Genomic DNA, 56,617 nt, shown 5'->3' on the forward strand with positions numbered 1-56,617 from the left:
GGCGGGAAAGGACAAATTGTAGCGCAATCAAGAAAAACCACCGGCGTGGAGCCGGGGTCAGACCCGCCGGGTCTGACCCCGGTTCTCTGCCTCTGGGTGGTTTGGCTAGCCGCCGGCGCCTTAACTGAACGGCATTGGGCCTTCAGCGGCGCCTCTTGCGTTTATTTCAACTATGTAGCAGTATCATCGGGTCTTTCGCCCGCCCCACCGCTCAGCCCTACCCTTTTCGAGGTAATACGTGGCAACTCCAGACATCTCCAAGCTCAAAATCGAACGGGCGCCGACGGCGCAGATTCCCGGCCAACGCTCGCAGCGGCGGCGCTGGCTCAAGCTGGCGCTCGGCGTGGCGCTGCTGGCGGCGCTGGCCGTGGCGGCGGGACGCCTGTTGAACGGCAAGCCCAGCGTGGAGACGGTGACGGTGGCGCAAGCCTATCCGGCGCAGAACTACACGCTGCTCAACGCCACCGGCTATGTGGTGGCGCAGCGCAAGGCGGCGCTGTCATCGAAGGCCACCGGGCGGCTCGAATGGCTCGGCGTGCTCGAAGGCAGCCGGGTCAAGAAGGACGAGGTCGTCGCCCGCCTGGAAAACCGCGACGTCAGCGCCAGCCTGGGCCAGGCGCAGGCCAACATCAAGGTGGCCCAGGCCAACCTGGAACAGGGACTGGCCGAGCTGGCCGACGCCCAGGCCGCCTTTCAGCGCGCGGCCGACCTGCTCAAGCAAAACTTCATCGCCGCCGCCAGCTTCGACACGGCGCGGGCGCGCCTGAACAAGGCCAAGGCCAACATCAGCGGCTACCGCGCCGGCATCGCGGCGGCCCAGGCCAACGCCCAGGTGGCGCAGGTGGCGCTGGACCAGACGGTGATCCGCGCGCCGTTCGACGGCGTGATCCTGACCAAGAGCGCCAACGTCGGCGACAACATCACACCGTTCTCCTCGGCCGCCGACAGCAAGGGCGCGGTGGTCACCATCGCCGACATGGACACGCTGGAGGTCGAGGCCGACGTGTCGGAGTCGAACCTGAGCAAGATCGGCGCCGCGCAGCCGGCCGAGATCCAGCTCGACGCCTTCCCCGAGCTGCGCCTGGCCGGCGTGGTCTCGCGCATGGTGCCGACCGTGGACCGCAGCAAGGCCACCTTGCTGGTCAAGGTGCGCTTCGCCGAGCGCGACGCCCGCGTGCTGCCGGACATGAGCGCCAAGGTGGCCTTCCTGTCCAAGCCGGTGCCGGCCGCCGACAAGCAGGCCGTCACCGCCCTGCAGCCGGCCGCCATCGTCACGCGCGACGGCAAGCCGGTGGCCTTCGTGGTCGACGGCGACAAGCTCAGACAGGTGGCGGTGAGCAGCGGGCGCAAAATCGGCGAGCTGGTCGAAGTCCGCGGCCTGAAGGCCGGCGACAAGGTGGTGCTGGCGCCCGACGCCAAACTGCACGACGGCCAGCTGGTCGCCGTGGTGAAGAAGTAAGCCTTACCACACAAGGAAAACAAGGCATGCAGCCACTGGTCCAGATCGAACACCTGGTGAAATCCTATCGGCGCGGCGGGCAGGTCGTGCCGGTGCTGACCGACATCAGCCTGACCATCCAGTCGGGCGACTTCACCGCGCTGATGGGTCCCTCCGGCTCGGGCAAGAGCACCCTGCTCAACCTGATCGCCGGCATCGACAAACCGGACAGCGGCGTGCTGCGCGTCGCCGGCCTCGACATCGCCAGCATGGGCGAGAGCGAGCTGGCGCGCTGGCGCGCCGCCAACATCGGCTTCATCTTCCAGTTCTACAACCTGATGCCGGTGCTGACGGCCTACGAGAACGTCGAGCTGCCGCTGTTGCTGACCAGGCTGTCGCGGCGCGAACGGCGCGAGCGCGTCGAGCTGACGCTGGCGATGGTCAAGCTGTCCGACCGCATGGACCACACGCCCAACGAGCTGTCCGGCGGCCAGCAGCAACGCGTGGCGATCGCCCGCGCCATCGTCACCGACCCGACCCTGATCGTCGCCGACGAACCGACCGGCGACTTGGACCGCCAGTCCGCCGGCGAGGTGCTGGCCCTGCTGAACCAGCTCAACCGCGAGTTGGGCAAGACCATCATCATGGTCACCCACGACGCCAACGCGGCGGCGCAGGCGCGCAGCATGGTGCACCTGGAAAAAGGCGAGCTGCTGGCCGAACCGGCCGTGGCCGGCTAGCCCATGTACGCGCTGCGCATGATCGTCAAAAACGCCCTGCGCCACAGGCTGCGCACCACGCTGACGGTGCTCGGCCTGGTGGTGGCGACGCTCTCCTTCGGCCTGCTGCAAACGGTGGTCAACGCCTGGTACGCCGGCGCCGAGGGCGCCTCCAACACCACCCTCGTCACGCGCAACAAGACCTCGCTGGTGTTCCCGCTGCCGCTGTCCTACCAGGCCAAGCTGCGCGCCGTCGACGGCGTGAGCGGGGTCGGCTACGCCAACTGGTTCGGCGGCGTCTACCAGGACCCGAAGAACTTCTTCGCCCAGTTCGCCATCTCCGGCCAGAGCTACCTCGACATCTATCCCGACTACCTGCTGCCCGAGGCCGAGCGCGGCGCCTTCCTGCGCGACCGCAAGGGCGCCATCGTCGGCCGCAAACTGGCGCAGCAGTACGGCTTCAAGGTCGGCGACGTGATTCCGATCAAGGGCACCATCTACCCCGGCCAGTGGGAGTTCGTGGTGCGCGGCATCTACGACGGACGCCAGAGCGGCACCAACACGGCGACCATGTTCTTCCACTGGGATTACATCAACGAGAGCATCCTGAAGACGGCGCCACGGCGCGGCAACCAGATCGGCGTGTATGTGCTGCAGATCGCCCACGCCGAGGACGCCGCCGCCATCTCGGCCACAGTCGACGCGCAGTTCGGCAACTCGCTGGCCGAGACGCTGACCGAGACCGAGAAGGCCTTCCAGCTCGGCTTCGTCTCGATGTCGGAGGCGATCGTGGTGGCGATCCGGGTGGTCTCCTTCGTGGTCATCCTGATCATCATGGCGGTGATGGCCAACACCATGGCGATGAGCGCGCGCGAGCGGCTCGGCGAGTACGCCACGCTGAAGGCGCTCGGCTTCGGCCCGGGCTTTTTGGCGTCGCTGATCTTCGGCGAGTCGATGCTGCTGGCCCTGGCCGGCGCCGGCCTGGGCATCGCCCTGCTCTACCCGGTGGCGGCCGGCTTCGCCGCCCAGCTGGGCACCATGTTCCCGGTGTTCGAGGTGGCGCCGCTGACGGTGCTGCAGCAGGTGCTGGCGGCGCTGGGCATCGGCGTGGTGGCGGCCATCGCGCCGACGCTGCGGGCGATCCACGTCAACATCGTCGACGGCCTGCGCAGCATAGGATGACACCACCATGAACCGGCACCGATGAACATTCCCTTTTCCTACATCGCGCGCAACCTGTGGGCGCGCCGCCTGACCACGGCGCTGACGGCCGGCGGCCTGGCGCTGGTGGTGTTCGTCTTCGCCGCCGTGCTGATGCTCGACGAGGGCTTGCGCAACACCCTGGTCACCACCGGCGAGTACGACAACGTGGTGCTGATCCGCCGCTCCGCCGAGACCGAGGTGCAGAGCGGCGTCGAGCGCGGCCAGGCCAACATCGTCGCCAGCCATCCGGCCATCGGCCTGGGCAGCGACGGCCAGCCCATGCTGTCGAAGGAAACGCTGGTGCTCATCTCGCTCAACAAGCGCGGCTCGGACAAGCCGTCCAACATCATCATTCGCGGCGTCGGCGAACGGGCGCTGGCGCTGCGGCCGCAGGTCAAGCTGACGGCCGGCCGCATGTTCCGCCCGGGCGCCTCGGAGATCATCGCCGGCGCCAGCATCGCGCGGCGCTTCTCCGGCGCCGGCATCGGCGAGACGCTGCGCTTCGGCCAGCGCGAGTGGACCGTGGTCGGCCTGTTCGACGCCGGCAACAGCGGCTTCGACTCGGAGATCTGGGGCGACGCCGACCAGCTGATGCAAGCCTTCCGCCGCACCGCCTACTCGTCCATCGTGCTGCGCCTGGGCGACCGCGGCCGCTTCGACGGTTTCAAGAGGGACGTCGAGGGCGACCAGCGGCTGACGCTGGACGCCAAGCGCGAGCAAACCTTCTACTCGGACCAGTCGCGCGCGCTGTCGACCTTCATCAGCATCCTCGGCCTGACCTTGTCGGTGATTTTTTCCATCGGCGCGATGATAGGCGCCACCATCACCATGTACGCCTCGGTGGCCAACCGGGTCGGCGAGATCGGCACCTTGCGCGCGTTGGGTTTCCAGCGCAGGAACATCCTCGCCGCGTTTCTGACCGAGTCCATGCTGCTGGCGGTGGCGGGCGGCGTGGTCGGGCTGGCCTTCGCCTCGCTGATGCAGTTCCTGTCGTTCTCGACGACCAACTTCCAGTCCTTCTCCGAGCTGGCCTTCGGCTTCAAGCTGAACGCGGCGATCGTGTTCAAGACGCTGCTGTTCTCGTTGGGGATGGGGATGGTGGGCGGCTTCCTGCCGGCCCTGCGGGCGGCGCGCATGAAGATCGTCGATGCGCTGCGCGCCGCCTGAGGTGATGTAAAACTGCGGCGCCTATTCGGCGTCGGGCTGTTGCGCCGGGTGCGCCTGGATGAAGGCCGGCAGCGCGGCGCAGTTGGCGTGGATGCGCATGACGGTCGGATACGCCGTCATGTCGACCCCGAAGCGCTGCGCGTTGAACACCTGCGGCACCAGGCAGCAGTCGGCCACGGTCGGCGTGTCGCCGTGGCAGAAGCGGCCGGTCTGCGCATCGCGCGCCAGGTGCGCCTCCAGCATCGCCATGCCCTCGCTGATCCAGTGGCTGATCCACTGCTGCTTGAGCTCCTCCGACAAACCGAGCGGCCCGCGCAAATACTTGAGCACGCGCAGATTCGACAGCGGATGGGTGTCGCAGGCCACCGTCTGCGCCAGCGCGCGCACGCGGGCGCGGCCGAGCGGATCGGCCGGCAGCAAGGGCTGCGACGGCCGCGTCTCGTCGAGATACTCGATGATCGCCAGCGACTGGCTGAGCACCACGCCGTCCTCCTCCAGCGCCGGCAACAGCGCGCTGGGATTGACGGCGCGGTAGGCGTCGGTCAGCTGCTCGCCGCCGTTGCGCAGCAAATGCACCGGCACCGCTTCGTAGTCCAGCCCCTTCAGGTTCAGCGCGATGCGCACCCGATACGAGGCCGAGCTACGGAAGTAGGTGTAGAACTTCATCTCAGCGGCGCTCCTGGTAGTGGGCGACGGTCTGCTCGATGCTGCCGAAGATGCTGGCGCCCTGCGCGTCGCGCATCTCGATGCGCACGCTGTCACCGAACTTGAGGAAGCCGGTCTTCGGCTTGCCCTCTTCGATGGTTTCGTACATGCGCACCTCGGCCAGGCAGCAGTAACCGACGCCGCCGTTCTCGATGCTCGAACCGTGCAGATTGCCCTGCTTGTTCGACACCGTGCCGGAGCCGATGATGGTGCCGGCCGCCAGCTCGCGCGTGCGCGCCGCGTGCGCCACCAGTTGGGCGAAGTTGAAGGTCATGTCCTCGCCGGCGTTCGGTTTGCCGAAGGGTTTGCCGCTCAACTCCACCAACAGCGGCAGGTGCAGCTTGGTGTCGGCCCAGTGGCCGCCCAATTCGTCCGGCGTGACCGCCACCGGCGAAAAGGCGCTGGCCGCCTTCGACTGGAAGAAGCCGAAGCCCTTGGCCAGCTCGTTGGGGATCAGGTTGCGCAGCGAGACGTCGTTCACCAGCATCACCAGGCGGATCGCCTTGGCGGCGTCGGCGTCGGTGGCGCCCATGGCGACGTCGCCGGTGATGACCGCCACTTCCGCCTCCAGGTCGATGCCCCAGTCTTCCGACAGCACGAAGATGGGATCACGCGGACCGATGAAGCTGTCCGAGCCGCCCTGGTACATCAGCGGGTCGGTGTAGAACGAGGCCGGCACCTCGGCGTTGCGGGCGCGGCGCACCAGCTCGACGTGGTTGATGTAGGCCGAGCCGTCGGCCCACTGGTAGGCGCGCGGCAGCGGCGAGTGGCACAAGGCCTGCTCGAAGGGCTGGGCCAGCGAGGCGGCGCCGGCGTTGAGCGCGGTGTAGACCTGCTCCAGCTGCGGCGCGATGGCGTCCCAGTTGTCCAGCGCCTGCTGCAGCGTGGCGGCGATCTGCGGCACGGCCAGGTAGTGGCCCAGGTCGCGGCTGACGACCACCAGGGCGCCGTCGCGGCCGCCGTTTTTCAGGGTGGCGAGCTTCATGCCTTCACCTCCGCTTGCGGCGCGTGCATCCAGGCGGCGTGCTTGGGCGCCTTGCGCGTGCGCGACCACTCCTCCAGCATGTCCCATTTGACCGCGTCGAGCTGCTGCATCATCTCCGGCGTGCCGGTGTTGGCGGCCAGCTCCAGACGGTGGCCGCTCGGGTCGAAGAAGTAGATCGATTTGAAGATGGTGTGGTTGACCGGGCCGAGCACCTCGACGCCGCCGGCGACCAGGCGTTCCTTGGCGGCCAGCAGTTCTTCCATGCTGTCGACTTCCAGCGCCAGATGCTGCACCCAGGCCGGCGTGTTGTGGTCGCGGTCCATCGGCGCCTGGGTCGGCAGCTCGAAGAAGGCCAGCACGTTGCCGTGGCCGGCGTCGAGGAAGACATGCATATACGGGTCCGGCGCCTTGGTCGACGGCACCTCGTCCTCGGCGATGGCCAGCACGAAGTTCATGTTCAGGTGTTTCACATACCAGTCGACGGTCTGCTTGGCGTCGATGCAGCGGTAGGCCACATGGTGGATTTGTTTGATTTTCATCGTTGTCTCCGGGGGTCAATTCGTTCGCTGCGGGTCGATTGCGACGGGCGCGGCATCTATGCTTAGCATTAGAATCCAGTTTCAGATATCATACAAACAGTATTTTTACCTCCACTTATCAGAATTTCTTATGAATCCTAGCCTGCGCCAAATGCGCGCCCTGGTCGCCCTCGCCAAGACCGGCAGCTTCACGCTGGCGGCCGAATATCTGCACGTGACGCAGTCGGCCCTGAGCGGGCAGATCAAGGAGCTGGAGCAACTGCTCGGCGTGAAAGTGGTCGAACGCACCACCCGCAAGGCGCAGCTGTCCGAGCTGGGCCGCGAGCTATATCCGCTGTTCGACAAGATGCTGCAGGACTTGGACGGCGCCATGGCCGACATCGCCAACCGCAAGGCGTTGAAGAAGGGCATGGTGCGGGTGGCGGCGCCGCAGATGATGTCCTGCACCTTGCTGCCGGAGGTGATCGCCGCCTACCGGCTGGCCTACCCGGACGTGCAGGTCAAGCTGGTCGACTGTCCGGTGGAGAACGTGTCGGCCCGCGTGTTCAGCGGCGAGGTCGACTTCGGCATCGGGCCGGAGCGCGAGCCGACCGCCGAGATCGACGCCCAGGTGCTGTTCGAGATGCCCTTCGTGCTGGTGTTCCCGCCCGGCCACGCGCTGGAGCAGCGCGAGCGCGTCAGTTGGGCCGACGTCAACGACTTCCCCTTCATCGCCCTGCAAGGCCAGTTCACCGAACGGCTGCTGCACGATATGCACGTGTCCTTCCGCGAGCTGTCGCTCAGCCCGTACAACGAGGTGACCTTCATGACCACCGCGCTGGCCATGGTCAGCGCCAAGCTGGGGATCACCGTCTGCCTGCCCTACGCCGAACCGATGGTCAAGCTGTACGGCCTGCAGATGCGGTTGCTGCAAGACCCCGAGCTGACGCGCCGCTTCTTCGTCTACACCAAGAACGCCCGCGCGCTGTCGCCGGCGGCGGAGAGCTTCGTCACCTTCCTGCACGAGTTCGTCGGCGCCCACGAGTGGAACGTGACGCTGGCCTGAACGCCTGCCCAGCCATCCGCCCCGTCCACGCCATCCACGCTATCCACACCTGCGGAACCTGCGAACCATCTGTACAATTCGACCACCATGAGTGCCAACACCATCGCCGCCAACCGGCAAACCGACCACCTCACCGGCAAGGACAGCGTTTGGCTGTTCGGCTACGGCTCGCTGATCTACAAGGCCGACTTCCCCTACATCGAGCGGCGTCCGGCCAGCATCGCCGGCTGGACGCGCCGCTTTTGGCAAGGCTCGCACGACCATCGCGGCACGCCCGAGGCGCCGGGCCGCGTCGTCACCATCATCGCCGAGGCCGGCGCCATCTGCCACGGCATGGCCTACCTGGTCACGCCGCAGGTGTTCGAGCACCTCGACCACCGCGAGAAGAACGGCTACCTGCGCCTGAGCAGCGACATCCTGTTCGACGACGGCCGCAGCGTGCCGGGCCTGGTCTACATCGCCAGCGAGGACAACACGGCCTTCCTCGGCGCCGCCTCCGAGCTGGACATCGCGCGCCAGATCGCCCAGTCCAGCGGCCCGAGCGGCCCCAACAGCGACTACCTGAACCATCTTGCCGCCGCCCTGCGCGAGCTGGGCAAGAGCGACCCGCACGTGTTCGCCATCGAACAACATCTGGCCGAACTGGGCAAGCCCGGCGCTCAGGACGCCGAAGGGAAACGCTAAACACCCGCCGATGCGGAATGACAAAGTCGGGCTATTCGAAGTGCCCCTAAACGAAGTGCCCCTAAACCGTCGCCCTCAAAACAAATCCAGTTGTCCGGCCGAGCCCTCCTTTGCCTTTGAGCCCAGCGGCGGGATCACCAGCGGGCGCCGGAACAGCGAGGTGTCGAGCCCCTTGAAGCGGTCGCCGCGCCCCGTCAAGCCGAGCCTGGCGACGGCGATCTGGAAACGCTGGCGTATCAACTCCGCCCACACGCCCTCGCCTTTCATGCGACTGGCAAAATCGCTGTCGTAGTCCTTGCCGCCGCGCATTTCGCGGACGCGGTTCATGACCCGTTGCGCCCGGTCGGGAAAATGCGCCTGCAACCATTGCTGGAACAGGGGGTTGACCTCCCACGGCAAGCGCAGCACCACGTAATGGGCGTGGACGGCGCCGGCGTCGCGCGCCGCCTCCAGCAGGTGTTCGATTTCCGGCTCGGTGACGAAGGGAATGATGGGCGAAATGCTGACGCTGACCGGAATGCCGGCGTCCGTCAGCGTGCGGATGGCGCGCAGGCGCCGCGCAGGCGCCGCCGCGCGCGGCTCCAGCGTGCGCGCGATGGTCGGATCGAGCGTGGTCAAGGTGATGGCGGCGGTGGCCAGGCGCTTGGCGGCCATCGGCGCGAGGATGTCGATGTCGCGCTCGATCAGCGCCGACTTGGTGATCAGGCCGACCGGATGCTCGCATTCTTGCAGCACCTCAAGGATGCGGCGGGTCAGCCGCAGTTCGCGCTCGCAGGGTTGGTAGGCGTCCGTGATGACGCCCAGCGCGATCGACTCCGGCACATACGCGGCCTTGCCCAGCTCGCGGCGCAGCAATTCCGGCGCGTTGACCTTGGCGAAAATCTTGCTCTCGAAATCCAAACCCGGCGACAGTCCCAGATAGCTGTGGGTCGGCCGCGCGTAGCAGTAAATGCATCCGTGCTCGCAACCGCGATAGGGGTTGAGCGACACGCCGAACGGCAGATCCGGCGAGCTATTGCGGCTGAGGATGGTCTTGGCCTGCTCCTCGGTGACCTGGGTCTTCCAGCCGCGCGGCTCCTCCTCCTCGCGCGGCCAGCCGTCGTCGTATTCCTCGCGGGCCTGCTTGTCGAAGCGGCCCTGCAGATTGGACACGGCGCCGCGCCCCTTGCTCGCCTTGAGCGGCCGTGGCGGCAACATCGCCTGCCCTTCCAGTTGTTCATCATCCGGCATAGCTCACTCACCAATACTGTATATATGAACAGTATTCTATGCCGCGCAAATCAGCTTATCAAGCTCAACCATGAAAAAATATCATCGCCCCGGCGCACATGCGGCCCCGCGCCTTGCGCCTAGACCCTGTGGCGGCCGCCCGCTTGCTGGTATCATGCCAACAAATCCGGGGATCGACGATCCCCGCGCCTCGCCCAGTGCATTTCTGCGGCATGGCGGGCCCAACGCCCCTGACCCACCCACACATTTTCAGGATGCCGCCCAAGAGCGTGGCGGCGCCCCGATATTGACTATTCGCGAGCACATTATGAACAATTCGAGCACACCGGCTCTGCCCTCGTTCTGGCGCAGAATCCCCCTGGCCTTCGGCGCCTTCTTCAGCACCCTGTCCGACGCCGAATACGCCGCGCGCATCGTGCGCCTGGCCGACGCGCCGCTGACGCCCACGCCGGCCGCCGCGCCGGTCGCCGCAGCAACGGCGCCAACGCCCGCACCGGCGCCGGCGCCGGCCCCGGCTCCTGCGCCGGCGCCTCTGCGCGACACCGCGCCCGACGCCGCCCTGCAGTTGCTGACCCTGTTCCAGCGCGAAGCGCGCCTGATCGACTTCACCCAGGAGAACCTGAGCGCCTACTCGGACGCCGACATCGGCGCCGCCGCGCGCGTGGTCCACGAGGGCTGCGGCAAGGTGCTGCGCGAGCACTTCACCATCGAGGCGGTGCGCAGCGAGGCCGAAGGCAGCCGCATCGTGCTGGAAGAAGGCTTCGACGCCAGCGCCGTGCGCCTGACCGGCAACGTGGTCGGCAAGGCGCCGTTCCGTGGCGCCTTGAGCCATCGCGGCTGGCGCGCCTCCAGCGTGCGCCTGCCCAAGCTGGCCGACGCGCACGACGCCTCCGTGCTGGCCCCGGCGGAGGTGGAATTATGAGCCAGCCACGCTACGCCATCGGCATCGACCTTGGCACCACCCACAGCGCCCTGTCCTACGTTGACCTGGCCGCCAGCGACGGCGAGAAAACCGCGCACGGCGTGCTGGCGATTCCCCAACTGACCGCGCCCGGCACCGTCGAGGAACTGGCGCTGCTGCCGTCCTTCCTTTATCTGCCGCACGCGGACGAACTGGCGCCCGGTGAACTGACCCTGCCATGGCAACAAAGCCAGGCGGAACAAGGCGCCGTGGCCGGCGAGATGGCGCGCAGCCGCGGCGCCACCACGCCGATCCGCCTGGTCTCCAGCGCCAAGAGCTGGCTGTGCCACGCCGGCGTCGACCGCCGCGCCGCCATCCTGCCGAACGATGCGCCGGAGGAGGTCAGCCGCGTCTCGCCGCTGGCCGCCTCGACCCGCTACCTGGCGCACCTGCGCCAGGCCTGGGACGCCGCCCACCCCGAGGCGCCGTTCGCCGAACAAGCCGTCACCGTCACCATCCCGGCGTCCTTCGATCCGGGCGCGCGCGAGCTGACCGCCGAGGCGGCCCGCGCCGCCGGCTACGAGTCGCTGACCTTGCTGGAGGAGCCGCAGGCGGCGCTGTACAGCTGGATACAGGGCAGCGATGGCCGCTGGCGCAAGGAAGTCAAGCCGGGCGACATCATCCTGGTGGTCGACGTCGGCGGCGGCACCAGCGACTTCTCGCTGATCGCCGTGCTGGAACGCGACGGCGTGCTGGAACCGCACCGCATCGCCGTGGGCGACCACATCCTGCTGGGCGGCGACAATATGGACCTGGCCTTGGCCCACCTGGTGGCGCGCAAGGTCGCCGCCGCCGGCAACCAGCTCGACGCCTGGCAAATGCGCGCGCTGACCTACGGCTGCCGCTCGGCCAAGGAGGCCCTGCTGGCCGACGCCGACGTCGACACTTGGCCCATCGTGGTGCCTAGCCGTGGCTCGAAACTGATCGGCGGTTCGATCCGCACCGAGCTGACCCGCGACGAGGTGAAGAGCTTCATCCTCGACGGCTTCTTCCCCGCCGTCGACGCGTCGGCGCGGCCGGCCGTGCGCAGCCGCGCCGGCCTGACCCAGCTCGGCCTGCCGTACGCGCAGGACGCCGGCATCACGCGCCACCTGGCCGCCTTCCTGGCGCGCCAACTGGGCGCCACGGCTGAACTGGAAGGCTTTGCCGGCCGCGTCGCGCCGGACGCCAGCTTCCTGCATCCGACCGCCGTGCTGTTCAACGGCGGCGTGTTCAAGTCGGCACTGCTGGCCGAGCGCGTGATGGGCACCATCAACGACTGGCTGTATCTGGAAGGCGCCGAGCCGGCGCGCATGCTCGGCGGCGCCGACCTCGATCTGGCGGTGGCGCGCGGCGCGGCCTACTACAGCTACGTGCGGCGCGGCAGCGGCGTGCGCATTCGCGGCGGCACGGCGCGCTCCTACTACGTGGCGGTGGAGTCGGCCATGCCGGCCATCCCCGGCATGGAGCCGCCGATCCAGGCGCTGTGCGTGGCGCCGTTCGGCATGGAGGAAGGCGGCGAGATGGAATTGCCGGCGCAGGAGTTCGGCCTGGTGGTCGGCGAGCCGGTGCACTTCCGCTTCTTCGGTTCCTCGGTGCGCCGGCAGGACCAGATCGGCGATATGCTCGACTTCTGGGGCGCCGACGAGCTGATCGAACTCAATGAGATCCAGGCCACGCTGTCGCCGGAAGGCCGCCAGTCGGGCGACGTGGTGCAGGTCAAGCTACACGCGCTGGCCACCGACTCCGGCACGCTGGAACTACTGGCGGTGGCCAAGGACGGCCAGCGCTGGAAGGTGGAGTTCGACGTGCGCGGCAGCGCCGCGGCATAACGATGGCGCACTACCTCGTCAGCATCGACCTGGGCACCACCAACACGGTGCTGGCCTACTCTGCGCCGGGCGCCAAGCCCGGCGCGGAGCAGATCAAGCTGTTCGAGATCGAGCAACTGGTGGCACCCGGCGAGGTTGCTGCCGGGTCCTTGCTGCCGTCGCTGCGCTACCACCCGGCCGCCGGCGAGCTGGCGCCGGGCGAGCTGCAACTGCCGTGGCGACAGGACGATGCCGGCGGCGTGGAGCAGGTCGTCATCGGCCGCGCCGCGCGCAAGCTTGGCGGCCAGGTGCCGGGCCGGCTGGTGGCCAGCGCCAAGAGCTGGCTGTCGCATCCCAATGTCGACCGCATGGCGCCGATTTTGCCGTGGGGCGCCGAACCCGAGGTGGCGCGGGTCTCGCCGGTGGCGGCCTGCGCCAGTTATCTGGCGCACCTGCGCGCGGCGTGGAACACGCGCTTCCCGCGGCAGCCGCTGGAACAACAGCAAATCGTTTTAACCATTCCCGCTTCGTTCGATGAAGGCGCCCGCGCGCTGACGCTGGAGGCGGCACGGCTGGCCGGCCTGCCGACGCTGCGCCTGCTGGAGGAGCCGCAGGCGGCCTTCTACGATTGGCTGTTCCGCCACCGCGCGACGCTCGCCGCCGAGCTGGCGCAGACCCGCCTGGTGCTGGTCTGCGACGTCGGCGGCGGCACCACCGACTTCAGCCTGATCAAGGTCGAGCTGGTCGACGGCGCACCGCGCATCAGCCGCATCGGCGTCGGCAACCACCTGATCCTGGGTGGCGACAATATGGATCTGGCCCTGGCCCATCTGGTCGAGGCGCGTTTGGCGGATGGCGATGCGGGCGGCGCGCGGCTGTCGGCCAGCCGCCTATCGCAGTTGACGGAACGCTGCCGCGCCGCCAAGGAACAACTGCTGGCGGCCGACGCGCCGGAGCAGGTCAACGTCACCCTGCTGGGTGCCGGCGCCCGCCTGATCGGCGCCAGCCGCTCGGCGGAACTGCGCCGCGACGAAGTCGAACACTTGGTGGTGGACGGCTTCTTCCCGCAGGTGGACGTGCTGGAACAGCCCAAACGGGGCCGTGGCGGCATCGTCGAATTCGGCCTGCCCTACGCCGCCGACGCCGCCATCACGCGTCACCTGGCGGCCTTCCTGCAGCAGCACGCCGCTGCCGCGCGCGAGGCGCTGGGTTTGCCGCCCGGCGCCGCGCCGGTGATTCCGGACACGCTGCTGCTCAACGGCGGCGTGTTCCGCGCCGACGCGCTGGCCAAGCGCCTGGAAGCCGTGCTGGCGGTCTGGCGCGGCCAGCCGCTGCGCGTGCTCCACAACGACAACCCGGACGTCGCCGTGGCGCGTGGCGGCGTCGCCTACGCGCTGGGCCAGCTGGGACGGGCGCCGACCATCGGCGGCGGCTCGGCACGCAGTTACTATCTGGTGCTGGACGAGGAGGCGCGCGGCGACCAACCGCGCCGCGCCATCTGCATCCTGCCACGCGGCAGCGCCGAGGGCCGCGAAATCCTGCTGGCCGAGCGCAGCTTTGCGCTGCGCCTGGGCCGGCCGGTGCGCTTCTATCTGGTGTCGTCGACCACCCAGGCCGGCGCCGCGCCGCAGCTGGGCGAGTTGGTCGACCTGAACCAGGGCGACTACCAGCGCCTGCCGACCATCGCCACCGTGCTGCGCGCCGATGGCGACAACAGCCGCAAGGAAGTGCCGGTGCAACTGGCCACCGCGCTGACCGAGGTCGGCACCTTGGAGGTGCATTGCGTCTCCAGCGCAGAGGGTGGCGACAAGGCGCAGCGCTGGCTGCTGCAGTTCCAGCTGCGCGAGCATGGCGGCGACGCCAAGGCGGCGCGTGGCGGGAGCGGCGCCGGCCAGTCCGACGACGACAGCGACGGCGACAGCAACAGCGACGGCGACAGCGAGCAAGCCAAGCTGCCGCCGCGCTTCAACGAGGCGCTGGAGCGGATCGAGCGCATTTTCGGCGGCCGCGCCCAGCAGGTCGAGAGCAAGGACGTGCGCCAGTTGCGTAGCCAGCTTGAGGGACTGCTCGGCAGCCGCGAACGCTGGGAAACGCCGATGCTGCGCCAGCTATTCGACGCCCTGCTGCAGCGCGCCAAGGGCCGGCGCCGCTCGGCCGAGCACGAGCGCGTCTGGCTCAACCTGACCGGCTACTGTCTGCGGCCCGGCTTCGGTTACGCGCTCGACGAGTGGCGCATCGAGCAGTTGTGGGCCTTGTTCGAAGCCGGCGCCCAGCATCCCAAGGACAGCCAGGTCTGCGCCGAATGGTGGACCCTGTGGCGCCGCGTCTGCGGCGGCCTGGACGCGACGGCGCAACTGCGCCTGCTCGACGACTTCGCCTTCAACGTGCAGGCCGACCTGGCGGAGCGGGCGCGCCGCCCCGTCACGCTGGTCGGCGGCAGCGAGGACGACATGCTGCGTCTGGGCGCCTCGCTCGAACGCATCCCCGGTAACTACAAGGCCGAGATCGGCGCGTGGATGCTGGGCCAGCTGGAGCAGGCCGCCGGCCCCAAGGCCGATGCCGCGCAGGCCAAGTATCTATGGGGTTTGGGCCGGGTCGGCGCGCGCCAACCCTTCCACGGCAGCGCCCACGACGTGGCGCCGGTGGAGACGGTCGAGCAGTGGCTGAGCGCCATCCTGGCGCTGGACTGGAAGAAGGTCGAGCCGGCCGGCTTCGCGGCGGCCCATCTGGCGCGCATGACCGGCGACCGTTCGCGCGACATCAACTTGCGGCTACGCGCCGAGATTGTGCGGCGTTTGGGCGCGACCGGCGCGCCGGCCAGTTGGTCGGCGATGGTCCGCGAAGTGGTGCAGCTCGACCAGTTGAGTGAGAAGCGCCTGCTGGGCGAGGCGCTGCCCCCCGGCCTCAAGCTGATTTCGTAATCCCCCTGTCGTTCCCGCGCAGGCGGGAACCCATGCTGCGCCAGACAACATGCGGCGTATGGCGGGTGCATGGCTTCGCGCCTGCGGCCGGGCGCTAGGGCGCCGTCGCAGTCACCACGCGAGGCGGCACATAGCCCTGCTGCTGCGCCACAAATCCATCGAAGGCAGCGATCAGCGGATCGTAGCGGTGCGGCGCGCCCTCCAACTGGGCCAGCGCGTAGCAGCTCGCCTCCAAGGTCGACAACTGGTCCGGCAGATGCGCCTTGCGGATCAGGTAGTGCGACGGCGGCGTGTCGCGCAGCTGCAGGCGTGGCAACTGCTGCAACAGCGGATTCAGATACAACATCTTGCGGCTCTTGCGCCAGGTGCCATCCAACACCACGAGGCGCAAACGCTGCGGCTCACCCATCCACTCGGGGTCGAAGGGCGGCGGCGGCGGGATGCCGAGCGAGCGCTCGTCCGCCGTGTCCGGGTACAGCAACACGGCGCGGCGGCGGTCGCTTTGCAGCAGCGCCAGCAAAGCCTCTGGCGCGAAGGTCTCGCCCACCACCATCGCACTGCGCTGCAGGCAAAGATCCAGCAACCGCGCGCTGCCCTTGGCGTTGGCCACCTCCAGCGGATGCTGCAACAGCAGCACGTCGACCAGGTTCGGCAGCGCCGTCACCCAATGGCAGATGCAGGTTTGCTGCGGCCGCTGGCAGCGGTCGCAGAGAACGCGGCGGGCGCGTGGAAGAGGGTGGGATTCGGCGGCATGGGACATAGGCCGCCATTGTACCGCCGCCACAAGCGCAATGGCGTCACTCCGCCGCCGCGCCGGCGCCGAGCAGCTCCGCCAATCCGGCCATCGCGGCGGGGTCCTTGATCACCTCGCGCAACCACAAATGCAGTGGCAGCTCCCCCCAATGCGCCGCCTTGTCGGCCAGGTACGCGACGGGACTATGCGGCTCGGTGCGACGGAAGAAGTCGGCCACTTGGCGCAGCTGCGCCAGCGCCTGCGCGCGGTTCTGTAACGCGCCATCGACACGGTTGGCGGAGAACGCCCTACCCTCGCCGGCTGCGGCTGCGGGCGTGGCGCTGTCGCCCGCGTCGGCCCTGGCGACCAGCGGCGCAATCGCGTGCAGGGCGCCGCGTAGTGCTTCGCGCGCCATGCTGAAGCCGGGACCGTCGGCGCCCAAACGCTGGTCCAGCACGCGCTCCAGCTGCTCCAGCATGGCCAGACAATACTCGGCGTCGGCCAGCAGCTGGTCATTGAAAGCGGACGAATTACGCCGGCGCTCCGCCTCCATCTCGGCCAGTGTCGGGTCGATGACGGCGGCCACGCTCCACGGCTGGCCGGCGTCGACCGGGACGCCGGCCGAGCGCTGCCGCGCCAGCTCGAAATCGGCCAAGCTGAAGGGCTGGCCCTCGGTCAGCGGCATTTCGCGCACCAGCGGCGGCGTGCGCGACAACAGCCAGCACAGGTTGCCGATGCGCTGCTCGTAATCGCCATCGTCGGCGGCCGGATGCAAACCGTCCCAGTACTGTTCGCACAGACCCGCCAGCAGCGCGTAGCCCTCGCCAAGGCCACGGAAGTGGTGGCTCTTGGCGCGCGCCTCGGCCAACCACACCGCCAGGCGCAGGTCCTTGCTCTTGGCCGCGATCAGCTTGGCGCAGCGGCTGGCCACCAACGGCCAATCGGCCTCCTTCAACGCCACCACCCACTCGCCCTGATCCAGGCTGGGGTCGTCGTGCTGGCGCGCCTTGGCGATGTCGTCCACTTCGCTGCTGAAGGAAATGTCGTCGCCGCAGGGGCTGGCCACGCTGATGGGAACGAGCAGTTGCGCGATATTGAACATGGTGGTCCTCCGCGATGGTGCTTACTGGCGCTTACTGGTGCGCTACTCGATGGTGTACTTGAACTGGTCCTTGCCGTCGACGCCGGCGCGGATCTTGTTGGTCGCCGCGCCGTCGACCATGCGCGCCAGCAGCGCCTCGGCCAGTTGCGGCAGCAGGCTGCCGTTAAGGATATGGTCGACGTTGCGTGCGCCGGAGTCGACTTCGGTGCAGCGCGCCAACACCGCCTCCACCAGCGCCTCGTCGTAGCTGAACTCCGCTTGGTGGTTGGCTTGGATGCGCTGGCCGATGCGGTCCAGCTTGAGGGCGATGATCTGCGCCAGCACCGTGTCGCCGATCGGATAGTAGGGCACCACCTTCAAGCGGCCGAGGAAGGCCGGCTTGAAGTGCTTCATCAACTGCGGCCGCAGCAGCTGTTCGAGCTCCTCGGCCGAGGGCAGTTCCGCCGCCGGCTTGTTCAGGCAGGCCTGCATCAGCGCCGCCGAGCCGGCGTTCGAGGTGGCGATGATGATGGTGTTGCGGAAGTCCACCTCGCGGCCCTCGGCGTCCTCCAGCACGCCCTTGTCGAACACCTGGAAGAACAGTTCGGTCACGTCCGGGTGGGCTTTCTCGATCTCGTCGAGCAGCACCACGCTGTAAGGGTTGCGCCGCACCGCCTCGGTCAGCACGCCGCCCTCGCCGTAGCCGACGTAGCCGGGCGGCGAACCCTTCAGGCCGGACACGCTGTGCGCCTCCTGGTACTCGCTCATATTGATGGTGACCATTTTGCGCTCGCCGCCGTACAGCAGGTCGGCCAGCGCCAGCGCCGTCTCGGTCTTGCCGACGCCGGACGGGCCGACGAACAGGAACACGCCCTTCGGCTTGTCCGGGTCGTCCAGGTTGGCGCGCGAGGTGCGCACGCGCTGCGCCACCGCCTCGATCGCGTGCGGCTGGCCCAGCACGCGCTGGCGCAGCGCGTCCTGCAGCCGGAGCACGCCGCGTATCTCGTCGCGCACCATTTTGCCGAGCGGGATGCCGGTCCAGCCGGAGACGATGGCGGCGACGACATGGCCGTCCACCTCCAGCGGCAGCATCGGCGCGTCGCCCTGCAGCTGGACCAGCTCCTCCCTGAGCGCCCGCGCCGCCTGCGCCTCGCCGCACGCCTGCAGCTGGGCTATCTCGGCGGCGATGGCCTTCTCCTGCTCCCAGCGCTCGGCATGCAAACCATGCTGGCATTGGTATTCCTCACGCGCCTGGCGCAGCTGCCGCAGGCGCGCGCGGTGTGCGGCCCCGTCGGCGCCAATGTCGGCGTCTTCGCGCTCCAGCGCGGCGATTTCGGCGCCCAAGCGCGCCATGCCGGCGGCGGCCAGCTCCAGCTGGGCCGGTGCCGCGCTCTGCCCCAGCGCCACCTTGGCGCAGGCCGTATCGAGCACGCTGACCGCCTTGTCCGGCAACTGGCGCCCGCTGATGTAGCGCTGCGACAGACGCACCGCCTCGGTCACCGCCTCGTCGCGCACGCGGATCTTGAAGTGGCGCTCCATCAGCGGCACCATCGCGCGCAGCATGGCGCAGGCCACCTCCGCCGACGGCTCTTCCACCTTGACCACCTGGAAGCGTCGCGCCAAGGCCGCGTCCTTCTCGAAGTACTTCTTGTACTCGCTCCAGGTGGTGGCGGCGATGGTGCGCAATTCGCCGCGCGCCAACGCCGGCTTGAGCAGGTTGGCGGCGTCGTTCTGACCGGCCTGGCCGCCGGCGCCTATCATCGTGTGCGCCTCGTCGATGAACAGGACGATGGCGTGCGGGCTTCTCTTCACCTCCTCGATGACCTGCTTGAGGCGGTTCTCGAATTCGCCCTTGACGCTGGCGCCGGCCTGCAACAGGCCCATGTCCAGCGTGTGGATCTGCACGCCCTGCAGCACCGGCGGCACGGCGCCGGCGGCGATGCGCAGCGCCAACCCCTCGACCACGGCGGTCTTGCCGACGCCGGCCTCGCCGGTCAGGATCGGGTTGTTCTGCCGCCGCCGCATGAGGATGTCGATGGTCTGGCGGATCTCCGCCTCGCGGCCAATGACCGGATCGAGCTTGCCCTCCCGCGCCAGCCGACTCAGGTTGCTGGTGAACTGGTCCAGCGCCGGCGTGCGGCTGGCGCTCGGATCGACCATCTCGCCGACGGCGTCGGCATCCGCCGCCGCGGCCAACTGTTCTTCCTGCGAGCCGTGGGCGAATTTGTCCAGATGGTGCTTGAGCTGGTCGAGCGGGAATTTGCCGAACAGGCGCGAGCCGCGCTGCGCCAGTTGGGCCAGGTCCGGCTCGGTCAGCAGCGCCAGCAGCAGATGGCCGCTGCGGATATTGTCCGGCTGCGGCGTGGCCAGCGAGGCGATCAACCAGGCGTGCTCGAACAAGGTCGGCAGATGCCGGGAGAACACCGGCGTGCGGCTGCTGCCGCTCTTGAAGCCGGCCACCTCGCGGCGCAGGTCGGCCTCCAGCGCGCCCGGGCTGATGTCGCACTTGCGGGCGATCTGCACGAAGTCGCAGCGCTCCTGCTCGAGCAGGGCCAGGAACAGGTGTTCGATGTCGACCTCGTACTGCCCCAGGCCGACGCAGATGCTGGCGGCGCGCGTGGCGGCCAGACGGGTGGTGTCGTTCAGCTTGCCGATCAGGGTTTTCAGATTGATGCTCATGCTGGTGCTCCGCCTGCGCTACGATTGATCGGATGCGCGGCCGCTTGCGGCCCGCGCGACGGCAGCGCGGCGGCAATGGCGCCGGCTTGCACAAAGGGGATGTGGCGGGGACAGCGTGGCGAAATAGGCACAAGCGGCGCGGCGGGACTGGCCGCGCCGCGCCGCCGCCCTCAAACCGCTCAGACGATGCGGTTGCTGGACAGGTCCCAGCCGCCGGAGGTGTTGCCGCCGGCGCCGCCGGTGATCTTTTGCTGGGTGTACTTCCAGCGCACCTTGGAGAATTTGAAGCCGACCTGTTCGGTCAGAATGTCGCCTTCATCGACGCTGGGCGAGACCGCACCGATCAACACGTTCTCGATCTCGATCTCGTAATATTTGACCCGCTCGCCCTGGGCGTCGGCGCGCATGAACTCGAACCTGGCCTTGGGGATGGTGCGGCCGGCCGCGCAGGTTTGCAGCAGGATCGGCGAGGACAGGTCGGCCAGCTTGGAGATGACGATGTCGCGATGCTCGCAGCGTTCGGCGGTGTGGCCGCCGCCCGTCGAGGCGGTGGCCGACTTCGGCTGCTCCACGCCCCAGCTGACCGATTTGCATTCGATCCAGTCCTTGTGGCGGTCGTCGGCCGACTCGCCCTTGATGCCGTCGATGTACAGGTAAACGTCGATTGCCATTGCATGCTCCTCATGTGGGTGTGGTGGGAATGTCAGCGGTTGGTCGTCTGCGGCAGCTCCGCGACCAGTCGGAGGGAAACGGACAGCTCGTCAAGCTGGAAGTGCGGCCGCAAGAAGGACACGGCGCGGTACACGCCGGGCCGGCCGGCCACCTCGTGCACCTGCACCGACGCTTCGCGCAGCGGAAACTGGGCCTTCTGTTCCTGGCTGGCGTTATCGTCGAGCAGCACGTACTTCATCAGCCAGCGGTTGAGGAAGTCCTCCACATTGCTGGCGGCGGTGAAGCTGCCGACCTTATCGCGCATCATCGCCTTCATGTAGTGGGCGATGCGCGAGACGGCGAAAATGTACTGCAGCTGCGACGACAACACGGCGTTGGCGTTGGCCGCGTCGCTGTTGTACTTCTTGGCCTTCTGCGCCGACTGCGCGCCGAAGAAGGCGGCGTAGGAAGTGTTCTTGCAGTGGACCAGGGAGATGAAACCAAGGTCGCTCAGCTCCTTCTCGCGCCGGTCGGTGATGGCCACCTCGGTCGGACACTTCAGCGCCACCTCGCCCTCGTCCGTCTTGAAGGTGTGGGTGGGCAGATCGTCGACCAGGCCGCCGCCCTCGACGCCGCGGATCGCCGCGCACCAGCCGTAATCGTCGAAGGCCTTGGTCAGCTTGGCGCCGAAGGCGTAGGCGGCGTTACACCACAGGTATTTGTGATGGTCGCTGCCGTCGACCTCCTCGACGAAGTTGAAGCCCTCGACGGTGGTGCCGTCGACCGGGTTGAACGGTAGGCGGCCGAGGAAACGCGGCAGCGTCAGGCCGACGTAGCGCGCGTCCTCCGACTCGCGGAAGGCCTTCCACTTGGTGTATTCGACGGTGTCGAACACCTTCGACAGGTCGCGCGGCTTGCCCAGGTCGCCGTAGCCCTCCAGGCCGAACAGCTCGGGCGCGGCGGCGGTGATGAAGGGCGCGTGCGCGGCCGCCGCCACGTGCGACATCTGCTCGACGAAGTAGATGTCCTCCGGCTGGCGCGAGATCTCGAAGTCGCCCAGCAGCGCCGCGTAGGGCGCGCCGCCGAAGGTGCCGAACTCCTCCTCGTAGACCTTCTTGAACACGGCGCTCTGGTCGAACTCCAGCGCGCTCTGGAAGTCCTTCACCAGCTCGCGCTTGGTGGCGTTGAGCATGCGGATCTTCAGCCCCTGGCCGGTGGCCGAGTTGCGCACCAGGTAGTGCAGGCCGGTCCAGCTCTGCTCCAGCTTCTGGAAGGCCGGCGCGTGCATGATGGCGCTCAGCTGGCTGGAGATCAGGCCATCCAGTTCGGCCACGCGCGCGTCCAAGGTCGCCGACAGATTCTGCGACATCACCACCGTCCCCTCCAGCACCTGGCTGACCAGCTCGGAGATGATGTCCTTGGCGCGCGCGTGCTCGACGCTGGACTTGGCGATCTTGCTCTGTTCGACGATCTGGTCGAGCAGGTTGACCTGCTGCGCCGTGGCGGCAGGCGATGCGGCATTCAATTGAGCGGACATGTCATTCCTCCTGCGCCGGTTGTTTGGCCTTCAGCTGCGACAGCTGGTCGGTGTTGTTGAGCACATCGGTGAGGATGTCTTCCAGCTTGTCGTTGCCGGCCAGTTTGTTGCGCAGGTCGGCCAGCTTGCCGCGCGCCTCGAGCAGCTTGCGCAGCGGCGCCACCTGGCGCACCACCGACTCGGGTCGGAAATCGTCCATCGTGCGGAAGCGCAGCTCGACGGCGAACTCGCCCTCCCCGCTCAGTTGGTTGGACACCAGGAAGCGCGCCACCGGGGCCACGCCGCCCAGCACCTCGTCGAAATTGCCGCTGTCGATGTTGACGAACTTGCGGTCCTTCAGGCGCTTCTGTTCGAGCGCCGAATTGCCGCCGAAGTCGCCCACCACGCCGACCACGAAGGGCAGCTCCTTGTTCTCCATCGCGTCGCCGATTTCCACGTCGTAGGTCATCTGCACCCGTGGCGGACGCACCTTGCTCAGGCGCTTTTGCACACTGTCTCCGTTTGCCATAACTACTCCATCAATAAAGGACGGGGAAGGCGCTCACTTGAGGGCGCCGAAAGGATCGCTGCTGTTCGACTGGTTGGCCGACTTGGCCGGCGCCACGGCCGGGCCGGCCGACTTCTTCGCCGGCGCGGCGGCGCGGCGCTGGCTGGCGGCCGACGGCACCAGCACGTCCTCGCCCAAGCTGGAGCGCAGCAGCTTGGCCAGGTCCTGCGCCTCCGAGCGCAGCGGACCGTTCAGATTGTTTTGCTGGCTCAGATCGGCCAGCGCCTTGGTCGACAGGCGCAAGCCGCTGACGGCGACGATGCTGTTACCCAGCTTGTCGCTCGGATCGCGCTGCAAGGCTTCCAGCGCGTGCATGATGGCCTCGCCGTAGCTGGCGCGGTCGAACTTGAGCTGGGCCAGGTGCAGCCACGGCGTCTTGTCGGCCGGGTAGCTGGTGGCGGCGGTTTTCAGGATGCTCTGCGCCCTGTCGCTGTGGCCGGCGGCGATGGCGCTGTCGGCATCGACCAAGGCGCGCTCCAAGGTCGGGACGACCGATTTGTCGCTGCGGACGTTGTCGCCGTCCGTGGCGCAGGCCGACAGCAGCAGGGCACAGGCCAGGCTGGATAAAACGTGTTTGGGATTCATCAACGAATCTCCTTTGTCAAAAAGAAAGGAAAGCTGCTTTGGGGGTGGAGGCCATTATTAATCAACGGTTGGGTGCGCAATTGCGGTGGCGCAAGACAAGGGGTTTTGCCGACCGCCGACGACATGGCAAAGCGCCGACGCTTGCGCTGAGGCAAGCATCGACGCCGCGCCGCCGATGAAAAATTCAAGCTGAACAACTTTTGCTTCCCATCAAACAAAGTCCCCCGCTTCGGTGCCAGCATGGTTCGCCATGGCAACCGGAGCGCGACGATGAAACCACTGCTGCCCTACTACGAGCGCGAACTGGCCCTGATGCGGCGCGACTTCCACGGCTTCGCCGAACGCTACCCCGCCGTCGCCGCCGCCCTGCTGATCGCCGACGAGAGCAGCAAGGATCCCCAGGTCGAGCGCCTGATCCAGTCCTTCGCCCTGCTGGCGGCGCGCATCGCCAAGCGCCTCGACGACGACTATCCGCAACTCAGCGATGCGCTGCTGGAAAGCCTGCACCCGGACTACCTGCGCAGTTGTCCGTCGAGTTCCATCCTCCAGGTGGACCTTGCCGCCGCCCGCAAGTTGCCCGAGCTGCCCTGCCGCATTCCGCGCGGCACACTGCTCACGTCCGCCGCCGTGCAAGGCGTGCGCTGCCAGTTCAGCACCCGCGCCGACATCGTCCTAACCGCGCTCAGCGTGCGCCGCGTCGATTTTCATCCGGTCCTCGACGCGCCGGCCAAGCTGCGCCTCGCCGCCGACGTGGGCGCCGGCATCAGCATCCGCATCGACTGCGACGGCGCGGGCGACCTGGCGGCGCAGTCGATGGAACCGCTGCGCCTGTTCATCGATGGCGATCCCTCCTTCTGCGGCGCGCTGCGCGACACCCTGTTCAGCCGGGTCAGCGCCGCCTTTGTCGCCTTCGGCGAACACGGCCCCTGGCTGGCGCTCGACAGCCCGCCGCTGGCCGCCAGCGGCTTCGCCGAGGAGGACGCCTTGCTGCCGCCGTCGCCCCGTTCGCACCCGGCCTATCGCTTGTTGACGGAGTACTTTGTCTTTCCTGAAAAGTTCAATTTCATCGAGTTGGCCTGGCCCGACATGTGCGCGCGCATGCCGGCCGGCTGCCGCAGCCTGACCCTGCACCTGGCGCTGCGCGAGCTGCGCGCCGACTCGCATCTGGCCCAAACCCTGGGCAAACTGAACGCCAGGAATTTGCGCCTGCATTGCGCGCCCGTGGTCAACCTGTTTCCCCGTCCGGCGGTGCCCATCGCGCTCGGCCACACCGAGCCCGACTACGCGCTGCTGGCCGACGCCGCGCTGCCCCAGGGCTACGAAATCCACGGCGTCGAAGCGGCCTGCCTGCTGTCCGAAAGCGCGCTGGGCCAGCAGACCGAGAACGTTCTGCCGTTCAACAGTCCGCATCACGGCCAGAACCTGCATCAGGCGGGCCGCTACTGGCTGACCCGCCGCGACGAGCCGACCGCCGAGCTCAGCCCCGGCCACGAGATCCGCATCGCCCTGGTCGACACCGAACGCGCCCCGCTGGCCTTCGCGGCGCAAACCCTGTCGCTGGAACTGCTCTGCAGCAACCGCAATCTGCCCGCCGCGCTGGCCATCGGCGCGCCCCAAGGCGACCTCGGCGGCGACGGCACGCTCGACGGCCTGCCCCTGCGCCTGCTGCGCAAGCCCAGCGCCGCGCGCCGCTTCGCCTCGGGCAAGGGCGCGCACTGGCGCCTGGTCGCCCAACTGTCGCTGAACCACCGCTCCCTGAGCGGCCTGGGTCTGGACCAGTTCCGCCAGATGCTGTCGCTGTACGACCTGCCGCGCTCGGCCGTCACGCAACGCCAGATCCAAGGCGTGGTCGACCTGCGCTACCAAAGCGTGATGGCGTGGATCGCCGGCCAGCCCCGCGCCGCCCTGATGCCCGGCATACAAATCCGCCTGACCGTCGACGAGGACGCCTTCGTCGGCGGCGGCATCCACCTGTTCGCCCAGGTGCTCGACCGCTTCTTCGGCCTCTACAGCCAGCTCAACGTGTTCAGCCAACTACTCGTCTTATCCCACCAAAGCGGAGAGGAGCTCATGCGATGCCAGCCACGCAGCGGAAAGCACGCCTTGGCGTGATCGAGCAACTGCTCAAGGAACCCCACCGCTTCAACTTTTTCCACGCGGTACGCCTGCTTGAACGCTTGCTCATCGAACAGGGCGTGCCGGCGGACGCGGCCTTGACGGAGTACCTGCAATTCCAGAACAGCACCTCGCTGAGCTTTCCCGCCAGCCAGATCGAATCGCTCTGCGCCGACGCCGACGGCGGCGAGCACCCCGCCACCGAGGCCGCGCTGCTGGCCGCGCTGGCCACCGGCCAACTCGCCCGCATCCGCATCACGCCCAGCTTCATCGGCCTGCTGGGCCACAGCGGCCTGTTGCCGGCGCACTACACCGACCGCATCGCCGCCGCCCAGCAGACGAGGCCGGGGGCGTCCGCCTTCCTCGACCTGTTTTCCAACCGCATGGTGGCGCTGTTCTATCAGGCGTGGCGGAAACACCGGCCCGAGTTGCCGCAACCGGCCGGCGGCCAGCATCCCCTGCTGCCGCTGCTGCTGTCGCTCTCGGGCGCGCCGCCCGGCCGCGACGCCCAGCCCGTGTCCGACCGGACGGCCGCCTATTACACCGCCGCCTTCCGGCAACGCCCGGTCGCCGCCGCCGTGATGGAAAAAGTGCTGGCCGACTACCTCCGCGTGCCGGTGCAAGTCGAACCGAACCTCGGCCTCTGGTACACCTTGACGCCAGGCCAGCGCTGCCGGCTCGGCGGCACGAACGCCCGCCTCGGCGTGCGCGCGAAGATCGGTTCGCGCTGCTGGCGCCGCGACCTGCAGGCGGGCATCCGGCTGGGGCCGCTGAGCAAAGCCCGGTTCGACCATTTCCTGCCCGGCGGCGAAGGCGCGGCCGCGCTGCGCAAGATGCTGTCCATGTTCGAACTGCCCACCATGCAGTTCGAGGTGCGCCTGGTGCTGCGGGCCGCCGATGTGCGCCGCGCCGGCCTGGGCCGGCAAGGCGCCGGCCGCGTCCGGCTGGGACGGGACGCCTTTCTACTGACCGGGCCGGCCGACGGCGACCGCGACGACACCCACTACTTGATCCGTCCCCTGTAGCCAAACGCAAGCCACGCGGACACTGCGCCGGCGCAAAGCGACGCCGGACGCGCCCGTTAGAGTTCCCTTCTACGCGCGCAGCAACAGACAAGGGCCGACATGAACCTGCTTCCGGGCGTCACCGCCCTCCTCTCCGCATTCGACAACGATCCCCAGGGCACGCGCCTGCTGCGCCTGGACTACCCCCGCGGCGACGGCCCGGCCAGCCTGATGCTGGTCAACACCCTGCGCGCCGACGAAGCCGTCTCGCGCGACTTCCACTACGACGTCGAAATCCTGTCCGACGACGCCCTGATCCCGCTCAAGGCCGTCATGGGCAAGATGGTCACCATCTCGCTGGTGCGCGACGACGGCAGCCTGCGCCATTTCAACGGCTACGTGTTCGCCTTCCGCTTCGTCAAGACCGACGGCGGCTTCGCCTTTTATCAAATGACGCTCAAGCCCTGGCTGGCCTTTCTGCGCCTGCGCCACGACAACCGCTGCTTCCACAGCCTGACCTTGACGGAGTTGTGCGAAAAAATCTTCTTCAACTACCTGCAACGCGACCACGCCTACCGCTTCGTCGACGCCGTCCCCATGGTGACGCTGGCCAACCAGTACGACGAAAGCGACCACAACCATTTGCACCGCCGGCTCGAAGCGGCCGGCATGCACTACTGGTACGAGCACCGCGCCGACGGCCACACCCTGTGCCTTGGCGACAACAGCACGCTGGCCCGCCCCATCGACGGCGGCGGCGACATGCGCTACCAGGGCGCGGCCGGCGCGAGGGAAGAAGACGGCATCTCGCAATGGAGTCCGGCGCGCCGGCTCGCCCCCGGCAAGATCACGCTGGGCAGCCACAATTTCAAAAACGCCACCGTCAGGCGCAGCGAGCGGCCCAGCCTGAACCGGCAGGGCGCCGTGCCGCGCCACGACGTCTACCTGTTCACCGGCGCCTACGGCTTCCGCAACGCCGACGGCGAGGCGCTGGCGATACGCCGCATGGAAGAGATCGACGCCGGCGGCCAGGACTTCAGTGTCAGCGGCAACCACCGCGCCGCCGAACCCCGGCGCACCTTCCGCATGAGCGAACACTTCAGCGGCGGGCGCAAGGCCGACGCCTACGGCCCGCCCGGCGAGGACAAGGCCGAACGGGAATACCTGATCTTGTCGGTGTGCCACCACGCCAGCAACAATTACCAAAACGGGCGCGGCGCCCAATCGCACTACAGCAACCAGTTCACCTGTCTGCGCAAGAGCATCCGCTGGCGCCCGCCGCTCGGCTTCCACAGCCGGGACACGCGCATTTACGGCGTGCAAACGGCCACGGTGGTCGGCCCCGAGGGCCAGGAGATCCACACCGACCAATACGGCCGGGTGCGCATCCAGTGGCACTGGGACCGCGAAGGCAAGTTCGACGCCCACAGTTCGCCGTATGTGCGCGTGATGACGGCGTCGGCCGGCGCCCGCTTCGGCCAGATCAGCGTGCCGCGCGTCGGCCAGGAGGTCGTCGTGCAATTTCTCGACGGCAATCCGGACCGCCCCCTGATCATCGGCAGCGTGTACAACGCCGTCAACATGCCGCCGTGGGAACTGCCGGCCAACCAGACCCAGAGCGGCATCCTGACCCGCTCCAGCCGGGGCGGCGACGCCCGCCACGCCAACGCGCTGCGCTTCGAGGACCGCAAGGGGCAGGAGGAAGTCTGGTTGCACGCGGAAAAGGACCAGCGCATCGAGGTCGAGCACGACGAATCGCACAGCGTCGGCAACGACCGCCGCAAGCAGGTCGGCCGCGATGAAACGGTCGACGTGGGGCACGACCGGACCGAGACGGTGGGCAACGACGAGAAGGTCACCGTGCACGGCGGGCGCACGGTGCGGGTCGATCATGACGAGCGGATCGATATCGGCGACAACCGGATGAAGAACGTCGGCCACAACGAGATCGTCAAGATCGGCGGCAGCAGAATCGAGACCGTCATGTTGGCGGCCGTGCAGAACGTCCTCGTGGATAAGGCGACCAACGTCGGTGGCGCCTGCGAAATTTCCGTGGGCATGGCAATGACCGTTCTGGTTGGCTTGTCGAAAACGATCAAGGTGTGCGTAAATTTCCTGATCGACGTCGGAGAAAAGATCAGCATCCTGGCTGGCGAAGAGTTCAGGGTAAAGGTGGGTTCGGCCTCGCTGAGCATGAAGAGCAATGGCGAAGTCCATATCAGCGGCACCAAGGTCACCATCGACAGCAGCGGACCCGTGCAGATTAACGGTAAAAACGTGGACCTCAATTGACGCGGGGAAGCAATGGACTTCGTCAATCACACGCCGTTTCCCGCCCAAGCGTTTGAAGGCATCGACCAGTACCGGCGGCCCTTCCACGTCGTGGTGCTGCGCCAGACCCTGAGCTTCGCTGCCGGCATGCTGGAGTATGCGGACGTGCAGGCGCCGCTATGCGAAGGCGATGTCTGCTTTGGCGAACTGAGTGGAGCTAGCGTGCGCCAGGAATCCGACCTGTGCCACTACAAGCCCAAGTGCGACGTTATCGTCAACGCGACCGCCTATGCGCCACCTGGCAAGCCACGGACATGCTTCCCGGTGCGCCTGCGGGTCGCCAAACCGGACACACCGGCGCCGTTACCGCAGCGCCCCCAGGGCTTGAACCAATTTGAGAATGCCGCGCCCGAGATCATGGCACGCTGGCGAAAAGCGGTTCAGCACGCCGAGCAACATCCCGTTCCGGGTGCGCTACTGATCAACAAAACACTGATCGTCAATGGCCCGCGCCAGTTCAAAAAAAAGGCGGGCATCACGCTGGGCTTGCACGGCATGCTTCGTCTCTCCACGCTGGGAATGCTGCGGTTCAACCCGTGGAAACTGACCGACGCCAAACAGGTCCTAACGCTGCCGCTGCGCTACGAGCATGCCTACGGCGGCGAGTGCCGGATCGGGGCCGGCGATCCGGCCGCGCACCATTTGCCGCATAAACAACGCATCGCTCTCGCCGCACGGACCGCACAGCCTGCGCACGACAATGCACCAGTGCGACCGGCGGCCCTGCATTCGGTTTTCGAACCCAATCCACGCGGGACCGGATACGTCGAACCGCTCTACCTGCGGGCAACGCGCACCAGAACCATCGCCGCACCGCAGATAGAACAATTTGGCACACCGCTCTGTGCCCGCCAGTTCTGGCAAGCGCTGCGCGGACGACTGAAAGATGCGGCACAGGGCAAGCCGAGCGCATTCCAACCCGCCGGCTTCGGCATACGCGCCGGCTCGCACCCTATCCGGCGCGCGCTCGCCGGCACGGTCGATCAAACCTTCATCAACGGCGACGACGCCCTGCCCACGGATTTCGATTTCGCCTTCTGGAACGCCGCCCCACCCGATCAACAAACCGATTTCCTGCACGGGAACGAGACGCTTGAGCTCATCAACTTGTGCGCGGCCGACACGCCGGGGGCGACGCCCGACCGCGACGGCAATACCACGCTGCGGCTAAAGCTGCCGGGCCACGAATGCTTTGTGCTGGGCAGACAAAAGAGCGGCACGCTGTTCCGACAGGCGCTGGCTCTCGATACGGTATTGCTCGAACCGGAAGAGCGGACTCTGACCCTGGTGTGGCGCGGCATACTGCCAAAGGACGCAGACGCGCCATTGCGCTGCTGCGAAGCTCGCATGCATGGCCATGAAGAGCGCGACCTGGCGCAGCGCGAAGTCGATTTTCTGGACCGCAGCACCGGCGCAGCCGAATCGACACAGTCGCGTACGGCCGAGGCGCCGCCATGAGCGACCATCTGAAGTTATCCGACCCAAACGGCGATGTCGAGGTGAGCAAGATCGCCAGCGCATTGGAAGCGGCCGAAGACCAGAAGCGTTTCGAAGAACTGAAGAAAAATATCCACCGGCTCGAACACCTGGTCGCCGAAAAAGAGCGGCAAGCATGGCGTGCCCACCCATCAAAACAAGCCAACAATAAGATCGGCGCGCGCAAGGATTGCGTGTTCAAGGCAAGCTCTTCCGCGCCGTCGTTCAACCTGACACCGGTCGGCCCCAGCATGGTGCCCCGCCCGTATCCGACGACCGTTGATCTGTCCAGCAGTGTCAACGTCGCCTCCAACGTCCGCTTCAACGGCAAGCAGGTCTACACGCTGGGCAGTTCGCAGCCAAGCTGCAAAGGCGACGAGCAAGGCAGCGGCGGTGGCGTCAAATCGGGCACGGTCAACGGGGAAGTCAAACCGGTAGCGGCCAGCAAGTCCGTGCGCGTGGAAGGCGAGCGCGTGGTCAGGGATGGCGACGCCTGCACCATGAACGGAGGAAACAATCCCGGCATCTACGTCACGGTGCCGCCCACCAGCGGCGCGTCCCCCAAAGACGCGCTGGCGACCTCGAACCCGCCAGTCAAACTTGAAACGGTGCAAGAGGAATCCGCGTTCAGGCAATGGCTGCATCGGACGGAAGAGCAATTGCGTCAGGCCGCCCATCATCCGGTGGAAGCGGTCAAAGGCGCGGCCAAGGGCGTAGCCAACATTCCTTCGCATATTTCCGAACTGCTGTTGAAAGCCGCCGCCGAACAGCGTGCCACTGAATTGGATCAATCGGCCGCGACGCAAGCCACATTCGGATGGGCTGAGGCGACAAAAACGCTGTCTGACATGGCGGCGGAAACCAAGCGGCTGGGCGCGAACATTGACGTACCAAAACTCAAGATGGAAAATCCTGCGCAGGAGGGTGGCGATGTGATCGCCACGGCCATTCAGCTGTTCGCCGGCGGCGCCGGGATAATCAAGAGCGCGGCGCAGCGCGTTCTGACGCTGGGCAAGGCCGGGGACGCCGCGCGCGTCGCAGGTACCGGTGGCAAGGCCGCGAAAGGTGCGACCGAGACAAGCACCGTTGGCGGCGCGGAACCAACAGTTGCGCCAGCTAGTCAGACAGGGGATGGTGTCCGCGTCGCAATGAGTTCGGCAGCGCTTCGACGTACGTATCTGAATGAAAAATTGGGGCGAACCGGCAACCTCAACCTCGACATTAACATTCGTGGAAACCAGCAAACCGCTACCAATTTCTTCCTATCCCAAGGCGTCCCAGAGGAATCTATCCCGTCGTACATGACAGGAATTGACTTTACCAAACCTGTTGAATTACAAACCTTAGGTTCCGAAAAGCAACTCTGGCAATATCAAACACCGGGAGCACCGCAAGGAAACTGGTACTCTCTGAGTCCATCGGTAAAACCTACCGAATTAGGAATCAGTCCCCTCGGCTTCAATCGAGCCACCCAAACCGTGGAGCCAAAAGTACTCAATTTATACAAGACAACTCAACCAACAACTGTACTACGAAGCACTTCGGCGAAGGTAGAAGATTTTTGGTCAGTAAAAGAGCAATCGTATCCTACGACGGGTGGTGCTCGACAACTATTTTCAACAAAAAAATCGGTGTTTTCCCCTGAATCACAATAATTTGGTGGAGCTATGAGCGCAATAGAAACTGTAACTAAAGCTTTGGAACTTGCTCGCGCCCGTTTAAATACAGCGCCAGCTTTCGAAATATTTTCTTCGATTGTCAAACAATTGGAATATTTTCTGGCGGTATTGAATGGGAATGAACGGGACAAATCTCGACTGAAAAATATTATCGTTGGCCATTTTGCAGTCAGGGAATTTGAGGAAAGTGACCCAGAATTTGCAAAGGCATTAATTGCAGTCCAAACAATAGCCTCTAAAATGGCAAAAGGACTGAAAATATGAAAATAGGTTGGCAAATGTTATGGCCACCTCTAAAAACCGTCATTCCCGCGCAAGCGGGAATCCATACCCCGCATGTCCATTGGCTCAGCATGGGTTCCCGCCTACGCGGGAACGACAATTTGGTGGTTTTTCGAAGTGCCCTTATTGGATGGAAAAATGATGGATCTTGAAATTCAGGTTGACACCGGAGATATTCTTGTTGATGGAAAAAAATACTGCCTGCCAAAATGGCTGATTTCTTGCTTTCCTCGAACGGATTGGCTATTCCGTTTCCGGTGGGGAATGACATTCGGCATCATGGTCAAGCGCCCCACCAATACCGCTCTTAGGCGGCGTCGCGGAAGAGCAAGTCCAGCGTGCCGCCGGCCGGGCAAGCAGCCGGCTCATGCCGTGCCGTATGTTGACGCGGTGGACACCGCGCTCGCCCGACACCGGCCGTTGCGCCACCGGGAGGTCCAACGCTCGCCGCGCTGCGGCGGCACCACCTTGGCGCGCGACTACATGCGCGGACGCTGTTCGGTCTGCACGAAATGACCGCCGTCGAAGTCCTCTCCCGCTTGTGACTGCAGCACCTCCATTTGCAAGGTAAACTCCAGATCGCCATACGTCTCCTGGTGCAGGCGGTTGTAGTCGCCGCCAGAATGGGCTTGGAAAATAGGCGAAGGTAAATTGCAATGAAAGAACTTATAAAATTGCTACCGTGCGACTGTGAAGTTACGTGAGAATCTGGAGCATTTTCAGGCTGGGCTGATTTCGACAAATTTTCACAGGTACTAAAGACGGGAATGGTATTTTCACAAGTTCCTGTCGAGGTACCTTACTCAAACGTTGGATTAGTGGAAAGTTGGTACCAGTGTCGAAAATGCCAAAGAAATTGGCGGTTGGTAGAACCCGATCCGCCATTTCCTGGCTTATGGACAATAGTGGCCTGAAGCTGCCCCAGACCCTGAGCTTCGCCGCCAACATGCAGGAGCGGGGAGTAAGCCGACGTGCAGACGCCACTGTTCGAAGGCGATGTCTGCTTTAGCGAAATGAGCGGCGCTGGCATGCGCCAGGAGTCCGACCTGTGCCACCACAAGTCCAAGCGCGACATTTAAATTCCCCTCACTTGCGCCCACGCAAACACCTGCTCCACAGCATCAGATTTAATGATGGGATCGCCTGGAGAAACCATGACTCTACCCATTCGGACACCACTGGCCATCATGGCTGCGCTGCTGGCCCTCAGCGGTTGTGCGGCCGGCTCTATCGCCGGGGCGGCGCTGGAGATGGTCGGCATCAAGAGGACGCCCGAGCTGTCTGACTCGCAAAAGCCGGCGCGCAATGTCGCCATCAAACTGCACGCCGGCGACACCCTCAATACCGACGCCTCCGGCCACTCGCTCGCCCTGGTCGCCCGCATCTACAAACTCAGACAAGCGGCCACGTTTCAGCAAGTCTCGTACAACAGTTTCCTCAACGCCCACACCGAGCACGAGCTGCTGGGCGCCGACCTGCTCGAGGTCAAGGAAGTGCTGCTGATTCCCGGCCAGCGCTACGAGGTCGTCGAGAAGGTGTCCCGCGAGGCGTATTTCATCGGTGTGGTGGCGCTGTTTCGCGCGCCGGCGGAGCAACGCTGGCGCCTGGCGTTCGCCGCCAACGACGCCGAACAAGGCGGCATCACCATCGGCGCCCACGCCTGCGCCCTGAGCGTGGGCACCGGCGCGGCGGCGTTCAACGGCAACGGCAACGAAATCGGCAAGCCGCTGTCATCCATCCATTGTCAATGAGTCTGGTCTATGGAGGCGGTATGAATATTCCTTCGAAGGTGCTGTGGGCGGACGGGCTGGACCTGTCGCCGCAAATTTTTCAGCAGCAAGACCGCTATCACGAAGCGCGCCTGCACCAGACCGCCAAGGCGCTGCATCCCTACACTTGGGGCGTGCGCAAGTTGGCGATCGACACGAAATTGCTGCTCAGTGGCACGCTGCGCCTGCTGGAGCTGTCCGCCGTGTTTCCGGAAGGTGAGATGTGCGATGCGCCGGCCAGCGATCCCCTGCCCGCCGGCGTCGATCTGGCCGTGCTCGGCGGCGACGTGCAAACGGTCACTTATTACGCCGCCCTGCCCTGGCTGACGCCGGGTGGCGGCAATATGGCGGCCGCCGGCGAGCAGCGCCGCGGCGCGCGTTTCTGCGCGGCGACGCGGGATACCGCGGACTTGTTTACGCAGGGGGTGGGCGAGCAGCTCAGCTATCTGCAAGCGGCGGTGCGGCTGGTGTCGGACCAGGAACCGCTGGGCGCCTATGAGCGCTTCCCCCTCGTGCGCCTGCGTCGCGCGGTGTCCGGCGGCTTCGAGCTGGACCCGTCGTTCGTCGCGCCCAGCCTGTCGCTGGACGGCGCGCCGGCGCTGGTGACGCTGCTGGAGCAGCTGATGGAGGCGTTGGAGGCGAAGGTCAAATCCTTGCAGGGCAATTTGCGCGAACCGACCCGCAATGTGATCGAGTTCCGCAGCGGCGATGTGTCCTCGTTCTGGTTGCTGCACTCGATCAGCACGGCGGCGGCGGCGCTGACGCATTATGTGCGCAATCGCGGCATGCATCCGGAGCGGCTGTTCGAGGCTCTGCTGGGCCTGGCCGGCTCGCTGATGACCTATTCGAAAACCTATGCGCTGACCGACCTGCCGACCTATGAGCATGAGAACACGGGCGACTGCTTCGGCAAACTGGACGGCATCGTCCGCGACCTGCTGGAGACCGTCATTTCGGCGCGCTACTTCGCCATCGCGCTGGAGGAGCTCAAGCCGGGCTTCCAGCTGGGCAAACTCGATTCCGGCAAGATCGACCAGAACACCGCCCTGTATCTGGCCGTCAGCGCTTCGATGCCGGCGCTGGAGCTGGTCGACGTCATTCCGCAGCGCATCAAGATCGGCGCGCCCAGCGATGTCGAGCAGTTCGTGCTGTCGGCTTTGCCGGGCGTCAAGCTCAGCCATGCGCCCCAGGTGCCGGCGGCCATCCCGGTGCGGCCGGAAACCTATTACTTTTCGCTCGACAGCCGCAGCGCGCTGTACGAGCACATGCTGAAGGCCCAGGCGATCTCGATCTACGCCCCGTCCGGCATGCCGGACCTGCGCCTTGAACTGGTCGCGGTGGCGGCATGAGGCCGCTGATCGAACGGCGCGCCTTGCCGCATCTGCTGGGTGGCCAGCGGCGCGGCCCGGCGCCGGACGCCGGCCATCAACCGTCGCTGCTGGACTTGCTGCACGAGGGTTTCTACGCCGTCTTCATGCTCAAGAACGGCGCCACGCCGCCCGACGAGGCGACCTTCCTCGACAAGATCCGCCAGTTCCTGGCCGAGTTCGACACCAAGGCGCGCAAGCTGCAGGCCCACGGCGACGATATCGAGGCGGCCAAATACGCGTATTGCGCGGCGCTCGACGAGGTCATCCTGTCGTCGACCTTCCCCATCCGGCCGACCTGGGAGCGGCGGCCGCTGCAACTGGCGCTGTTTGGCGAGCAACTGGCCGGCCAGCATTTCTTCGACCGGCTGGAGGCGCTGCGCGGCAAGGGCGGCGTGCGCGTGCAGGCGCTGCAGGTGTTCCACATGTGCTTGCTGATGGGGTTTCGCGGCCGTTTCGCGCTCGACGACAGCGACAAGCTGAACAATATGGCGGCGCGCCTGGGCGACGAAATCGCCCATATCAAGGGCAAGAGCCGGGGCTTCGCGCCGCAGGCCGAACGGCCGGACCAGATCGTCAACAAGTTGCGCAGCGACTTGCCGCTGTGGGCGTTGGCCAGCGTGTTCGCGCTGATCGGGCTGGGCAGCTATGTCGGGCTGAACTCGTCGCTGAACCGGACCACGCAAACCAGCATGGCCGCCTATGCCGACCTGGTCAAGCTGGCGCCCCAGCCGGCCAACGTGACCATCACCCTGCCCTGAACGCGGCCACGCCCGCCATTGCCGCCGCGCCAAACAAGCCCACAGGCATAAATCCGGGGTCTGACCCCCGGGGGTCTGACCCCGGCTCTGCGCCTTTGGGTGATTTTTGTAGCCGCCGCCGCCCCTACTGAGCGATGCGGAATTCGATGCGGCGATTGCGGGCGCGGCCGTCGGCGCCGCCGTTGTCGGCCACCGGCCGGTCCGGTCCCTGGCCGGAGACGGCGATCATGTCCGGGTTGATGCCCTTGTCGGCCAGATACTGGCGCACCGTCTCGGCCCGCGCCTGACTAAGGCCCAGGTTGCTCAGCCGCAGGCCGACGTTGTCGGTGTGGCCGATCACTTCCACCTTCTTGCCCTTGACCTTCTGCAAGGCGGCGGCCATCTCGTCGAGGATGCCCTTGCCCGAGGCGGTCAGCGTCGCCTTGCCGCTGTCAAATTCGATGATGCGTTTGGCCAGCGTGTCGTCCAGCAGGTTCTGTTCGGCCGCCGACACGCGCAGGCCGTTGTTGACGGTGTAGGTGGGATTGAGGCTGGTGGCGATGTCGCTGGCGATCTGCTGGCGCTGCGCTTCGTTGGCCACCTCGCCGCGCAGGCTGACGTTGTTGCCGTCGACCTTGAGCTGGCCCTTGCTGATCAGCTTGAGATTCGGCCCGATCAACTTCTGCACATAAGCGCTCCAGTTCGGCGGCAGCGACACATTGCCGATCGCCACCTGGTCGACCACCCGCTCGCTGCCGTACAGCTCGCGCAAACGGCCCAGCACGGCGGCCTTGCTGACCTCGTCGGGCACGGTGCCGTTGACCACGATCTGGCCCGGCTTGGGGCCGGCCGGCGCCGCCATCTGGGCGTTGGCGGCGGCGCCCAGCAGGCACAATAGCAACAGGGTAGGACGATGCGGCATGGCGGCGCTCCCGGCGGATTCAGACAAAGGTTTCGTGGAACAGCGCATGTACCGAGCGCAACGACAACTGCCCCTGCTCCAGATAGGTCGACAGTTTCTGCACGCCGGCCTGGTCGCCCAGCATCATCTCGACCCAGCCGGTGTCGGCGCAATCGATCAATTGCTCGCTGGCGCACCGCGCGTCGATGATGGCCAGCAAGGTCGCCGGCGCGGCGCCGTCGAAGCCGACCACCAGCGTGGGCCGCCCGTACAGCTCGGTGAAGAACAGCGCCAGCTCGAAGTCGGCCTGTTGCAGGAAGGGGGCGATCAGGTCCAGCCAAAACGCCGCCACGAGGAAGCGATGCTCCTCTTCCTGCGGCAGCGGCAAGGCCAGACTGCGCTCCAGCCTGGCCGCGCCGCTGCCGCGCACCGGCTGCAACAACAAGCCCAGCGCCAGCACGGTCTGGCGCACCGTTTTACTGGCCAGCATCATTTCCAGCCCGGCCAGGCTGTGGCTGTCGAGGAAGCGGAGGAAATCGTCGTCGTGCGTGGCCGCGTCGGGATCGAGCTCGAGCGTCACGGCGGCCAGCGCATGCAGCCGTTCGCCGGGTTCGGCCGTGGCCAGCACGGCGCCGCACTGCCGCGCCAGCTCGCGCCACAAGGGCGCCAGCACCAGCGGGCTGCGGGCGAGGAAGGCCGGCGGCGCGGCGATGTCGAGCGTGCTCATGGCCAGGAAGGGATAGCGGCGCTGCGACTGGTCGCCGCTGGCGATCAGCCGGCCGGCGATCGCCCGCTTGCTGCGCGTGCCGACGAAGGCGAAGTGCAGCGGCGCCAGCGCGTCGTAATGCTGTTTCCAGCGCGGATCGGCGGTGAGCGCGCTCATCACGCCGGCCAGCCACTGGTCGAGCAGGTCGACCAGGGCGGCGTTGTCGGCCGCGCGGATGAAGTCGCTGCGGGCGGGAATCTTGCCGAAGTAGCCGACCCGGCTGCGTTGCGGCGCCCGCTTCACGGCGCCGCTCCGACTATGGTTTCCGGCAAGCTCATGCCACGGAAGCCCTGCTCCTGCGGCGCCGCGCCCGCGCCGCCCCGGCTTTCCGGGCTGCTGGTGATTTTCAGATCCATCGCCACGCTGATCGCGCCGTTGCTCCAGCGCAGTTCGTAGACGCCGCCGTCTTTCTTCTTCTTGTCGGCCGCGTCGATCATGCGCTTCAGGCCGAACTGGCCGGGCTCGTTGAACAGCTCGACGCTGCGGCCGTCGAAGCCGACGGCGGTGATGCGGGCGCCGGGCGCGCCCTGCGGGCTGGGATGGACCATATTGCTCCACTGCACCGGCGTGTTGCGGTAGCGCAGTTGCTGGCCGTCGATTTCGATGGTGTATTCCAGCGTGCCGGGCGCGGGCATGGGCTGGATCTGGAACACCGTCTGCGCCGCCGCCGACGAGCTCGCCACTCCGCCGGCGCCGACCGGCGCGATCCAGCCGGGAAAGCGTGCCACCACCTGCGGCAGCAGCTGGATGCCCATGTCGGCCCAGGTGCGCGCCGCCAGCACGTCGCCGCGGCGCACCACCAGCGGCCCCATCGCCGTGCCGACGAACTTGGCGATCACGCCGTCCGGGCCGAAGAACTGGGCGATCTCGGCATTGCTGGCCTCGATCCGCGACGTTGGCGAAAACGGATATTTGTTCGCCAGCGATTGCCGGAACGGTTCGTACACCTGGGCCAGCCAGGTCTTGTTGAGCTCCGCCTCGGCCGGGGCGATGATGACGGCGAAGGTCTGCATCAGCGGCCGCACCAGGATCGGACGGATGGCTTGCTTCTGGCCGTCGCTCATGCCGGTCAGCATCTGCTCGTCGACATAGCGCAGCGCTTCGGCCAGCTCGGAGCCGCTGCCCTCCAGGGTCTGTTGCATGAACTGGCGCGCGCCCGGGCCTGGATCGCCCTGGTTCTTCAACTGGTTCAAGCGGCTGCGCAACTTGGACAGCGCGTCCATATACGAGCGCATCAGCGAGGCATCCTTGTCCCTGGTCGACACCAGCTTGCCGACACCGGCGAATTCCCGCCCCACCGGCCCCATCGGCCGGTCGAAACGCGCCTGGTCGAGTTGGATGTTGACGTTGCTGAGGGGCGCAGGCGCGCGCCGCAGCACGGTGGTCTTGATCCACTCCCACACACCGCCGCGCACCTGCTGCATGTCGGCATTGCCCAGCGTCGGATTGTCCCAGTTGGTTTGCTCGTAGATGGCCGTCAACAACTTGGCGATCGGCGACGACTGCGGATCGCCCAGCCGGTTCATGGCGACGACGGCGCCGTTGAAGCCGTTCAGGTCGGCGACGGTGACGCCCTGCACGAACTTCTGCCACTCTTTCGCATAGTCGGCCTTGTACAGGTCGATCAAGCCCTTCTGGATCTGTTCCGGGCTGCCCTCCAGCGTCAGGTCGTCCTTCGAGGCTGTCTTCAACACCCAGTCGACGCTTTGCAATTCGTGGCTGGCGGCATCCCTGAAGGCGCCATGGACATACTTTTCCCAGGCGTCTCGGGTGAAGGCGCCGGCCACCGCATGGCTGCCGACGATCAGCGCCTGATCCTGCTCGCCGACGATGCGCGCCACCGTCATGCCGGGAAAGCGCGTCGCGGCGCGGGCGCGCACATCGGCGTACACACGCTCGCGCGCCGGCATGCCGCGCACCACCCGGCGCAGATTCTCGCGCGCCTGGTCGACCAGCGCCAGCCTTGCCTCCACGCGCGGCCAGCTGGGGTCGGCGATCTGACTGAGGTAGAAGCTCATCAGCCGCTCGGCGCTGCGGATCAGTTGTTCGCGCGGCATGGCGCCACGGTTGCTTTCCAGCCAGCCACGCCAGTAGCGCGTCATCTGGTCGTTGAGGTGGCTCGCTTCGGCGTGGGATTTGTCGACCAGCATCAAGTAAGTCTTCAAGGCGTTGTAGGCATCTTCGATATTGGTCGGCGAGGCGTCCAGATATTGCCGGCTGGCCGAGGGTGCAATCGACGCGGCGGTTGGCAAGGCGGACTGGGCCGTTGGCGCGGCGCTTGTCGCAACGGCTCCGGCTCCGGCAGCGGCAGCGGCGGCGGTGGCTGCGGTGGCGGTGGCGGTGGCGGTGGCGGTGGCGGTGGCTGCGCCAGCGACTGTCGCGGTAACCGTCGCGGCGGACGCGGACGGGGGCGCCGCGTCGCCGCGCCCTGCCGGCCTGAGCTGGTCGGCATTCGCGTTCATCTCGGCCAACAAGCCTTCCAGAGCGCTCAGCACCGGCTTGAGCATGACCTCGCGCGCGCCGAAGAAATACTCTTCGCGCAATTTACGCTCCAGCAATTCGCCCTGATACAAGCCCATGCGCAAGGACCAGGGCCGTTCGCGCCGGTAACTATCCAGTTGCTCTATGCGGTCCTGCAATATCTCCAGCGCCTCCAGACGCGACTGCAAGTCGATGCGGTTCTGCTGCAGCTTGACCACCTTGTCGAGGTCGGCCTGCACATTGCTGACCAGTTGACGGTTGCCCAGGTAAGACCAGCTCCAGCCGCCCAGCGCCCCGCCCAGCACGATGGCGGCGGTGAAGAAGGCCGCATAGCGCAGCTGAATCTTGTTCTTGCTGGCATATTGCGACACCAAGTCTCGGTCGGCGAAAATCACCTTGCGGAACAAACTCAGCAGAAAATAGCCGGACTGGCCCGGATGCTCCCAGGTTTGCGCCGGCCCCGGCTGCAAGGCAAAGCGCTCGGCCACGCGCTGCGTCTGCTCACTGAGCGGCACGCCCTCCTGCAAGGCGCTGCTGAAGTAATAGCCGCGAAACACCGGCTTGAACTGATACCGGTTTTCCTCGAACAGCGTGGCCAGGAAGGCGCGCAGCGGGGCGCGCACTGTGGCGAACTCAATGGGAAAAGTGAACACGCCGGGCGCTATGCGCTCGCGCCGTCCCTGCCCCATGTTCGCTAGGCTCATCTCTTGCAGCCCGGAGCACAATTCATCGAAGCTTTGCTCGAAGAATGTGAGCAATTGCTGGCTGGTGGTCTTGCGCTTGTAAGGCATGGTGGCGCCCCAGACGCGCTCGCACTCGCTACGCTCGGCGCGGTCGAAAAAGTCGCCGAAGCCGGCGATCAGGTCGACCTTGGTCAACAACAGGTACACCGGGGCGAACACTTCCAGGCGCTCGATCAGGTCCTGCACCCGCTGGCGCAAGCTGCGCGCCAAGGCGATGCCGGCCTCGGGATGGTCGCCGCGCAAGTCGGCCATGCTGACGGCGATGATGATGCCGTTGATCGGCGCCCGCTTGCGGTACTTCTTCAGCAGATCGAGAAAGCCATGCCACTCGGCACGGTCGCCCTCCTCCACCGCATAGCGCCCGGCGGTATCGAGCAGGATGCCGTCGGTGGTGAAGAACCAGTCGCAGTTGCGGGTGCCGCCGACGCCGTGCACGATCCGGGCGTCGGCGAATGGAAATTGCAGGCCGGAATTGGTGATGGCGCTGCTCTTGCCGGCCGATGGATTGCCGATGATCATGTACCACGGCAGTTCATACAGCGCCCGCGCGCCCGCAGTCACGCCCAGCTTGGAACCCTTGATGGTGGCGATCGCCTTTATCATGTTTTCGCGCAAGGCGGTCACTTCCACCCGCTCCCCCACGCTCGCCGCGCCGCCGGCCGGCTCGGCGGCCTGGCTGCCGATGGCGTCGCCGAGACGGTCCGATTCACGCTTGGCGTAACGCTGGCGCAGGTAGCGCGTCAAGGCCCACAACGCAAGGCTCAGCGCCAATGCCGCCAGCGCCCAGATCAGCGCCAGCTCCAGCATTTCCGCGCCCAGATAGAACAGCGCCGCCAAGGCAATGAAACCCATCACCGTCAGATGCCGGCTATCGCTGAGAAAGTACCAGATACGTCGCATCATGGGCAGGCTCGCAAGGTTGACGGAGGGGCGCGCGGCGGGCAGTCCGGCCAGGCGAACCGAACCATGGTGCCACCATCAATGCGACGATTTCTTGAGGGAAAACAACCATAGCGGCAAGCGCAGGCCTTATTTCCGGACCGTGCCCGGCAAACGCAATTCGGTGTGGCCGAAGTCCATCATGGTCCAGCGGCCACCCCAGTGCAGGCCGGCCGCTTCGGCCACCTCGCCGTACAGACGATAGCCGCGCATGGCCCACGGATCCTTTTCCGAAATCACCAGCTTGCCGTCGCGCAGAAAGGCGCAGTCCGCCGCCAGGCCGAACTGGTGGTAGCTCTGGAAAGCACGGGCGTTGGTCACCGCCGGACCGGCCGTCGCCAGCATGTCTTGCCGCTGCGGGCTGCGGTAACCTTCCAGGATCGCCATGTCGTAACCATGGGTTTCCTTCATGATCTTGAAGACCGTCAACAAGCGCTGCGCAAAGGCGGCGTCCAGCAAACGCCAGTTGCGATTGGCGCTGTCGAGCATGGGACGCAACTGCGCCACCTCGGTGGTGACGAAAGCCGGTGGCGGCAAGGGTGTTGGCGGCACCAGCTGTTCGCCCTGCAACAAGGCCAGCACCTGGGGATTGACGTCGTGGCTGGCCCCCTCGAACCCGCCCAGCATGCCCCGACCGCTGACCAGCCAGGCCAGCAGCGGCGGCACGGTCAGCAACACGCCGGCGGCAAGCAACAGCAGGCAATGCCGCAGCAATAGCCGCAGCAGGCTCGACAGCCCGTTTTTCACGCGCGCACCGGCCACGCCGGCCTGCCGCACGCCCTGCCGATTCAAGCGCTGCCAGTGCGACTCCAGCGCCCGCGTCAGTTGCGCCAGCGATTGCGCCACCAGCTCGCGTCCGCCGGAAAACAGCAACAACCATGCGCCCGCGCAGATCAGCAGAAAAAATACCAGCACAGAAAAGATAAACATGGTGCGCTCCATCAATGCGAGCTGGACGCACAGATCGGACACTTGCTGTCAGCCCGGCCCAGATCGCTACAGCGTAGCCCTGCCGGGCCAGCGTGTAGAAGGCTAGATCAATGTCGGGGAGGATATTTTGGACACTTCGAATCAAAGACCGAACCTGCTATCGAAAAGCGCCTCGGGCAATCACGGCACGCCCCCAGCCGCCGGCAACGGCGAGCGCATCCTGGCCAGCTTGGAACGGGGCGGCACCACGCTAATGGTGCCGCATCGGCCCAGCCGCGTTCAGCTCAACGGTTGGACGCTGGCCCTGTTGTTGTTGCTGCTGATACTAGGCGTGTCGGCATGGCTGACCCACCGCGATGGCGTCGCGCCACTGCGCCATGCGCTGCCGTTGAGCGCGCGCGCGCCCATGCCGCCCCTGCCGGCGCTGCCCACCCTGTTGGCCTCAGCGCCAGCACAGCAAACCATGGCCAACACCGCGCCGGCCGCCATCGTCAACGAAGCGGCCGCCGCCCATCCCCACTCGGACAACAACGATACCTTGGTCGAGATCATCCGTCCTGCCAGGCCTAGCGCCAAACCGGCCTACCTGCCCGCCACTCCAGCGGGCCGGGTCGGCAATGGCGCGGGCAGGACCGCCGCCAACACCGGCGCCACGGCGACCACCTTGGCGGCTGGGCCAGCGCCACGCTCCATCGCCAAGGCCGGGGCCGGCGCGGCCAAGCCGGCGCAAACGCCGCATCTTGCTGCCCGGCTCGACAGTCCCGCACCTGTCCGCGCCAAGAAGCCCACGGCCCTCGGCGCCACGGCCGGCAGCGCCGTCGGCAGCGACACCGATGTGGCCTTGCTGACGGCGCTGGTGGCCCACGCCAGCGCTCCCGTCACGCTACTGGTCGAGGAAAGCCGGGACGTCGTCGAACGCAAGGAAGGCGACGCCACCGCCGGCCTGCTGCGACGGTGCAAGCAATTGGGGCCGCTCGAAGGCATGCTATGCCGTTCCCGCATCTGTTCCGGTCGCTGGGACAACGACGCCGCCTGCCGCGCGCCCAACCGCTGAGGCCACAGCGACGCAACGGCAACGCATCGGCTACTGGACGGCCAGTTGCTTGCCGCCGCTGCCAGTGCGCTTCGGCAGGTTCAACTGCAACACGCCATTGTCGTAACGGGCCTGGGCCTGTTCATCGTCAACCTCTTGTGGCAGCGTGAAGCTGCGGTGCAACTGGCCGTAGTAGCGCTCGCTACGCAGGTTGCCGCCCTCTCCCTCGTTTTTCTCCTGCCTGACCTCCGCCGTCAGCGACACCTGGTTGCCGTTGATCGCCACCTTGATATCCTCCTTGTTAACACCGGGAATCTCGGCCCTCACCACATACTCCTGTTCCGTCTCGTTGACGTCCATCCGCAGGCGCGGCGTCGTCTCCATGCTACGGAACACGGTGGGCGAAAAATCACGGAATAATTCGTCGATATCGCGCAGCGGGTCGTACCGGCTGAGATCGCGGAACGGATCGAACCGCATCAGATTGTTAGCCATCATGCCTCCTTATGGCGCCTTAGCACATATTGTCGAGATCCGGCGCACGCCCCCGTGACGTCCGCCCTCCCGATATCAATCATAGAAGTCAGTCACCGTGCCGATATGACGCACATCAAACGGTCCCCACCGCCCCGCGCTACCCCGTTTGCAAAGGAATGGCAACATGTCAGTTAATCCGTCCTGTTCCACATCACTTTTTGTTGCGAAATTGACAGTGTGACTATTCGAGAGGAATGCACGGAAAATTGTGGCGATAATGGCATGTTAAGAATATTCCTACAGTGCTCATGCATGCCATCCAGACCTATCCGATGGGCGCATCGCGGGAACGCTGATCCATAACTAGCCAGGAGAACGACCATGGTGCCGATGACACTTTCCCAAGTACTCCAGCTGGCGCCGAACACCCGCTCCAGTTACCGGGAGGCCTTCCAGAACGGCCAGCAGGTCGTCGACCGTTACGCCATTTCCCAGACGCCGCTGAGACTGGCGCACTTCCTGGCCCAGGTGCTGCATGAATCGGGCGCGTTGACCGTGCAGTTTGAAAACCTGAATTACAGCGCCCCTCGTTTGCCGGTGGTCTGGCCCCAACGCTTCCATCCCAAGGGGCCGCTCGATCCCCTGCAATTCGCCAACAATCCCGAACGGCTGGCGAACGAGGTGTATGGCGGTCGCATGGGCAACGCGGCGCCAGGCGACGGTTTTCTCTACCGTGGCCGCGGCTTGCTGCAACTGACAGGCAAGGATAGTTACGCCGAGGCCACCCGTGACCTGCGCAAGATCGATCCGCACGCACCCGATTTCGTCGTGATGCCGGACAATGTCGTCGCCGCGCCCTGGTGCCTCAGCGTCGCTGCGGCCGAATGGCTGGCCAAAGGCTGCAACGCGCTGGCCGACGCGGACAATATCGACAAGGTCACGCAGGCGATCAACGGCGGCAGCGTCGGTCTGGAAGAAAGAAGGGAGTGGCTGCTACGCACCAAGGCCATCTGGCACTAGCGCTGGCCGGGGCGCCGCAGGCTATCGTCCTGCCCGCAGCGCGTGTTGCGATGCTTGCAATGACTGACTTAACAGAACAAAGCCACTGGACATCCATCACCGGCAGGTGCAAGATTTATCCATTCGCTCTCACCGTTGATCGCGCGCCGCAGCCGACAGTTGCCGCAACAGCGCGCCTGCGGCATTGTGCGCCCAGCCAGCAAGCCCTAGAAAAATTTCGCCTATGCGCAAACTATTCCTTGTCCTGCCATTGATGCTACCCGTCGCCGCGACGGCACAAGCCGTGATGACCTGGCTGATGCCCGACTTGCCGCCGGCCTCGATCCGCCTCGATGGCCAACCCAGCACCGGCATTGTCGACATGGAAATCGCCTACGTGGCAGCACACTGGCCGGAAGTGGAACACCGCTATATTTACGCCAACCTGAAGCGCAGCTGGACCATGCTCGACGCGGGTGAGCCGGCCTGCTATTCCTTTACCCTGATCAACGCGGAGCGCCTCAAGCGGGCCTATATCGTCGAAACGATCGCCCTGCCGCCGCTGCAACTGTTTGTCAGGGCCGAAGCGGCGGCGATGCTGCCATTCAATGCCGACCACCAGGTCGATCTGGCCCAGCTGCTGGCCATGCGCACACTGCGCGGATTGCTCAGCGAAAAACGCAGCTACGGCGTGCAACTCGATGCCATTTTGCGCAAGCGCCCGCCCGACGCCTCGCTCAAGCTGACCACCATCGGCAGCTACGGCGAAAACATCTTCTCCAAGATGCGGCTGAGCCGGGCCGATTACACCATCGACTACGATTTCGTCTACGCCTACTACCAAAGCCGCAATCCCAAGCTGAGCGGGCTGCAGAGCGTCCCCATCGCCGGCAGCGGCGAACTGCTCAAATCCGGCTTCGCCTGCCCAAAAACACCGTGGGGCAAGGCAACGGCGCAGCGCATCGACGCGATCCTCGGCACGCGCGAAGGCGCGCAGGCGATGCGGCGCAGCCTGGACAACTGGCTCAGCCCGAACACGCGGCAACTCTACGCCAACCAGTTCGCCGCCTTCTACCGGCAGCGCGAACGGCCGATGCGGCGCTTTGACGACCAACAACAAGCCAGGGAATCCAAGCCGTGAAAGCAGGCGCCCGTGTCCTCAGGGTTCCTCAACCTGACCGCGTTCGGAGCCAGCCCCCGTTTGGACCCCGTTGGCACGGACGCGCGCCAAACTTGAGCGCACGCCGGCCACGGCCTGCAAGCGCTCTTGCAGGTAGTTGCTCAGGCGTGGATGCTGGCTAAAAGCGACATTGAAACGGATATGGCGATCCGGTGTGTCGTTCGCCGAGAAGGCGGCGCCACGCATCAGCAGGATCTTGTTGCGGTAGGCGTCCTGCACCAACAAGTCAACGTCCAGACCTTCTGGCATCGTGCCCCACAAGAAAATGCCGGCGTCGCCAGGCTGCTCAAAAAGCACACCCGCCGTGCTCAATTGGTGCGTGCAGGCGTTGCGTGCCACCATGATCTTGCGTTGCAGACGGTCCAGATGTTTGCGCAAGTTGCCGGCCCTGAGCACTTCCAGCAGCACATATTCATTCAGCGCCGGCATCGTCATGATGGAATGGATCTTGGTCCGCATCAGCACTTTGAGCAAGGCAGGAGCGGCGGCAAGATAGCCCATCCGCAGGGCAGGACTCAAGGCCTTGCAAAAGCTGGAGTAGTAAATCACGCCATCGAGCCCGGACAGGGAGGCCAGCCGGGTACTGTGGCCTTGCTGAAAATGGCCGTGCACATCGTCTTCCGCGATCAAGAAACCATACTGCTGCGCCAATATCAAGACCTTGTGCAAATTGGCGGCGCTGCTGCTCCACCCCGTGGGGTTATGCAAGGCCGTTTGCACGAACAGCAGGCGTGGACGGTGCTCGCGGCAAGCCGCCTCCAATGCGTCCAGATCGAGGCCGTCGGGGCGACGCGTGATAGGCACCAACCGTATGCCATCCTGGCGCAAGCGGCCGAACATCAGAAAATAACCGGGGTCTTCCACCAGCACGGTGTCGCCAGCTTGCAAAAAACTACGACAGATCAAGTCGATCGCATGGGTGCCGCCAAAGGTAGTGAGTATGTGGCCGGCGTCAACGGCAGCGCCAATGCCGCGCAACAGCAGCGCGATGTGCTCACGCAACTCCGGCAGACCCTGGGGCGGACAGCGCGAGGCCATGCCTGCGGTGCTACGCGCCAAGGCCCTTTGCACGGCGCTGACCGGCACCGCGTCTTGCAGCCAGGTCGGCGGCAACGCGCCACTGCTGGCCAGCAACACACCAGCGCGCTGATCGTTCGCTTGCTGCGCCAACCAGACCGGCTCTTGCTCCTCGCCCGCTTCCAGTGCGAGTTCATCGGGAATCGACCTGCTGGCCTCGTTCCTTGCGCAGACAAAAAATCCCGCCGTGCCATGAGAATCGATGACGCCTGCCGCAACCAGCCTGTCATAGGCCACCACGACGGTATTCGTGCTGACAGCCAATTGGGTGGCGAGCTGGCGTATCGACAACAGTTTGGCACCGCCAGGCAGAGCCCGGCTCTCGACCATCTGGCGCAATTTTTCCTCAATCTGCTTGGACAGGGCAATGGGAGAGGAGCGGTCGATTGTGAACATGGTGAAAGTTTAGCGTAAAAACATCAAGGCCAGGACGAGCAAAATTGCGCCCATGGTCAAGTTGAATACGCGCCGCTTGGCCGGATCTTTCAGCAAGCCACGAATCGAGACGCCAAACAAAGCCCACATGAGATTGCAAGGCGCGCCCACCAAGGCACCAATCACCGCCACTAGCAGCGCGTTGCCGACCGCGCTGCCCCCCGCCGGCATGAAAACCGATGCCACGGTAACGGCCTTCACCCAGCTCTTAGGGTTAAGCGCTTGAAACACCGCAGCTTGGGCGAATGACACCGGCTTGGGTGCCTGCTCCGCGACCACCGATGCCCCGCTGAGCTTCCATGCCAAAAACACCAGGTACAGCGATCCCGCGATACGCAGCACCTGTTGCGCCAACGGGTAGGCCACAAAGACACTTCCCAGCCCCGCGCACATGAGCAAGGTTTGCACGAACATGCCGGCCTGGATGCCCAGGATGACCGGCAGCGCGCCGCGACCACCAAAATTGGCGCCCGTGGTGGCGAGCATGACGTTGTTCGGCCCGGGTGTGGCCGACATTACGAGGCAATAGCTCATCAAGGGCAGGAGTTCAGTCATGGTATGCAATTCGCAGCGTGGAAATGGCCCAAGTCTAGTGGCGCGGCACGGCGCGGACAAGGCACAAGACAACGCCGACAGACCTATGCTGTATTGGTCGATTGACAGCGACAGTTGCCTGCTTGATGGCGGCCATGCTGCAGTGGTCGGCAGTCTACTTTGCGGCACAACTACGGCACAGGGCCAGAAATGGGGACGAAAAAAAGGGGCTACACGCCTAAGCATGTAACCCCTTGATTCTGTACAACTAAAATTCTGGCTCCCCGACCTGGACTCGAACCAGGGACCTGCGGATTAACAGTCCGTCGCTCTACCAACTGAGCTATCAGGGAATTGAGGCCGCATTATATACGGCGAAAAAAACCCTGTCCAGATCCCGCGCAAGCATTCTTGCGGCGGGAAGGATGGCGACGGCGGCCGCTACATCCCCAGCGACTTCAGCAGTTCGTCGTTGGCGTCATCCGAGGTCGCCGGCTGTGCCTGATCGGCCTGCATATTCGCCCGCTCGGCGTCCATCAGCGTGTCGGGGTCGGTTTCCTCGTTCGGATCGAAGTCGTGCAGACGGACGAACTCGGTGCGGTCGATCGCCAGCTCCAGGTAGAAAATATTGCTCTTTTCGGTGTAGAACGAGACGCGGCGCATTTCCGGCCGGTCCAGCGGCGTGTCGACGCTGAGCATCACCTGCTTGGTCAGCACCAGCATCTTCGGCTGATTCTGCGTGATATTGGTCTGCAACTCGCGCCGCACCTTGCCGGTGAAGTCGCCGACGATCTGGTTCATCAGCTCGCCCAGGATGTTCGACACCTCGTCCGAGGTGTGCGAACTGGCCAGCTCGGACTTCGGCATGCCCATGTGCAGCATGTAGCGCTCGTAGATCTCCATCGCCGTGTCGGCGGCGAAATTCAACACCACCAGGCCCGTAAACCCCCCGTCGAACAGCACGAAACAGCCGATGTCCGGCTTCAAGCCAACCTTGGTGATACGCTGAACCATGGCAGAGTAATGAACTTTGCTTTGCGTCGCGATACCCAGCACGCGCGTCACGGAGTTACACAGACTGGTCAGCAGGTCTTCCGTGCCGTACACAATACCCTTGTCATTCATGGTCATGTTCCCCTTGTTTATTTTTGAAACCTACTTTTCATCCTTCAACGCCAGGCGGAACAAGGCCACCTGACTGAGCAGGCGGACGATTTCCTCGCGTCGCTCCGGGGAACGCGCATTGCCGGCCGGCATGGCCGCCAGCCGCTCTTGCAAGAGATTGACCGCGCCCTCCAGACGATGCATGCGTTGCACGGCCTGCAAGGCCGCTGGCGCCACTTCCCGCCCGTCGAGCAATTCGTCCAGCAACCGCGCTGTCTGCGGCGCCGAATCGGTGATCTGCATGGCCTTCCCCTTTGCGTGCCGGCGCGCCCGCAACACGCGGTCCCGCCGCCCCCTTGGGATGGCGTCGCTCGCACGGCCGAATACCTAGAGAATACTGAACCGTGTATATCTCGTCCACCTGATTGTTACATTCCGCAAGGAAATGTCGTTTTCCCAGTGCCGCGCCAAATAAAAAACCCAGCCGGCGAGGGCTGGGTTTTTTGTGCGGCGGGGAATTACCGGGACGATTTAGAAGCCGCCCTTGAACTGCACACCCCACAGACGCGGCTCGTTGACGAAGCCGGTGCGGTTGTTGAAGTCGATGGCGCCGGTGATCACTTGCTGGTTGGTGATGTTGCGGCCATAGGCGGCCACTTCATACTTGCCGTCCTGCCAGATGTAGCCGATGCGCACGCCGCCTTCGGCCAGCGGCTTGCCGGTGAATTCCTTCGACTCGTACAGGAAGAAATTGACCTTGGTGCGGTACGACCAGTCGGTGAACAGGAACAGCTCGCCGTTTTCCAGCGGGATCGAGTAGCGCGCGGTGGCGTTGGCGATCCATTTCGGCGCGTTCGGCAGCGCATTGCCGTTGAGCAGCATCTGGCCGTTGACGACCGGGTTCAGCGGCGTGCAGGTGCGGCACACCGGCAGGCTCAGGCTGGGATCGCGGATCTCGGTGAAGTTGTAGCTGCCGCCGACGCTCATCTTCAGCTGGTTGGTGACGAAACCTTCCAGATCCATCTCGGCGCCACGGCCCTTGGTCTTGGCGGCGTTGATCAGCTTGGTGACGTTGGACAGGCCGCCGACCACGGTCAGCTGCTGGTTCTTGATGTCGTAGTCATACACGCTGAACGAGGCGCGGGCGCGGCGGTTGAACAGGTCGGCCTTGATGCCAGCCTCGTAGGAGGTGATGGTCTCGGCGTCGGCCACGGTGATGGCGACCTTGTCGTTGGCGGCGGCGATACTCGGCGCGCGGAAGCCGGTGGCGACGCGGGCGTAGACGTTGACGTCCTTGTTCAGCTTGTAGACGGCGCTGAGGTCCCAGTTGACCTTGGACTTGCTCTCGCCGATCGACTGCGGCGCCACTTGCACGACGTGGTCCGCCTCGACGGTGGCGAAGTGCTTCTTGTCGTAGGTGTAACGCAGGCCGCCGCGCAGCGAGAAGGCGTCGCTGACCGCGTAGTTGACGGAACCGAAGGCGGCCCAGGCGGTGTTGACCTGCTGGCTCAGCAGGTGCGAGGTCTGGATGTTGCCCTTGGTGCTGTCGTAGCCGTCGGCGCCGCCCTTGCCGTCCTCATGGAAGTAGTACAGGCCGCTCTGCCAGTTCAGCGGACCGGTGTTTTTCGACTCGACACGGAATTCCTGGCTGAATTGCTTCAGCTCGGGCATCGTCGCGGCCGATTCCACCTGGAACGGCACGCCCGGCTGCACGCTGCCGCCGTCGATGTCGCCACGGCTGTTGTACTTGCCGACCGACTCGTAGCCGGTGATCGAGTACAGCTTGACCGCGTCCAGGTCCCAGCTCAGGCGCGCGCTGGCGCCGTTGGTGCGCAGGTTCTGGTAGTTCAGGCCGTTGTTGGCGACCTTGCCGTTGTCGTAGCCGTCGACCAGGTCGTTGCTGCCCGGCTTGATGATGTTGGCGCGGAACACGCGCGAGCTGCCGGTGGTGGTGCGCTGATGCACATTGAACAGGGCGTTGAAGGTGGCGTTCGGGGCGTACAGGAACTGCACGCGCTCGGCGTGTTCGTTGTAGCCTTCCAGCGCGTCCTGCTGGCCGGTGGTGGTGTTGTCGACGAAGTTGTCGCGGTGCTGGCGCAGGGCCGACACGCGCATCGCCCACTCCTGGCTCAGCGGCACGTTGACGGCGCCCTCGGCGTTGATGGTGTTATATGTCGCCCACGACAGGTTGTAGTAGCCCTCGACCTTTTTCAGGTTCGGCTTTTCCGATTCGAACTTGACCACGCCGGCCGGGGTGTTGCGGCCGAACAGGGTGCCCTGCGGGCCGCGCAGCACTTCGACGTTCTTCGTGTCGAACAGCGGGAAGCCTTTGAGGATCGGGTTTTCCTGCACCACGTCGTCATAGATCAGCGAGACGGGCTGGGAGGCGAAGATCGAGAAGTCGCTGTTGCCGTAGCCGCGGATGTAGAAGCGCGGGAAGACGCGGCCGGTCGACGATTCCACGTTCAGACTCGGCACTTTGCCGGCCAGCAGGCGGATATCCTGGCCGCCGGACAGCAGCACGTCGAGCTTCTCATTGTTCAGCGACGACACCGACACCGGCACTTCGCGGATGTTCTCGGTGCGGCGCTGCGCCGTCACGGTGACGGTTTCCAGTTGCGGCGCGCTGGCTGGCACGCTTTGCGCCATGGCCGAGCCAATAGGCATCGCCGCACCCAGCGCCAGCAGGCGCTTGTGCATCTTGGACAGTTTGATCATTTACATTCCTCGGTTTAATAAAATTCGTACAAAGAGTGGTTCACAGTTGTCTCCTGTTTCCTCTTGTATGGACGCCGTCCAATCCGCCCGGACGTGCCAGGGGCGGCGGCGCAAGCGGGGGATCGCCCCGCCCTCGGCAAAACTGGGCGCGCCATGCGCCTCGCCTTGGCGGCGGTTCGCGTGAAGGAACTGGCCGGGATGATGGCGGGCGCTGGTCCGGCCCGCATCTTGAAGATGTCTGGAATGTGCCGACTTGCAGAAAGGCGGTATTGTCTGGCATTGATAGTGGGTATAGCAAGTCCAATATAGCCACAGCTGTGCCAGATACAACAGTTTTCAACTAAATAAACTGGCATTTCGCATATGCCATGGAAATTTCTTGCGTTTTTATAGAAATATCATGCGAATATCCATCGAGACTTCGTCCCGATGGCACTGCTGCCGGCTTTGTCGGCGCCTTCGGCCCGCCCGTCCTCTACGCGACGCCCGGCATGCTAACGGATAGCTATAAAAATCAATCCCCTCCCATGAACTATGCGATGCAGGCCAACGAGGTCCAGCTCAGGCAACTGGACAAGGGCCATTACTGGCGCCTCGCAACATTGAATTATGTACATTTTTGCCTTTTTAGCATGTTAGAATGCGGCCGTGTAACATTAAGTAACGTATTGTACCGACCAACCGCAAGTTTGTTACATGCCCCTCCCAAAAAACACAGGGGGGACAGGAAGGATTTTTATGAAATTTTCTTTACGCTGCGGCGCTCTGTGCCTGCTGAGCACCGGCCTGCTCGCCAGCTCGGCGCTGAGCTTGGACGCCCGCGCCGGCGGCATTGCCGACCGCGCCAATCCAGCCAGCGCCGCGCTGAGGCCTGGCCCGGACAGCGCCGGCAAAACGCCACTCGTCAACGCCCAGAGAATGAGCGACCTGGTCAAAGAGCTGGCCGGCCCCAAATACGAAGGCCGCTTGCCGGGCACAGCGGGGGATAGCCTGTCACTCAACGTCATCGTCAACGAGTTCAAAGCCATAGGGCTGCTGCCTGCGGGCACCGACGGCTATCTGCAGCGCTTTAGCACCACCATCGTCGAGCCCGATGGCCAGAGCCATGGCAACCCCGAGAACCCACTATTGGGTGAGCGCATGGCCACCAGCAATGTGATCGGCATCATCCCGGGCAATGACCCGGACTTGGCCAGGGAGGTCATCATCATCAGTGCCCACCGCGACCACCTGGGCCGCACCCCGGACGGCTTGCACTACCCCGGCGCCAATGACGACTTGTCGGGCCTGGCGGCGACCATGGAACTGGCGCGCATGTTTGCACAACACAAGGCGAGCAACAAACTCAACAAACGCACCCTGATGTTTGTCGCCTATGGCGCGGAAGAACAGCATGAAATGGGCTCCATGTACCACGTCGCCCATCCCCTGCCCGACTTTCCCAATGAGAATATCGTCCTGATGATTTCCATCGACATGATCGGCTTGGGCTACGACAAGTGGCGCGGTTTTACGCAGGCCCAGTTGGCGCGTTATGCCGACACCTGGTTTGACGAGGTGTACAACGACAGCAAAGATGACAGCGATGAGTATTCCCATGAATACCCGCCTAGCAACGACGCGACGTTTCACTATGACGCCGGCCCCTTCGGCAAAATCGGCATCAACAACCGCGTGTTTGGCTTGGCGGAGGGCATTCCCAACTATCACAAAACCACCGACAGCTGGAACAACGTGCGCTTCGCCCCCGCCGCCATCGTCACCAAAACCATTTTTGATTTCTTGTGGAAAGTGGACCAGGACCCCAGGGAGCATGTCAAACCCTGACGGGCAAGCCCGGGCGTAATGTCGGTCAGGAAACGCTTGCGCAAAGCGCGGGGCGGCGGGCAACCACCGCGCACGGTAGGTGGGCGCCGGCGGCCCGATCAGCCCCAGCATCGCGCACCAGGTGCTGGCGCGCCTCCTGCTCGACGCGGAACGCGCCCCGCGATGGCAGCCGCCGGCCGAACCCACGCCGCTGTCGAGCCGCGAGCAGGAAGTGCTGACGTATACCAGCAAAGGCTTCACCGCGCAGGAAATCGCCCGGCTGATGGACTTGTCGCCTTTCACGGTGCGTAGTTTCGTGCGGCGCATCTACCGCAAGCTCGAAGTGCGGTCCAAGGCGGAAGCCATCTATGAGGCCCGCACCCGGGGTTTGCTGCCGGATTAACACCCGCGCCAGCGAGATCCCGGGCAGCGCCAAACGCCAAGCCGAGGTTGGATAGGCCGGGCGCTGTAGCGCGTTTGCGCTACAGACAAAACATTTTATCAATTTAATAATGGCCGCTCTGCCCCCACCCTCTCCGCTCACGCCCTGCAAGCAAGGCCGGGCTGAACGAGTGGGTTCCCCCACCACCACCCCGTGGAGTCAATTCAGATGAAAAAAGTCTTAGCGGCACTTTCCTTGTCCCTGCTGGCATTGTCCTCGGCGCACGCCGGCACGATCGCAGGGCTTTACAACACCGGCGCCGGCTCGTCCTTTACCACCGACGACAACTATCAACTGAAAGTCATCTCGGGCAGCACCGTCTTGCCCGGCGATCACCCCTACATCAGCGGGAACGGGTCGATTCGCGGCGAATGGCTGCCGAACAGCGGCGCATCGAAATGGATCACCCCCATGCCTTTGGGCAGCGCATCGCTGGACCCCGATGTGATCGGGATCTATTCCTATACCTTGCGTTTCAATGTGAGCGATGCGCAACTTGCCGGTGCCCGGTTCACCGGACGCATGGCCGCCGACAACCTGGTGTCCGCGTATTTGAACGGGCACCTCATCGGCACCGGGACCGGTTTCAGCAGCTGGTCGAACTTCGCGGCCAACAGCGGCTTTGTCAGCGGCATCAATACGGTGCAATTCCTGGTCATCAATGAGGCTGGCGGGGGCAACCCGAGCGGCTTGCGCGCGGAGTTCCTGTCCTCGATCACTGCGGTGCCGGAACCGGAAACGTATGCCATGCTGCTGGGCGGCTTGGCGCTGGTGGGATGCGCCGCGCGCCGCAGAAAGCAAGCATAAGCCTGCTTGAAAAACAAAAAAGCCCGGCCGGTTAAGGCTGGGCTTTTTGCTGTGTTCTGGCTCCCCGACCTGGACTCGAACCAGGGACCTGCGGATTAACAGTCCGTCGCTCTACCAACTGAGCTATCAGGGAATTGAGGCCGAATTATATCCGCTCAAAACGAAATTGGCGACCCTGCGGGGAATATTTCTTAAAAAATCCCGCACTCGGCGGGATTTTCTTGCCAGCAGTACCCTGCCCGACTTATTTGGCCGAATTCCTGCGGCGTGCAAGAAAACCAAACAAGCCCATGCCAGCCAGTAACATGCCGTAAGTCTCCGGCTCAGGCACTGCCGCCGTGACGGAAATATTGTCCAGCGCCGCGCCATAATAGGTGTTGGCAGGACTGCCGGAGAAATACAAGGTGCTCAGGGCCGAGGTGGCCACGAAGCTGAACGCCCGACTTTCCCAGCCCATGCTGCCGTGCGACTTGCCGGCCGCATCGAAGGTGAACGTATTGGAGCCGGTCACGCCTGCGGTGATGGTCTTGATGTTGCCGCCGCCGTCGGTGTTGCCCGCCATGTCGAAGCTGACGTTATAGGTCTGCCCCAGGACGGTGGCAAAGGCTTGCGAAATGGTCGCGGCGCTATTGCCATTCAGATCCAGGCTGTATTGGCCCAACGCCGGCGCCCAATACGTGTTGATCAGGTCGACACTGCCACTGTCGACGCTCCAGCCAGCCAAACCAGGTCCGGCGTTGATGGTCTGGAAGTTGCCGCTGAACGAGCTCGACTCGAAGCCGCCATTCGTGATCAGTTCGGCGGAGTGCGCCAACGGGGTCAACAAGGCAAAGGCGGCAATAGCGAAGCTGGTTTTGATCTTGAACATGACGGAACTCCTGACGGGTTGAAGGATGATGCCTTGAGTCGATTATCAAATGAAAGAAATTAAATGTCAACAAAGCACTAGATATTTGCTTTTGGAAATTTATATTTGCGTCGAAAAAGAGACAAAAAGCATGCAATATTTCCCGATGGAATTGCAATGCACATCTGTTCAGAGCAAGCTTGCCTGAATTGCCAGATTTTATTTGGGGAGGGGATTTGCAGGGGGCAAAAAAAATGACGCGATCAACGCGTCATTTTTTATCATTCTGGCTCCCCGACCTGGACTCGAACCAGGGACCTGCGGATTAACAGTCCGTCGCTCTACCAACTGAGCTATCAGGGAAAAGAGGCCGCATTATAGCTGCTCAAAACCAATTTTGCTCCCCCTTGCGCGAAAAATTTTCATGGCATCGTC

At 65.1% G+C, this 56,617-nt stretch carries 48 protein-coding genes, 3 tRNA genes and 1 pseudogene; 25 read left to right on the forward strand and 27 right to left on the reverse strand.

The features are described from left to right. The first annotated feature begins 238 nt into the window (after nucleotides 1-238). The 4 genes from H7U20_RS11200 to H7U20_RS11215 are packed head-to-tail and all read left to right on the forward strand — an operon-like array spanning nucleotide 239 to nucleotide 4,527. Nucleotides 239-1,459, forward strand: a complete 1,221-nt coding sequence (locus H7U20_RS11200; RefSeq protein ID WP_199759233.1) for an efflux RND transporter periplasmic adaptor subunit — start codon at nucleotides 239-241, stop codon at nucleotides 1,457-1,459. Nucleotides 1,460-1,485: 26 nt separating this feature from the next. Then, nucleotides 1,486-2,178 carry an ABC transporter ATP-binding protein gene (locus tag H7U20_RS11205; RefSeq protein ID WP_199759234.1) on the forward strand — a complete coding sequence of 231 codons (693 nt, stop codon included), beginning with the start codon at nucleotides 1,486-1,488 and terminating at the stop codon, nucleotides 2,176-2,178. A 3-nt stretch (nucleotides 2,179-2,181) separates the two neighbouring features. Continuing rightward, on the forward strand, nucleotides 2,182-3,339 hold the full coding sequence (locus H7U20_RS11210) for an ABC transporter permease (RefSeq protein ID WP_199759235.1): 1,158 nt from the start codon (nucleotides 2,182-2,184) through the stop codon (nucleotides 3,337-3,339). Nucleotides 3,340-3,360: 21 nt separating this feature from the next. Then, a complete protein-coding gene (locus tag H7U20_RS11215) occupies nucleotides 3,361-4,527 on the forward strand; it encodes an ABC transporter permease (protein WP_199759236.1) in 1,167 nt (388 codons plus the stop codon). A 21-nt stretch (nucleotides 4,528-4,548) separates the two neighbouring features. Here H7U20_RS11215 and maiA read toward each other — a convergent pair whose 3' ends face one another. The 3 genes from maiA to H7U20_RS11230 are packed head-to-tail and all read right to left on the reverse strand — an operon-like array spanning nucleotide 4,549 to nucleotide 6,756. Continuing rightward, a complete protein-coding gene (gene maiA / locus H7U20_RS11220) occupies nucleotides 4,549-5,193 on the reverse strand; it encodes a maleylacetoacetate isomerase (protein WP_199759237.1) in 645 nt (214 codons plus the stop codon). 1 nt (nucleotide 5,194) lies between these two features. Continuing rightward, a complete protein-coding gene (locus H7U20_RS11225; protein WP_199759238.1) occupies nucleotides 5,195-6,217 on the reverse strand; it encodes a fumarylacetoacetate hydrolase family protein in 1,023 nt (340 codons plus the stop codon). Continuing rightward, entirely contained in the window at nucleotides 6,214-6,756 is a 543-nt protein-coding gene (locus H7U20_RS11230) for a VOC family protein (RefSeq protein WP_199759239.1), read from the reverse strand. The genes H7U20_RS11225 and H7U20_RS11230 overlap by 4 nt, the downstream gene beginning before the upstream one ends. Before the next feature lie 130 nt (nucleotides 6,757-6,886). Between H7U20_RS11230 and H7U20_RS11235 the strand changes: the two genes are divergently transcribed. Both H7U20_RS11235 and H7U20_RS11240 read left to right on the forward strand, forming a co-directional pair. Beyond that, a complete protein-coding gene (locus H7U20_RS11235) occupies nucleotides 6,887-7,801 on the forward strand; it encodes a LysR family transcriptional regulator (protein ID WP_199759240.1) in 915 nt (304 codons plus the stop codon). 87 nt (nucleotides 7,802-7,888) lie between these two features. Further along, nucleotides 7,889-8,485, forward strand: a complete 597-nt coding sequence (locus tag H7U20_RS11240) for a gamma-glutamylcyclotransferase (RefSeq protein WP_199759241.1) — start codon at nucleotides 7,889-7,891, stop codon at nucleotides 8,483-8,485. Between the two features lie 75 nt (nucleotides 8,486-8,560). Here the strand turns inward: H7U20_RS11240 and H7U20_RS11245 are convergent, their stop codons facing one another. Next, on the reverse strand, nucleotides 8,561-9,715 hold the full coding sequence (locus H7U20_RS11245; protein ID WP_233410675.1) for a PA0069 family radical SAM protein: 1,155 nt from the start codon (nucleotides 9,713-9,715) through the stop codon (nucleotides 8,561-8,563). 307 nt (nucleotides 9,716-10,022) lie between these two features. Here H7U20_RS11245 and H7U20_RS11250 point away from each other — a divergent pair, with 307 nt between their 5' ends. Genes H7U20_RS11250 through H7U20_RS11260 form a run of 3 tightly spaced genes read left to right on the forward strand, consistent with a single transcriptional unit; the run spans nucleotide 10,023 to nucleotide 15,387 of the window. Continuing rightward, nucleotides 10,023-10,637 (forward strand): DUF2760 domain-containing protein, encoded by a 615-nt coding sequence (locus tag H7U20_RS11250; RefSeq protein ID WP_199759242.1) that lies wholly within the window; start codon nucleotides 10,023-10,025, stop codon nucleotides 10,635-10,637. After that, on the forward strand, nucleotides 10,634-12,487 hold the full coding sequence (locus tag H7U20_RS11255) for an Hsp70 family protein (RefSeq protein WP_199759243.1): 1,854 nt from the start codon (nucleotides 10,634-10,636) through the stop codon (nucleotides 12,485-12,487). Before H7U20_RS11250 ends, H7U20_RS11255 begins: the two co-directional genes overlap by 4 nt. A gap of 2 nt (nucleotides 12,488-12,489) precedes the next feature. Beyond that, on the forward strand, nucleotides 12,490-15,387 hold the full coding sequence (locus tag H7U20_RS11260; protein ID WP_199759244.1) for an Hsp70 family protein: 2,898 nt from the start codon (nucleotides 12,490-12,492) through the stop codon (nucleotides 15,385-15,387). 94 nt (nucleotides 15,388-15,481) lie between these two features. On the opposite strand, the gene H7U20_RS11265 is transcribed toward H7U20_RS11260, so the two are convergent. From H7U20_RS11265 to H7U20_RS11300, 8 genes are all read right to left on the reverse strand, one after another. Further along, entirely contained in the window at nucleotides 15,482-16,147 is a 666-nt protein-coding gene (locus H7U20_RS11265) for a tRNA-uridine aminocarboxypropyltransferase (protein ID WP_199759245.1), read from the reverse strand. A 37-nt stretch (nucleotides 16,148-16,184) separates the two neighbouring features. Further along, nucleotides 16,185-17,222, reverse strand: coding sequence for a type VI secretion system protein TssA (gene tssA / locus H7U20_RS11270; protein WP_199759246.1), 1,038 nt, complete (start codon nucleotides 17,220-17,222; stop codon nucleotides 16,185-16,187). A gap of 42 nt (nucleotides 17,223-17,264) precedes the next feature. Then, nucleotides 17,265-19,880, reverse strand: a complete 2,616-nt coding sequence (gene tssH / locus H7U20_RS11275; RefSeq protein WP_199759247.1) for a type VI secretion system ATPase TssH — start codon at nucleotides 19,878-19,880, stop codon at nucleotides 17,265-17,267. Between the two features lie 179 nt (nucleotides 19,881-20,059). Beyond that, nucleotides 20,060-20,551, reverse strand: coding sequence for an Hcp family type VI secretion system effector (locus H7U20_RS11280; protein ID WP_199759248.1), 492 nt, complete (start codon nucleotides 20,549-20,551; stop codon nucleotides 20,060-20,062). 32 nt (nucleotides 20,552-20,583) lie between these two features. Next, nucleotides 20,584-22,068: a type VI secretion system contractile sheath large subunit gene (gene tssC / locus H7U20_RS11285; RefSeq protein ID WP_199759249.1), complete on the reverse strand. Its 1,485-nt coding sequence runs from the start codon at nucleotides 22,066-22,068 to the stop codon at nucleotides 20,584-20,586. Nucleotide 22,069: 1 nt separating this feature from the next. After that, on the reverse strand, nucleotides 22,070-22,576 hold the full coding sequence (gene tssB / locus H7U20_RS11290; RefSeq protein ID WP_199759250.1) for a type VI secretion system contractile sheath small subunit: 507 nt from the start codon (nucleotides 22,574-22,576) through the stop codon (nucleotides 22,070-22,072). A gap of 33 nt (nucleotides 22,577-22,609) precedes the next feature. Then, nucleotides 22,610-23,200, reverse strand: a complete 591-nt coding sequence (locus H7U20_RS11295) for a tetratricopeptide repeat protein (RefSeq protein ID WP_199759251.1) — start codon at nucleotides 23,198-23,200, stop codon at nucleotides 22,610-22,612. Then, nucleotides 23,200-23,442 carry a hypothetical protein gene (locus H7U20_RS11300; protein WP_199759252.1) on the reverse strand — a complete coding sequence of 81 codons (243 nt, stop codon included), beginning with the start codon at nucleotides 23,440-23,442 and terminating at the stop codon, nucleotides 23,200-23,202. Before H7U20_RS11300 ends, H7U20_RS11295 begins: the two co-directional genes overlap by 1 nt. A gap of 28 nt (nucleotides 23,443-23,470) precedes the next feature. Here H7U20_RS11300 and tssF point away from each other — a divergent pair, with 28 nt between their 5' ends. From tssF to H7U20_RS11335, 7 genes are all read left to right on the forward strand, one after another. Beyond that, entirely contained in the window at nucleotides 23,471-25,312 is a 1,842-nt protein-coding gene (gene tssF / locus H7U20_RS11305; protein WP_233410676.1) for a type VI secretion system baseplate subunit TssF, read from the forward strand. After that, nucleotides 25,276-26,340 carry a type VI secretion system baseplate subunit TssG gene (tssG, locus tag H7U20_RS11310; protein ID WP_199759253.1) on the forward strand — a complete coding sequence of 355 codons (1,065 nt, stop codon included), beginning with the start codon at nucleotides 25,276-25,278 and terminating at the stop codon, nucleotides 26,338-26,340. Before tssF ends, tssG begins: the two co-directional genes overlap by 37 nt. A 99-nt stretch (nucleotides 26,341-26,439) precedes the next feature. Beyond that, the gene (locus H7U20_RS11315) at nucleotides 26,440-28,611 is read left to right on the forward strand and encodes a type VI secretion system Vgr family protein (RefSeq protein ID WP_199759254.1); all 2,172 of its coding nucleotides are present in this window, start codon (nucleotides 26,440-26,442) and stop codon (nucleotides 28,609-28,611) included. A 12-nt stretch (nucleotides 28,612-28,623) separates the two neighbouring features. Next, nucleotides 28,624-30,108: a DUF2169 family type VI secretion system accessory protein gene (locus tag H7U20_RS11320; protein WP_199759255.1), complete on the forward strand. Its 1,485-nt coding sequence runs from the start codon at nucleotides 28,624-28,626 to the stop codon at nucleotides 30,106-30,108. Further along, nucleotides 30,105-31,781 carry a polymorphic toxin type 46 domain-containing protein gene (locus H7U20_RS30755; RefSeq protein WP_199759256.1) on the forward strand — a complete coding sequence of 559 codons (1,677 nt, stop codon included), beginning with the start codon at nucleotides 30,105-30,107 and terminating at the stop codon, nucleotides 31,779-31,781. Before H7U20_RS11320 ends, H7U20_RS30755 begins: the two co-directional genes overlap by 4 nt. A 12-nt stretch (nucleotides 31,782-31,793) precedes the next feature. Beyond that, entirely contained in the window at nucleotides 31,794-32,069 is a 276-nt protein-coding gene (locus H7U20_RS11330) for an immunity protein Tsi6 family protein (protein ID WP_199759257.1), read from the forward strand. Nucleotides 32,070-32,141: 72 nt separating this feature from the next. Further along, nucleotides 32,142-32,603: a hypothetical protein gene (locus tag H7U20_RS11335; RefSeq protein WP_233410677.1), complete on the forward strand. Its 462-nt coding sequence runs from the start codon at nucleotides 32,142-32,144 to the stop codon at nucleotides 32,601-32,603. Here the strand turns inward: H7U20_RS11335 and H7U20_RS30905 are convergent. Continuing rightward, nucleotides 32,567-32,725, reverse strand: a complete 159-nt coding sequence (locus H7U20_RS30905; RefSeq protein WP_199759296.1) for a 2OG-Fe(II) oxygenase — start codon at nucleotides 32,723-32,725, stop codon at nucleotides 32,567-32,569. The two genes, H7U20_RS11335 and H7U20_RS30905, sit on opposite strands and share 37 nt — an antisense overlap. Nucleotides 32,726-33,241: 516 nt before the next feature. On the opposite strand from H7U20_RS30905, the gene tssJ reads away from it, so the two are divergent. From tssJ to icmH, 3 genes are read left to right on the forward strand one after another with little or no spacing between them, the layout of a single operon-like run. Next, entirely contained in the window at nucleotides 33,242-33,838 is a 597-nt protein-coding gene (gene tssJ / locus H7U20_RS11345; RefSeq protein ID WP_233410678.1) for a type VI secretion system lipoprotein TssJ, read from the forward strand. A gap of 20 nt (nucleotides 33,839-33,858) precedes the next feature. Then, a complete protein-coding gene (tssK, locus tag H7U20_RS11350) occupies nucleotides 33,859-35,205 on the forward strand; it encodes a type VI secretion system baseplate subunit TssK (protein WP_199759259.1) in 1,347 nt (448 codons plus the stop codon). Further along, on the forward strand, nucleotides 35,202-35,984 hold the full coding sequence (gene icmH / locus H7U20_RS11355) for a type IVB secretion system protein IcmH/DotU (protein ID WP_199759260.1): 783 nt from the start codon (nucleotides 35,202-35,204) through the stop codon (nucleotides 35,982-35,984). The genes tssK and icmH overlap by 4 nt, the downstream gene beginning before the upstream one ends. A gap of 124 nt (nucleotides 35,985-36,108) precedes the next feature. On the opposite strand, the gene H7U20_RS11360 is transcribed toward icmH, so the two are convergent. The 4 genes from H7U20_RS11360 to H7U20_RS11375 all read right to left on the reverse strand — a co-directional run bounded on the left by H7U20_RS11360 (nucleotide 36,109) and on the right by H7U20_RS11375 (nucleotide 42,723). Next, complete coding sequence (locus H7U20_RS11360) at nucleotides 36,109-36,885, reverse strand: OmpA family protein (RefSeq protein ID WP_199759261.1); 777 nt, start codon at nucleotides 36,883-36,885, stop codon at nucleotides 36,109-36,111. A 19-nt stretch (nucleotides 36,886-36,904) separates the two neighbouring features. Beyond that, nucleotides 36,905-37,873: a type VI secretion system-associated protein TagF gene (gene tagF / locus H7U20_RS11365; RefSeq protein ID WP_199759262.1), complete on the reverse strand. Its 969-nt coding sequence runs from the start codon at nucleotides 37,871-37,873 to the stop codon at nucleotides 36,905-36,907. Beyond that, nucleotides 37,870-41,754: a type VI secretion system membrane subunit TssM gene (gene tssM, locus H7U20_RS11370; RefSeq protein ID WP_233410687.1), complete on the reverse strand. Its 3,885-nt coding sequence runs from the start codon at nucleotides 41,752-41,754 to the stop codon at nucleotides 37,870-37,872. Before tssM ends, tagF begins: the two co-directional genes overlap by 4 nt. Nucleotides 41,755-41,883: 129 nt before the next feature. Then, complete coding sequence (locus H7U20_RS11375; protein WP_199759264.1) at nucleotides 41,884-42,723, reverse strand: M15 family metallopeptidase; 840 nt, start codon at nucleotides 42,721-42,723, stop codon at nucleotides 41,884-41,886. A gap of 127 nt (nucleotides 42,724-42,850) precedes the next feature. On the opposite strand from H7U20_RS11375, the gene H7U20_RS11380 reads away from it, so the two are divergent. Then, nucleotides 42,851-43,777: a hypothetical protein gene (locus H7U20_RS11380; RefSeq protein WP_233410679.1), complete on the forward strand. Its 927-nt coding sequence runs from the start codon at nucleotides 42,851-42,853 to the stop codon at nucleotides 43,775-43,777. Between the two features lie 30 nt (nucleotides 43,778-43,807). Here the strand turns inward: H7U20_RS11380 and H7U20_RS11385 are convergent, their stop codons facing one another. Beyond that, a complete protein-coding gene (locus H7U20_RS11385) occupies nucleotides 43,808-44,251 on the reverse strand; it encodes an Hsp20/alpha crystallin family protein (protein WP_199759265.1) in 444 nt (147 codons plus the stop codon). A gap of 363 nt (nucleotides 44,252-44,614) precedes the next feature. Between H7U20_RS11385 and H7U20_RS11390 the strand changes: the two genes are divergently transcribed. Both H7U20_RS11390 and H7U20_RS11395 read left to right on the forward strand, forming a co-directional pair. After that, a complete protein-coding gene (locus H7U20_RS11390) occupies nucleotides 44,615-45,253 on the forward strand; it encodes a glycoside hydrolase family 19 protein (protein ID WP_199759266.1) in 639 nt (212 codons plus the stop codon). A 223-nt stretch (nucleotides 45,254-45,476) separates the two neighbouring features. Further along, nucleotides 45,477-46,373, forward strand: a complete 897-nt coding sequence (locus tag H7U20_RS11395) for a TIGR02285 family protein (RefSeq protein WP_199759267.1) — start codon at nucleotides 45,477-45,479, stop codon at nucleotides 46,371-46,373. 18 nt (nucleotides 46,374-46,391) lie between these two features. On the opposite strand, the gene H7U20_RS11400 is transcribed toward H7U20_RS11395, so the two are convergent. The 6 genes from H7U20_RS11400 to H7U20_RS11425 form a co-directional block, all read right to left on the reverse strand. Beyond that, nucleotides 46,392-47,885 (reverse strand): aminotransferase-like domain-containing protein, encoded by a 1,494-nt coding sequence (locus tag H7U20_RS11400; RefSeq protein ID WP_233410680.1) that lies wholly within the window; start codon nucleotides 47,883-47,885, stop codon nucleotides 46,392-46,394. 9 nt (nucleotides 47,886-47,894) lie between these two features. After that, nucleotides 47,895-48,479 carry a LysE family translocator gene (locus tag H7U20_RS11405; RefSeq protein ID WP_199759268.1) on the reverse strand — a complete coding sequence of 195 codons (585 nt, stop codon included), beginning with the start codon at nucleotides 48,477-48,479 and terminating at the stop codon, nucleotides 47,895-47,897. Between the two features lie 256 nt (nucleotides 48,480-48,735). Further along, a tRNA-Asn gene (locus H7U20_RS11410) sits at nucleotides 48,736-48,811 on the reverse strand. Nucleotides 48,812-48,899: 88 nt separating this feature from the next. Beyond that, nucleotides 48,900-49,589, reverse strand: coding sequence for a DUF3334 family protein (locus tag H7U20_RS11415; protein ID WP_199759269.1), 690 nt, complete (start codon nucleotides 49,587-49,589; stop codon nucleotides 48,900-48,902). 24 nt (nucleotides 49,590-49,613) lie between these two features. Further along, complete coding sequence (locus H7U20_RS11420) at nucleotides 49,614-49,865, reverse strand: hypothetical protein (protein WP_199759270.1); 252 nt, start codon at nucleotides 49,863-49,865, stop codon at nucleotides 49,614-49,616. A 228-nt stretch (nucleotides 49,866-50,093) separates the two neighbouring features. Continuing rightward, nucleotides 50,094-52,280 (reverse strand): TonB-dependent receptor, encoded by a 2,187-nt coding sequence (locus H7U20_RS11425; RefSeq protein WP_199759271.1) that lies wholly within the window; start codon nucleotides 52,278-52,280, stop codon nucleotides 50,094-50,096. Nucleotides 52,281-53,018: 738 nt separating this feature from the next. On the opposite strand from H7U20_RS11425, the gene H7U20_RS11430 reads away from it, so the two are divergent. The 3 genes and pseudogenes from H7U20_RS11430 (at nucleotide 53,019) to H7U20_RS11440 (ending at nucleotide 55,335) form a co-directional block, all read left to right on the forward strand. Next, nucleotides 53,019-54,107: a M28 family metallopeptidase gene (locus tag H7U20_RS11430; RefSeq protein WP_199759272.1), complete on the forward strand. Its 1,089-nt coding sequence runs from the start codon at nucleotides 53,019-53,021 to the stop codon at nucleotides 54,105-54,107. An 88-nt stretch (nucleotides 54,108-54,195) separates the two neighbouring features. Then, a pseudogene (locus H7U20_RS11435) lies at nucleotides 54,196-54,489 on the forward strand (response regulator transcription factor); the annotation flags it as partial. Between the two features lie 207 nt (nucleotides 54,490-54,696). Then, nucleotides 54,697-55,335 (forward strand): PEPxxWA-CTERM sorting domain-containing protein, encoded by a 639-nt coding sequence (locus H7U20_RS11440; protein WP_199759274.1) that lies wholly within the window; start codon nucleotides 54,697-54,699, stop codon nucleotides 55,333-55,335. A 57-nt stretch (nucleotides 55,336-55,392) separates the two neighbouring features. Here the strand turns inward: H7U20_RS11440 and H7U20_RS11445 are convergent. The 3 genes from H7U20_RS11445 to H7U20_RS11455 form a co-directional block, all read right to left on the reverse strand. Beyond that, a tRNA-Asn gene (locus H7U20_RS11445) sits at nucleotides 55,393-55,468 on the reverse strand. Between the two features lie 111 nt (nucleotides 55,469-55,579). Further along, nucleotides 55,580-56,203: a choice-of-anchor C family PEP-CTERM protein gene (locus H7U20_RS30215; RefSeq protein WP_233410681.1), complete on the reverse strand. Its 624-nt coding sequence runs from the start codon at nucleotides 56,201-56,203 to the stop codon at nucleotides 55,580-55,582. A gap of 266 nt (nucleotides 56,204-56,469) precedes the next feature. Further along, a tRNA-Asn gene (locus H7U20_RS11455) sits at nucleotides 56,470-56,545 on the reverse strand. Nucleotides 56,546-56,617: the final 72 nt, after the last annotated feature.

Source organism: Rugamonas violacea (assembly GCF_016461825.1).
Taxonomy (GTDB): Bacteria; Pseudomonadota; Gammaproteobacteria; order Burkholderiales; family Burkholderiaceae_D; genus Rugamonas.

Bases quoted from the DNA above. Each gene is read 5' to 3' on its own strand.
- H7U20_RS11415 (WP_199759269.1), bottom strand. From the start codon at position 49,589: ATGACCATGAATGACAAGGGTATTGTGTACGGCACGGAAGACCTGCTG.
- H7U20_RS30755 (WP_199759256.1), top strand. From the start codon at position 30,105: ATGAGCGACCATCTGAAGTTATCCGACCCAAACGGCGATGTCGAGGTG.
- tssA (WP_199759246.1), bottom strand. From the start codon at position 17,222: ATGTTCAATATCGCGCAACTGCTCGTTCCCATCAGCGTGGCCAGCCCC.
- H7U20_RS11205 (WP_199759234.1), top strand. From the start codon at position 1,486: ATGCAGCCACTGGTCCAGATCGAACACCTGGTGAAATCCTATCGGCGC.
- H7U20_RS11265 (WP_199759245.1), bottom strand. From the start codon at position 16,147: ATGTCCCATGCCGCCGAATCCCACCCTCTTCCACGCGCCCGCCGCGTT.
- H7U20_RS11440 (WP_199759274.1), top strand. From the start codon at position 54,697: ATGAAAAAAGTCTTAGCGGCACTTTCCTTGTCCCTGCTGGCATTGTCC.
- H7U20_RS11230 (WP_199759239.1), bottom strand. From the start codon at position 6,756: ATGAAAATCAAACAAATCCACCATGTGGCCTACCGCTGCATCGACGCC.
- maiA (WP_199759237.1), bottom strand. From the start codon at position 5,193: ATGAAGTTCTACACCTACTTCCGTAGCTCGGCCTCGTATCGGGTGCGC.
- tssM (WP_233410687.1), bottom strand. From the start codon at position 41,754: ATGCGACGTATCTGGTACTTTCTCAGCGATAGCCGGCATCTGACGGTG.
- tssK (WP_199759259.1), top strand. From the start codon at position 33,859: ATGAATATTCCTTCGAAGGTGCTGTGGGCGGACGGGCTGGACCTGTCG.
- H7U20_RS11295 (WP_199759251.1), bottom strand. From the start codon at position 23,200: ATGAATCCCAAACACGTTTTATCCAGCCTGGCCTGTGCCCTGCTGCTG.
- H7U20_RS11360 (WP_199759261.1), bottom strand. From the start codon at position 36,885: ATGCCGCATCGTCCTACCCTGTTGCTATTGTGCCTGCTGGGCGCCGCC.
- tssB (WP_199759250.1), bottom strand. From the start codon at position 22,576: ATGGCAAACGGAGACAGTGTGCAAAAGCGCCTGAGCAAGGTGCGTCCG.
- H7U20_RS11405 (WP_199759268.1), bottom strand. From the start codon at position 48,479: ATGACTGAACTCCTGCCCTTGATGAGCTATTGCCTCGTAATGTCGGCC.
- tssH (WP_199759247.1), bottom strand. From the start codon at position 19,880: ATGAGCATCAATCTGAAAACCCTGATCGGCAAGCTGAACGACACCACC.
- H7U20_RS11255 (WP_199759243.1), top strand. From the start codon at position 10,634: ATGAGCCAGCCACGCTACGCCATCGGCATCGACCTTGGCACCACCCAC.
- H7U20_RS11395 (WP_199759267.1), top strand. From the start codon at position 45,477: ATGCGCAAACTATTCCTTGTCCTGCCATTGATGCTACCCGTCGCCGCG.
- H7U20_RS11375 (WP_199759264.1), bottom strand. From the start codon at position 42,723: ATGTTTATCTTTTCTGTGCTGGTATTTTTTCTGCTGATCTGCGCGGGC.
- H7U20_RS11300 (WP_199759252.1), bottom strand. From the start codon at position 23,442: ATGCTGGCACCGAAGCGGGGGACTTTGTTTGATGGGAAGCAAAAGTTG.
- H7U20_RS11245 (WP_233410675.1), bottom strand. From the start codon at position 9,715: ATGCCGGATGATGAACAACTGGAAGGGCAGGCGATGTTGCCGCCACGG.
- tssJ (WP_233410678.1), top strand. From the start codon at position 33,242: ATGACTCTACCCATTCGGACACCACTGGCCATCATGGCTGCGCTGCTG.
- H7U20_RS11225 (WP_199759238.1), bottom strand. From the start codon at position 6,217: ATGAAGCTCGCCACCCTGAAAAACGGCGGCCGCGACGGCGCCCTGGTG.
- H7U20_RS11260 (WP_199759244.1), top strand. From the start codon at position 12,490: ATGGCGCACTACCTCGTCAGCATCGACCTGGGCACCACCAACACGGTG.
- H7U20_RS11240 (WP_199759241.1), top strand. From the start codon at position 7,889: ATGAGTGCCAACACCATCGCCGCCAACCGGCAAACCGACCACCTCACC.
- H7U20_RS11210 (WP_199759235.1), top strand. From the start codon at position 2,182: ATGTACGCGCTGCGCATGATCGTCAAAAACGCCCTGCGCCACAGGCTG.
- H7U20_RS11280 (WP_199759248.1), bottom strand. From the start codon at position 20,551: ATGGCAATCGACGTTTACCTGTACATCGACGGCATCAAGGGCGAGTCG.
- H7U20_RS11250 (WP_199759242.1), top strand. From the start codon at position 10,023: ATGAACAATTCGAGCACACCGGCTCTGCCCTCGTTCTGGCGCAGAATC.
- H7U20_RS11390 (WP_199759266.1), top strand. From the start codon at position 44,615: ATGGTGCCGATGACACTTTCCCAAGTACTCCAGCTGGCGCCGAACACC.
- H7U20_RS11215 (WP_199759236.1), top strand. From the start codon at position 3,361: ATGAACATTCCCTTTTCCTACATCGCGCGCAACCTGTGGGCGCGCCGC.
- tssG (WP_199759253.1), top strand. From the start codon at position 25,276: ATGCCAGCCACGCAGCGGAAAGCACGCCTTGGCGTGATCGAGCAACTG.
- icmH (WP_199759260.1), top strand. From the start codon at position 35,202: ATGAGGCCGCTGATCGAACGGCGCGCCTTGCCGCATCTGCTGGGTGGC.
- H7U20_RS11400 (WP_233410680.1), bottom strand. From the start codon at position 47,885: ATGTTCACAATCGACCGCTCCTCTCCCATTGCCCTGTCCAAGCAGATT.
- H7U20_RS30215 (WP_233410681.1), bottom strand. From the start codon at position 56,203: ATGTTCAAGATCAAAACCAGCTTCGCTATTGCCGCCTTTGCCTTGTTG.
- H7U20_RS11235 (WP_199759240.1), top strand. From the start codon at position 6,887: ATGAATCCTAGCCTGCGCCAAATGCGCGCCCTGGTCGCCCTCGCCAAG.
- tssC (WP_199759249.1), bottom strand. From the start codon at position 22,068: ATGTCCGCTCAATTGAATGCCGCATCGCCTGCCGCCACGGCGCAGCAG.
- H7U20_RS11330 (WP_199759257.1), top strand. From the start codon at position 31,794: ATGAGCGCAATAGAAACTGTAACTAAAGCTTTGGAACTTGCTCGCGCC.
- H7U20_RS11420 (WP_199759270.1), bottom strand. From the start codon at position 49,865: ATGCAGATCACCGATTCGGCGCCGCAGACAGCGCGGTTGCTGGACGAA.
- H7U20_RS11335 (WP_233410677.1), top strand. From the start codon at position 32,142: ATGTCCATTGGCTCAGCATGGGTTCCCGCCTACGCGGGAACGACAATT.
- tssF (WP_233410676.1), top strand. From the start codon at position 23,471: ATGAAACCACTGCTGCCCTACTACGAGCGCGAACTGGCCCTGATGCGG.
- H7U20_RS11315 (WP_199759254.1), top strand. From the start codon at position 26,440: ATGAACCTGCTTCCGGGCGTCACCGCCCTCCTCTCCGCATTCGACAAC.
- H7U20_RS11430 (WP_199759272.1), top strand. From the start codon at position 53,019: ATGAAATTTTCTTTACGCTGCGGCGCTCTGTGCCTGCTGAGCACCGGC.
- H7U20_RS11320 (WP_199759255.1), top strand. From the start codon at position 28,624: ATGGACTTCGTCAATCACACGCCGTTTCCCGCCCAAGCGTTTGAAGGC.
- H7U20_RS11425 (WP_199759271.1), bottom strand. From the start codon at position 52,280: ATGATCAAACTGTCCAAGATGCACAAGCGCCTGCTGGCGCTGGGTGCG.
- H7U20_RS11385 (WP_199759265.1), bottom strand. From the start codon at position 44,251: ATGGCTAACAATCTGATGCGGTTCGATCCGTTCCGCGATCTCAGCCGG.